Here is a 55,231-nt window from a genome sequence, read left to right on the forward strand (position 1 = left end):
TGGGTCGAGGAGCGCACTTTCGTCGGCGAGTCCGCCAGTGGGCACAAGCTGGTGCTAGGCACTGCGTTCGGGCCGGAGGGCAAGACGCCGGGGCCGAGCCCAATGGAGCTGGTGCTGATCGGCACCGGCGGCTGTTCGGCTTATGACGTGGTCCATATCCTGGAAAAGGGGCGCGAGGCGGTCGAAGATTGCGTCGTCGAACTCGATGCCGACCGTGCAGAAGCCGATCCCAAGGTGTTCACCCGCATCCACATGCATTTCGTCGTCAAGGGCCGGGCGCTGTCGCACGACAAGGTAAAGCGCGCGATCGAGCTTTCGATCGAGAAATACTGCTCGGCCTCGGCAATGATGGCCAAGACCGCCGTGATCACCCATGACTTCGAAGTGATCGAGACGGCGAAGTAGGGCGGTTCCTACGTCGCCATCAGTGCCTTGATGCCGTCGGCGACGAACTGCACGGCGAGCGCCGCCAGTATGACGCCAAGCAGCCGCGTGAGGATCGAACGGCCGGTCTGGCCGAGGATACGGTCGATGCGCTCTGACAGCACGAACACCAGGTAGGTGATGACAAGGCAGATCGCGATGATGCCGACAAGGGCTGCCTGCGCACCAAAACCCTGAAACGAGCTTGAGAGCAGGACGGTCGCCGAAATCGCACCGGGACCCGCAATAAGCGGGATCGCCAGCGGAAAGGCGGCGATGTTGTGGATCATGTCCCTGGTGATGGCGACATCGCCGATCTTCTCCTTGCGGTCCTGCCGGCGCTCGAACACCATTTCGAAGGCGATGAAGAACAGCAGAAAGCCGCCGGCGACGCGGAAGGCCGGCAGGGTGATGCCGAAGACTGACAGGATCGACGCTCCGGCGACTGCGAACAACGCCATCACCAGGAAGGCGATGACCGAGGCGCGCACGGAGACCTGGTTGCGCTCCTCGCGGTTCATGCCGCGGGTCACGGCGAGGAAGAGCGGCGCCAGGCCGGGCGGATCGATCGTCACCAGTATGGTGACGAAGGCGTTGAACAGGCTGTCGAAGCTCGGCATGCTGACCCTCCCCGCCGGCCATGCCGGATAACGGGATTGGTAGAGCAAAGCGGTGCCAGTGGAAACCGTGCGGATCAGGGGCTGGCGGCGCGCCGCGCCAGAAACTCGACTTCGACACGCCAGGTGGCGCCGTCGTCATACGAGCGCTCGCCCAGCCAGCGGAAGGAATCTCCGGTGATCCGGGAAAAGCTCCAGCGTACCGAAGCGCCGGTGCCGTCTGCGCCCAATTGGACGATCGTGTCGCCTTCGACGCGGCCCAGCTGGCGGCTGTAATACTGGTTGCGCGGGTCGCTCCAGAAGATGTGCCAGACGTCGACGCCTGGGTCACAGACGCGCAACGTCGTGCCATAGAAGGTCCATTTGCCGAGCGACGGCGAGGGGCCGGCGTCGCGAGCGGGCAGGATCCATACGTCCTGGATCGCTCGGCCTTCAAGCACCCAGCCGAAGTGCACCTCGCCGCGCCCGGTCAGCACCTGGCCGTCTTCGAGATGGCGCGTGGCGTCGAACGTCCAGGCGCCGACGAAGCGGCCGTAAAGGTTCAGTTTCTCGGCAAGGGCCGGTGCGGGCCCATCGCTGTGCAGGGCCTTGGCAAAGGAATTGGACATGGCTTCGCTCTCATCTTGTCAGGAGACCGGCAAGCATAGAAGCCGACAGGGGTTCTGCGCTTGGGAAAAATTGCTATGTTTCGGCGATGACGACGAGCGCGCATAGGCTGGCGTCGGGCCGAGGCTGGCAGGTGTTGGATGTCATCTGCACCGCTAGTGCCGCCGACAGGCCATTCGAGGAGGAGCATCGGGATTTCTGCGTCGCCGCCGTGACCAGCGGCACGTTCCGCTATCGTGCGCGCCAGGGCACGGCGATGCTGGCGCCTGGCGCGCTCCTGCTCGGCAATCCCGGTACATGCTACGAATGCGGTCATGAGCATGGCGCCGGCGACCGCTGCCTCTCCTTCCATTTCGGACTGGCCTATATGGAGCGGATCGTCGCCGACGCGGGCGCAAAGCAGCTTGATTTCAGCATGCCGCGCCTGCCGCCTTTGCCGGCGCTGGTGCCGCTGCTCGCCGAAGCGGAGGCGGCGCGCGAGATGGCCGACACCGGCGCGTTCGAGGAACTCGCCCTGCGCATTGCCGGCGCAGCCGTGACAGCGGCTTGCGGCGATACGGATCGGGGACGGGCGCCAAGTCGCCGTGACCAGAAGCGTGTCGCCGAAGCGGTGCGCCGCATCGAAATCGATGCCGACCGGCCGATCTCGCTTGCCGAACTCGCCGACGAGACCGCCACCAGCCCTTACCATTTCCTGCGCACCTTCCGGCACGTTGCCGGCATGACGCCCTATCAGTTCCTGCTGAGAGCGCGGCTGCACAGGGCAGCCGTGCGGCTGCGGACGTCAGATCAGGCGATCTCGGCGATCGCCTTTGCGGCGGGATTCAACGATCTATCAACCTTCAACCGCCGTTTCCGGCGGCTGATGGGCGAGACGCCGGGAACTTATCGCGCCCGCCGGCGACGCTCGTGAAAGGGTGCCACGGCCATATCGTCGCAATTGGTGTATCCTTTTGAATTTGCCGCTAAAAACGACACTGGAAAACTGCCGCGATTATTGGAGTTTCGGGCCGGCTTCCTATATAAGCACCAAGTGATTCCTGATTAGATTGTGATCCGATTTGACCGACCAAAAGACACCGCGCGGCGCCGACGGCGGCCCCACCGGCATCGAGCCGATATCCATCATCGAGGAGATGCAGCGCTCCTATCTCGATTACGCCATGAGCGTAATCGTCAGCCGTGCGCTGCCGGACGTGCGCGACGGCCTCAAGCCGGTGCATCGCCGCATCCTCTACGCCGCCTATGAGAGCGGCTATCACTGGAACCGCAAATATGTGAAATCGGCACGCCCGGTCGCCGACGTGATGGGTAAATACCATCCGCATGGCGACGCCTCGATCTATGACGCTTTGGTGCGCATGGCGCAGGATTGGTCGCTGCGCGTTCCGCTGATCGACGGGCAGGGCAATTTCGGCTCGATCGACGGCGATCCGCCGGCGGCGATGCGCTACACGGAATCGCGGCTGACCAAGGTCGCGCATGAGTTGCTGGAAGACATCGACAAGGACACCGTCGATTTCCAGGACACTTACGATGCGTCGGGCAGCGAACCGAAAGTCCTGCCGGCGCGCTTTCCGAACCTGTTGGTCAACGGCTCCGGCGGTATCGCCGTCGGCATGGCCACCAACATCCCGCCGCACAATCTGGGCGAGGTCTGCAACGGCGCCATTGCCCTCATCGACAATCCGGCGATCGACCTGCCGGCGCTGATGGAGATCATTCCTGGACCGGATTTCCCGACCGGCGGCATCGTGCTTGGCCGCTCCGGCATCTACAGCGCCTATTCGACAGGCCGCGGTTCCATCGTCATGCGCGGCCGCGTCAACGTCGAGCCACGCGGCAACGACCGTGAATCGATTGTCATCACCGAGGTTCCCTACCAGGTGAACAAGGCGTCGATGATCGAGAAGATGGCCGAGCTGGTGCGCGATAAGCGCATCGAGGGCATTTCCGACATTCGCGACGAGAGCGACCGCCAGGGTTACCGCGTCGTTATCGAACTGAAGCGCGACGCCGTCGCCGATGTCATCCTCAACCAGCTTTACCGCTTCACCCCGCTGCAGACGTCCTTCGGCGCCAATATGGTGGCGCTGAACGGCGGCAAGCCGGAATTGCTGACGCTGACCGACATGCTGAAGGCGTTCGTCGCCTTCCGTGAGGAGGTGATCAGCCGGCGCACGAAATTCCTGCTGCGCAAGGCGCGCGACCGCGCCCATGTGCTGGTCGGCCTTGCCATTGCTGTTGCCAACATCGATGAAGTCATCAAGCTGATCCGCACGGCGCCGGACCCGCAGACGGCGCGCGAGCAGTTGATGGAGCGGCGCTGGCCTTCGGGCGACGTGGAATCGCTGATTCTGTTGATCGACGATCCGCGCCATCGCATCAACGAGGACGGAACCTACAATCTCTCCGAGGAGCAGGCCCGCGCCATCCTCGAACTGCGCCTGCAGCGCCTGACCGCGCTCGGCCGCGACGAGATCGCGGACGAGCTGAATACGATCGGCGACGAGATCAAGGATTACCTGGACATCCTGTCGTCCCGCGCCCGCATCCAGCAGATCGTCAAGGACGAACTCATCGCCGTGCGCGACGAGTTCGGCACACCGCGCCGCACCGAGCTCGCCGAGGGCGGGGCCGACATGGAAGACGAGGACCTCATCCAGCGCGAGGACATGGTCGTCACCGTCAGCCATTCCGGCTACATCAAGCGCGTGCCGCTGTCGCTCTACCGGGCGCAGCGCCGCGGCGGCAAGGGCCGCTCCGGCATGTCGACCAAGGACGAGGATTTCGTCACCCGGCTGTTCGTCGCCAACACGCACACGCCGGTGCTGTTCTTCTCCTCACGCGGTATCGTCTACAAGGAAAAGGTCTGGCGCCTCCCGATCGGCAACCCGCAATCGCGCGGTAAGGCGCTGATCAACATGCTGCCGCTCGAACAGGGCGAGCGCATCACCACCATCATGCCGCTGCCGGAGGATGAGACGAGCTGGGGCGAGCTCGACGTGATGTTCGCCACCACGCGCGGCACGGTGCGTCGCAACAAGCTTTCGGACTTCGTCCAGGTCAACCGCAACGGCAAGATCGCCATGAAGCTGGACGAGGAAGGCGACGAGATCCTCGGCGTCGAAACCTGCACCGACAATGACGACGTGCTTTTGACGGCAAGTTCCGGCCAGTGCATTCGCTTTTCGGTCAGCGACGTACGCGTCTTCCAGAGCCGCAATTCGGTCGGTGTACGCGGCATAGCCATGGCCGATGGCGACCGGGTGATCTCGATGGCGGTGATCGAGCATGTCGATGCGCCGCCGGCCGAGCGGGCCGCCTACCTCAAGCGGGTGGTGGCTGAACGCCGGCTTGTCGTCGACATTGCCGCCGGTGAGGAGGAAGAAATCCAGCTTACCAATGAGGAGGTCGGCGAAGAGGCGGAGCTTTCCGACGAGCGCTACGAATTCCTCAAGGCACATGAGCAGTTCGTGCTGACGGTTACGGAATATGGCTACGGCAAGCGTTCGTCGTCCTACGATTTCCGTCTGACCGGCCGTGGCGGCAAGGGTATCCGCGCCACCGACGTGTCGAAAACGGCCGAAATCGGCCGCCTGGTGGCGACTTTCCCGGTCGGCAATGACGATCAGATCATGCTGGTTTCGGATGGCGGCACCGTCATCCGCGTCCCGGTCAACGGCATTCGTTTTGCCAGCCGCGCCACCAAGGGCGTTACGATCTTTAATACCGCAGAGGGCGAGAAGGTCGTTTCGGTGGAGCGGATTTCAGAGCCGCAAGCCGACGAAGAGATCGAAGAGAGTGTCGATGCTGAAGGTGGCGCTGCTACCGATGCCGAAGGTGGGGAGCCTGACACTACCGTCGAGTGAGTTTGCCGCGACGGCGCCAGCCCTATGGGCCGGCGTTCTCAAGAAACCCCAGCAATCTAGAAGTGGCGATAAGGCTTGCGGATGCCGAAGCCTTCGAACCGTTTGGTATTGGCCTTGGCGCGGACTCGCTGTGCTTCCTGATGCAACCCGAATACGGTAGCGATCAGCATGGCGACGGTCATTGCTGTGGCGAGCATGTAGATCAGCATGTGCGTGTTCTCCTGCGCCTAACAACGGTTAGATGGGTGTTTGGTTTCATCTTTCGAAGCTGCAACTTAGTGAACACTGCGTGAAGCCGTTGTGAGCGGCACATTCATCTGTCGTTCACGTCGGCCAAAAGGTTCATGGGGCGGGCCTGCCGATCGGATTTGCCTTTAGGGGAGAGGCTCGCTAGAAGCACCTGCCATGACCGAACGCATCGCCCTTTATGCCGGCTCTTTCGACCCGCTGACCAACGGCCATCTCGACGTGCTGAAGGCGTCGCTGGCCGTGGCGGACACCATCTATGCGGCGATCGGCATCCATCCCGGCAAGAAGCCATTGTTTTCCTTCGAGGAACGGGTCGATCTGATCGAAACGGCAACGAAGGCGGAATTCGGCAGCGACGGTGCGCGCATCAAAGTGGTCGCCTTCGACGGTCTGGTCATCGACGCGGCCAGGAAGCATGGCGCCTCGATCATGATCCGCGGCCTGCGCGACGGCACCGATCTCGACTACGAGATGCAGATGGCCGGCATGAACGAGACCATGGCGCCGGAGCTGCAGACGGTCTTCCTGCCCGCCAGCCCCTCGGTGCGCACCATTACCGCCACACTTGTGCGCCAGATAGCTTCGATGGGAGGCGACATCCGCCACTTCGTGCCGGCGGCCGTGGCCGGCGCGCTCACCGCCAAATTCGCGAAATAAATGCATGTCGCCCAAAAGTGGAGCCCGGTTTTGGGTAACGACATGCATGAACGAAGATATTCGGAGAAAGATCCCATGCAGCTGAAAAAGCTTGCCTTCTTGCTTGTCATGCTTGCCGGTCTTGTGACCGCATCGGTGTCGGCGTTTGCCGCCGATCCCGAAAACACCATGATCGTAACGCTGAAGGACGGCGACGTGACCATCGCGCTGAGGCCCGACCTTGCGCCGAAGCACGTCGCGCAGATCAAAAAGCTGGTGCGCCAGGGCGCCTACGACAACGTCGCCTTCCACCGCGTCATCGACGGCTTCATGGCGCAGACCGGCGACGTCAAGTTCGGCAATATGAAGAGCGGCTTCAATGCCGACGCCGTCGGCACCGGCGGTTCCGATCTTCCCGACCTGCCGGCCGAATTCTCCAGCACCGAGCACTACCAGCGCGGCGTGGTCGGCATGGCCCGCTCCGACGATCCGAATTCCGCCAATTCGCAATTCTTCATCATGTTCGCGCCGGCACCGCCGCTCGACGGCCAGTACACCATCGTCGGCAATGTCGTCAGCGGCATGGAGCTGGTGGACCACATCAAGAAAGGCGAAGCGGCGCAGAACGGGACGGTGACCGACCCCGATCGCATGATCAAGGTGCGTATCGCCGCTGACGGCAAGTAAACCCAAGTTTCAAAAGGATATTCTGACATGGCCGAGATCAAGGACCGCGAGAACGCGCTTATCATGGACACGACCAAGGGCAAGGTCGTCATTGAATTGTTCCCAGACCTGGCGCCCGGCCATGTCGGCCGCATCAAGGAGCTGGCGCGCGAAGGCGCCTATGACGGCGTAGTCTTCCACCGCGTCATCGACGGCTTCATGGCGCAGACCGGTGACGTGAAATTCGGCAATTCCAATAAGCCGTCTTTCGCGCCGACCCGCGCCGGTACGGGCGGTTCCGACAAGCCCGACTTGAAGGCCGAGTTCTCCAACGCCAACCACGGCCGCGGCACCTGCTCGATGGCGCGCTCGCAGAACCCGAACTCGGCCAATTCGCAGTTCTTCATCTGCTTCGACGATGCCGCCTTCCTCAACCGCCAGTACACGGTGTGGGGCCAGGTCATCGAAGGCATGGACAATGTCGACAAGATCAAGCGCGGCGAACCGGTGCAGGATCCCGACAAGATCGTGTCGCTCAAGGTCGCGGCCGACGTGAAATGACCAGCCGGGCTGTCGCGGCCATCGCATTTGTGCTCGTCGCGGCGGCCACTCCGGCGGTGGCGACGGAATCGATCGTTTGCAGCGCCGACGGCGGCGCGGCATCGATCGACGTGTTGATGGGACACACAGCCGTCATTGCAGTGGCGCGCGTGTGGCTGGTGGATGCCGGCGGCAAGACATGGACCACGGACGGCCAGCCGGGTTCAACGAAAGTCATCGTCGGACAGGCATTCGAGGACGATGAGCGTATGCTGATCGATCTCACTGATGAGGGCCTCAGCTCGATCGTCGCCAGATTGCGGCTGGTCAAGGCCAGCGAGCAGTCCAGTTTCGCGATGGGCGGCACATTGAGCATAGACGGTGTCGGCGCCTGGGCGGTGACCTGCCCGGAACCTTGAGGCGGGGATTTCTTGCGCGTCGACCTTTTTGACTTCGATCTGCCGGAGGAGCGCATCGCGCTTCGCCCAGCCGAGCCGCGCGACAGTGCCAGAATGCTGGTGGTCAGGCCGGGCGCGGGGCTCGAGGACATGACCGTGCGCGACCTGCCGTCCCTGCTCAAGGCTGGTGATGTGCTGGTTTTCAACGACACCAAGGTCATTCCTGCGCAGCTGAAAGGCATCAGGCGGCGCGGCGAGGCAGCGGCGCAGGTCGAAGCCACGCTGCACATGCGGACGGCGCCCGACCGGTGGCTCGCCTTCATGCGGCCGGGCAAGCGCGTCGCCGCCGGCGATCGCATCCATTTCGGTCATGATGCCAATTCCTGCTTTCTCGGCCAGCTCGACGCGACCGTGATCGAGAAGGGTGAAGGTGGCGAGGTGCTGCTCGGCTTCGACCTGTCGGGTCCGTTCCTCGATGAGGCTCTGCACGCCGTCGGCCACATCCCGCTGCCGCCCTACATCGCCTCCAAGCGTGACGACGACGAGCGCGACCGCAGCGATTACCAGACCATCTATGCCAGGGAGGAGGGCGCCGTGGCCGCGCCGACGGCGGGGCTGCATTTCACGCCGGAGCTGTTTGCCGCGCTCGACGCCAATGGCATCGAGCGCCGTTTCGTCACGCTGCATGTCGGCGCCGGCACGTTTTTGCCGGTGAAGGCGGACGACACCGCCGACCACAAGATGCACGCCGAAACCGGTTCGGTCAGCCCGGAAACCGCCGAGGCGCTGAATGCGGCGAGAGCAAAAGGAGGGCGCATTATCGCTGTCGGCACGACATCGCTGCGTTTGTTGGAGAGCGCGGCTGGCAAGGACGGCAGGCTGGCCGCATGGTCAGGCCCGACCGACATCTTCATCACGCCCGGCTATCGCTTCAAGACCGCCGACATGCTGATGACCAATTTCCATCTGCCGCGTTCGACGCTGTTCATGCTGGTTTCGGCCTTCTGCGGTTTGCAGACGATGCACGCGGCCTATGCGCATGCCATTGAGAACCGCTACAGGTTCTATTCCTATGGAGACGCAAGTCTTCTGTTCAGGGAGGATAACGATGGACGATGACCTGGAAACTTTCGGCCGCGAAGCCTTGCTCGCCGAGGTCAGGAAACTGCGCGCCGGCATCCGCCAACACCGCGACGCCACCGGCCATGATCTGTGCTGGCATCACCCCGACCTCTGGTCGCTTTTACCCGAAAAGACCGAGCCGGCGATTGCCGTGCCGCCCTGGCCGAAATTCATGCGCGGCTGCATCCGCTACCGGCAGTCGCTCGACCGACAGGCTCCGGACGCGCCGGTGTTCGACAAGGAGTTCGATGGCTAGGGAATTCAATGACTAACGCATTCGCCTTCAAGGTGCTGGCGACCGAAGGCAGAGCCCGGCGCGGCTCAATCACCATGCCGCGCGGGGAAATCCGCACGCCCGCTTTCATGCCGGTCGGCACCGGCGGCACGGTGAAAGCCATGTATATGGATCAGGTGCGCGGTGTCGGCTCGGACATCATCCTTGGCAATACCTACCACCTGATGCTGAGACCCGGCGCCGAGCGCGTGGCTCGGCTCGGCGGCCTGCATGAATTCGCCCGCTGGCCCTATCCGATCCTCACCGACAGCGGCGGCTTCCAGGTGATGTCGCTGTCGAAGCTGAGGAAACTGACCGAGAACGGCGTGACCTTTCGTTCGCATATCGACGGCGGCGCCTACGAGATGTCGCCGGAGCGTTCCATCGAGATCCAGGGGCTGCTCGATTCAGACATCCAGATGCAACTCGACGAGTGCACGGCGCTGCCGGCCAAGGAAAAAGAGATCGAGCGTGCCATGGAGTTGTCGTTGCGCTGGGCCGAGCGCTGCAAGACGGCGTTCGGCGAGCAGCCCGGCAAGGCGATGTTCGGCATTGTGCAAGGCGGCGATATACCGGACCTGCGGCTGCGCTCGGCGCAGGCGCTGAAGGCGATGGAGCTGAAGGGCTACGCGGTCGGCGGGTTGGCCGTCGGCGAGCCGCAAGCGGTGATGCTGGAGATGCTCGACATCACTTGCCCGGAGTTGCCGGCTGACCGGCCGCGGTACCTGATGGGTGTCGGTACGCCGGACGACATCTTGAAGTCGGTGGCGCGCGGCATCGACATGTTCGACTGCGTGATGCCGACGCGGGCAGGGCGGCATGGCCTTGCCTATACACGGCGCGGCAAGGTCAATCTGCGCAACGCCCGCCATGCCGACGATCCGCGCCCGCTCGATGAGGAAAGCGACTGCCCGGCCGCACGCGACTATTCGCGCGCCTATCTGCACCACCTGGTGCGCTCGCAAGAGGCGCTCGGGGCGATGCTCCTGACCTGGAACAATCTGTCCTACTACCAGCAGCTGATGCGCGACGTTCGCGAAGCGATCGGGGCTGGCAGGTTCGCCGGACAAGCTGAGATCATCACGCAGCAATGGGCAAACGGTGACCTCCCCGTCCGGTAGGCGTGCTCGCCAGGAATCCGGCTCCAGGGAGGAGTCGCACCTGCCATGAACTGTTTTGAAACGTCTGCCTAATAAGCATTGCCGGACGACATCGGGCGAGGATCAAGAACCTGTTCGTTTCGGGGCAAGTTTCAGTTCCTGGCACGACGGTGCGGACGAATGGCAGCGCCGAGCCTTCGCCTTCGCCCTCCGTGGCGGTCCAGCAATGGACGGCGGGGTCGTTGCTTGCCGTTCTGGTCATCGCCGTGACCGGCTTGGTTTTGCGCTTGCTTGGCGCGGGCGGCGACCTTTGGCTGGACGAGATCTGGAGCTTTGCGCTGATTGAGCCGCTGACCTCGATCGACCAGATATTCTGGCGCGTCAATCACGACAACAATCATTTCCTCAACTCGGTCTATCTCTATCTCATCGGCCCCGACGCTTCGCCTTTGATCCAGCGAGGCCTGTCGATAGCACTAGGTGTTGCCACGACAGTTGCGGCGGCAGCGACCGCCGCACCGCACGGACGACGGGCGATGATTGCCACAAGCCTGTTGTTTGCCGTGAGCTATCCGATGGTGCACTACGGCTCGGAGGCGCGTGGCTATGCCGGCCTTGTGCTCTTCACGCTGCTTTCGGTGGTTTTTCTGGAGCGCCGGCTCGACAACAAACGGTTGTCTGGCACGGCCTTGGCAGCGGCGATCCTTTTCGGGTTCCTATGCCATCTCACCATGATCGGAATGGTGGCAGTCCTCGCAATCTGGACCGCGTGGCTCGCCTGGCAGCGTACGGCGAGGGTCAGCCGTGTCGTTGCGGATCTGGCGTCGATCTTCCTGCCGGCCTTGCTTGCCGTGCTGCCGCTGGCTGCCTGCGTGTTTATCGGCGGCAGGCTGTTCGGCTTCAGTGTCGGTGGTGTTTCGCCGTTCTCGATTGCCGCCTTCGCGCAGGGCTATGGCGGAATGATCCGCTCTCTGTTCGGGCTGCCCCCCTGGTTCGGCGACTGGCCGTATATCGTTGCCGCCTGCGGTCTTGTTGGCCTCTCCGCTGGTGTCTGGTGCGATCGCCGGGCCAGCCTCTATGTCATCGGGATTATCGGACTGCCTTTGCTCATGGCGGCGACACATCTGCCCAATCTCGAGTTTCCGCGCTATTTCATCATCAGCGGAACATTGCTGCTGCTCTGGGCCGGCGAGATGATCGGTCGCGGCTTGGCTGCTCGCGGGACTGCCAGGCTATTTGCGGTGGGAGCACTGGCGATCGTGGTGAGTGGAAGCATTTCGTCGCTGCTCCAATTCTATCAGTACGGACGCGGCTCGTACGCTGCTATGGTCGATGAAATGACCAGGAACGGCGCTGCCGCCTATGCGAGCAACAGTGATTTCCGCACCGCCATGGTCGTCGATTATTTTGCGGCGCGGACGGATCGTCGGGCTTGGCTGGTTCCGGAAAACAGGATGTGCGCCGACCGGCCGGCTTGGCTGATCCTCGAGGGGGATGTGGACAAGCAAGCCGAACATGTTGAACCGACGGCCGCATGCGCTTTGGCGTATGAACGGGCCGACGCGTCGAGACACTGGGGGTTTTCAGGCCTGAGCTGGACGCTCTACCGGCGACAGGATTGAGACAACTTTGCCCTCCTCAAGCACCCTCAGGTGCTGAGCGACGTGGACGCGCGCAGGCTGCAGCCGGTGATCCGAAAGCTGCCGTCAGGCTGTAGTTCGAGCGTGTAGACCGCCTCATAGTCCTTGCCATCCGGGCCGACGATCAGCACCTGCTGGATGATCGAGGTCGGGCTCGTCTCGCGAACCTTGCCGAAGGAGTAGGTCTGCGGTTGGCGCACCGGCGGGTAGCCGTTGGTCACCATGTTCATGAAGGTATCGACAGTTGGAAAGATGCGTTTCACATTTGGTGCGGCAAAGCTGTAGGCCGTCGCTCCGTCGTTGGCGATGAAGGCCTTCAATTGACCATCGATGACCGTTTGCGCCGCCTTGACTTCGGCGTCGCCAGCAAAGGCCTGGGATGCGAAAATGAATGGAACGACTGCGAATGCGAAAAACGCGCGGCGCATGGCCTGTCTCCGTTGTCCCTGAGAAATCGCTGTCCGAGGTACATGATACTATACGCTTTGCAGTGCTCGAGGGTTTCAGCCGAGCGCAAACATTCGGCGCCGCGAGCTGTGTCCAGACCGAGAAAGCATTGTCGAGGCTAGAACAGCCTGAGCGATGGCCGATGCTTGAAAGCCGGGCGGCAGTCTGCCACAAGGGCCGCTCGATTTTACCTAGAGCGTGCGATGTTGGGCAGGACCAGGCAATGAAAGCATTTTTCGTGCAGATAAAGTGCGATCTGGGCAAGGCCTATGACGTTGCCAGCGCCCTGGCCGATGCCGAGATCGCTTCCGAAATCTACTCGACAGCCGGAAACTACGACCTGCTCGCCAAATTCTATGTCGACGACGAGGAAGACATCGGCCACTTCGTCAACGAGAAAGTGCAGATTCTTCCCGGCATCAAAGACACGTTCACGGTCGTCACCTTTCGCGCGTTTTGATCCGCATCCGGCATCTGCCCGGACACGAAGCAAAGCCTGACTACGGCCCTATCGGCACTGCCTTAATTTTAGGCAAGAGCGATATACTGATCGCCGGCGCCCACCAAATCACCGATTGCGCTTGATTTTCTCCAGCGAGGCCAGTGAAATGGCGCCACAGGGGAGTATGCGATTGGCAGCGTTCGATGAAATGCTTCCGGAAGTTTCCGGGCTGAGAAAACCGTATTCGGCTTACGATCGCTGGCTGAAGGAACAGGACCCGGCCAGGCTTAACGAGAAGATGCAGGACGCCGAACGCGTCTTTCGCAAGACCGGCATCACATTCGCCGTTTACGGCGAGCAGGAAGCATCGGAGCGGCTGATACCCTTCGACATCGTTCCGCGCATCATTTCCGGCAACGAATGGCGACGGCTGACGCAAGGCATCGAGCAGCGCGTCCAGGCGCTGAACGCCTTTCTCGACGACATCTACCATCGTCAGGAAATCTTGCGTGCCGGCCGCGTGCCGAAGGAGTTGATCGCCAAGAACGAGGCGTTCCTGCCCGAAATGATCGGGGTGCGGCCGCCGGCCGGCGTCTATACCCATATCATCGGCGTCGACATCGTACGCATCAGCGAGAACGAGTTCTACGTGCTGGAGGACAATGCGCGCACGCCGTCCGGCGTCTCCTACATGCTGGAGAACCGCGAGACGATGATGCAGCTCTTTCCCGAGTTGTTCCAGCAGATCAAGGTGCGGCCGGTGGAGAATTATCCGCAGCTCTTGCGCCAGTCGCTGGCCGCAGTGCGGCCGCAAAGCACCAAGGGCGCGCCGACCATTGCCGTGCTGACGCCGGGCAGCTTCAACTCGGCCTATTTCGAACATGCTTTCCTTGCCGACCAGATGGGGGTGCAACTCGTCGAAGGGCAGGATCTGCGCGTCGTCGATGGCCATGTCGCGATGCGCACGACCGAGGGCTACAAGCAGATCGACGTGCTCTACCGGCGCGTCGACGACTCGTTCCTCGATCCGCTGACCTTCCGCCCGGACTCAGCCCTTGGCGTGCCGGGCATTATGGACGTCTACCGCGCCGGCAATATCACGATCGCCAATGCGCCCGGAACCGGCATTGCCGACGACAAGGCGATCTATTCCTACATGCCCGAAATCGTCGAATTCTACACCGGCCGCAAGGCGATGCTCGGCAACATCCCGACCTGGCGCTGCTCGGAACCGGACAGCCTGAAATATGTGCTGGAGCACATCGACGAACTGGTGATCAAGGAGGTCCACGGGTCCGGCGGTTACGGCATGCTGGTAGGACCTGCGGCGACTAAGAAGGAATGCGAGGATTTTTCCAAAAAGCTCGCGGCAAAACCGTCGAACTACATTGCCCAGCCGACGCTGGCGCTGTCGACCTGTCCGATCCTGACGGACAAGGGGCTGGCGCCGCGCCATGTCGATCTGCGCCCCTATGTGCTGGTGTCCGACCGTATCCAGATCGTGCCCGGTGGACTGACGCGAGTAGCGCTCAAGGAAGGCTCGCTGGTCGTCAATTCCTCGCAAGGCGGCGGCACGAAGGATACTTGGGTGTTGGATGATTAGAGCGAATAGCGAATAGTGAGTAGCGAATAGGGAAGAGGGCACCAACACGACTATTAACTCTTACAGGGACTTGATTGTTTGGAAGGCGGCCGTTGAATTGGCTGTAGATTGCTATTCGGCAACGAAAGCCTTTCCGAGCAGCGAAGTTTACGGGATGACGTCTCAGATACGGCGATCATCTGTATCGATTGCGGCAAATGTCGCCGAAGGGCACGGGCGAGAAAACACGGGATCGTTCGTTCAATATCTTAGCATAGCGCAAGGTTCTCTCAAAGAGTTGGAAACGCACCTAATCTTGTCTGGAAGGGTAGCGCTGATGGTTGAGCAGGACGTATTGCGTTTGCTTGGCCAGGCCGATGAGATCGGGAGAATGCTGCGTTCGATGATCAGGAGTCTGCAACAGAAATCATGAAGCCGATTTTCCCCTATTCGCTATTCGCTATTCGCTACTCACTCAGCATCGAGGCACGTTGACATGCTTCTCGGCCGCACCGCCAACGGGCTCTATTGGATGAACCGCTATATCGAGCGGGCGGAGAACATGGCGCGGTTGGTGGATGCCGGCCTGCGCATGGCGCTCACTCGCACGCAGAATGCTTCGGAGGAGTGGAATTCGGTGCTGCTCAGCGCCGGCTCGGACGCCAGCTTCACGCAGAAATATTCGGACTACACCGCCGCCAATGTCGCCGACTACCTGCTGCGCGATACGTCGAACCCGTCGAGCACGATGTCGTCTATCGAAACGGCCCGTAACAATGCCCGCATGGTGCGTACAGCATTGACGCGTGAAACCTGGGAAAGCATCAACGAAGCCTGGATGTCGCTGAAACGGATGTTGGCCAAGCCGATCGACGAGCGCGACCTGCCCAGCGCGCTCGACGCAATCAAGCGCGAGACGGCGCTGATCCGCGGCTCGTTCTACGGCACCATGCTGCGCAACGAGATCTTCGATTTCTCGCAGCTCGGCACCTATGTCGAACGCGCCGACAACACCGCGCGCATCCTGGACGTGAAGTACTATGTTCTGTTGCCGTCGATCTCCTGGGTCGGCTCGACGCTCGACAACTACCAGTGGGAATCGATCCTGCGCTCGGTGTCGGCGCACCGCTCCTACCGCTGGGTCTATGACGCCGACTACAAGCCGAGCAACATCGCCGACTATCTGATCCTCAATGTCCGCATGCCGCGCTCGCTGACCTTTTGCTACCGCTTCCTGACGGAGCATCTCAAATTCCTGGGTGACGACTATGGTGAGCGCCACGCCTGTCATGCGACGGCCGCCAAGACCCATTCCATGCTGACGGCCGGCTCGATCAAGGATATTTTCGACGCCGGCCTGCACGAATTCCTGGCCAATTTCATCCGCGACAACACCAGGCTCGGCGATGAGATCGCGCAGGATTACAGGTTCTATTGAGCATGATCCCAAAAAACGAAGACCGGTTTTCGGTAAGGCTCATGCTCCAGGGACGAGAGCGATGCGGCTGAAGATCACCCACCGGACCGAATACCGCTACGATGCGCCGGTGCATTATCTGTTGCAGCGTTTGCGGCTGCTCCCGGTGAACGGGCGCACCCAGACGGTGCTGTCCTGGGCGCTGAAGATCGAAGGCGCGCGCGAGGAAGTGCGGTTCACCGACCATTTCGGCAATGATACCCGGCTGTTGAGCGTCGAGGGCGAGCGCGACTTCATCACAGTCGAAGCAGCTGGCGAAGTGGTGACGCGCGATACCGCCGGTGTCTGCGGACCGCATCAGGGTTTCGCGCCGCTCTGGCTGTTCGGCCATGAAACGCCGCTGACGACGATCGGCAGCGGCATTCGTGAGCTTGCTGCCTCGGTGGGCAAGGGCACCGACATCGAAAGGCTGCACCGGCTAATGGCCGTGATCGGCGAGCGTGTCGCTTATACACCCGGCACCACCAACGCGACGACGCCGGCCGAAGAGGCCCTTGCGCTCAAGACCGGCGTTTGCCAGGACCACAGCCATATCTTCGTTGCCGCGGCTCGCGCCATGGATTTCCCGGCGCGCTACGTCAGCGGCTATCTGATGATGGATGCAGCGATCGAGCAGGCGGCAAGCCACGCTTGGGCCGAGGCGCATGTCTCGGGCCTGGGCTGGGTCTCCTTCGATGTCGCCAACGGCATTTCTCCCGACGAGCGCTATGTAAAGGTGGCGATCGGCCGCGATTATCGCGACGCCACGCCGGTATCGGGAATTCGGCTGGGACAGGCGGAAGAACAGCTTGCGGTCACCGTCACCGTGGAGCAGTAATCCCGGCAAGATTGTTGCCAAAGAGATTCGATGACCTATTGCGTCGGCCTGAAGATCGATCGCGGGCTCGTGTTCATGTCGGACACGCGCACCAATGCCGGCATGGATTCGATCTCGACCTTCAGGAAGATGCATGTCTGGGAGGAGCCGGGCGAGCGCGTCATCGTTTTGATGTCGGCCGGCAATCTGGCGACAACCCAGGCCGTAGTCAGCCTGCTCGACGAACGCACCAAGGCAGTGGCGGAGCGCCATGCCACGCTGCTCGAAACGCCCTCCATGTACCAGACAGTCCGGTTGGTCGGAGACACCGTCAAGGAGGTCATCGCCAGTTCGTCGCCGGCCGGCGAAAAGGCGGATTCCTATTTCAACGCCTCCTTCATCCTCGGCGGTCAGATCAAGGGCAGCGCGCCGCGCCTGTTCATGATCTATCCGGAAGGCAATTTCATCGAATCGACCGACGATACGCCGTTCTTCCAGATCGGTGAGACCAAATACGGCAAGCCGATCATCATCCGGGCCTACGAAAAGACGATGAGTTTCGCCGAGACGGTAAAGCTGCTGCTGGTGTCGTTCGACTCGACGCTGAAGTCGAACCTGTCGGTCGGCCTGCCGCTCGACCTGCTGTTCTATGAAAAGGACACTTTCAAGGTCGGCCTCAAAAAGCGAATAAACCATGACGATCAATATTATCGCACGATCTCGGATAGCTGGTCGAACGCGCTGAAGACCGCCTTTGCGAGCTTGCCTGATTTTCCCGAATGAAAACCTTCGTTTTTCGTGCTCTTTGATCGCGGCTCGATGAGGCGCTACGGAGGCGAAGATGAATAGCAACGAATTCCGCGAATGGTCGCTGCGAGCGGCTGAATGGGGCGCCGACTACAGAAACAGCCTTCGCGAAAGACCGGTGCGGCCGCTTGTCGAGCCGGGCGAAATCTTCAAAAGCATCGATGTCGCGCCGCCGGAAGACGGCGAAACGATGCAGGCAATCTTCGCCGATTTCGAGCAAAAGATCCTGCCGGGCATGACGCACTGGCAGCATCCGCGTTTCTTCGCCTATTTTCCGGCCAATGCGGCACCGGCCTCCGTCGTGGCCGAGTATCTGGTTTCCGCGATGGCTGCGCAATGCATGCTCTGGCAGACCTCGCCGGCAGCAACCGAGCTCGAGATGCGGGTCGTCGACTGGATGCGGCAGGCGCTTGGTCTGCCGGAGGGATTTTCCGGCGTCATGCAGGATTCGGCTTCATCGGCGACGCTTGCCGCCGTGCTGACCATGCGCGAGCGCGCGCTCGACTGGCAAGGCAACAAGAGCGGCCTGCAAGGCCAGCCGATCGTGCGGGTCTATTCTTCCGACCAAGTCCATACTTCCATAGACCGGGCGATCTGGGTGTCGGGCATCGGCGAGGCGAACCTCGTGCGCATTCCGGTCGCCGGACGCTTTCGCGCCATGCAGACGGCGGCTCTGGAAGCGGCGATCGTCACCGACCGCGAAAACGGCATGCTGCCGGCCGGCATCATCGCCAGCGTCGGCGGCACCAGTACCGGCGGCACCGACGATGTCGCGGCTGTTGGCGCGGTGGCGAAGCGGCACGGGCTCTACCTGCATGTCGATGCCGCATGGGCCGGCTCCGCCATGATCTGCCCCGAGTTCCGGCATTTCTGGGCCGGCGCCGAACATGCGGATTCGATCGTCTTCAATCCGCACAAATGGCTGGGCGCACAGTTCGATTGCTCGATGCAGTTCGTTCGCCAGCCGGAAGACCTCGTGCGTACGCTGGCGATCAAGCCCGAATTCTTGAGAACACATGGCCGCGACGGGGTCATCAATTATTCCGAATGGTCGGTGCCGCTCGGACGGAGGTTCCGCGCGCTGAAACTTTGGTTCCTGCTGCGTGCACATGGCTTGGAAAATCTGCGAACCATGATCCGCAATCATGTCGCCTGGAGCGAGAGCCTTGCCGCGCGGCTGGCTCGGGAACCGGATTTCGAGATCGTAACGGAGCCGATGCTGTCGCTGCTCTCGTTCCGGCATCTTACGGCTGCGGGCATCGACTCTGACAAGCACAATTTGCGGTTGGTCAGCGCGATCAACGATGACGGCCGCATCTACCTGACGCAGACTCGGGTGGACGGGCAGGTGGCGATCCGCTTTCAGGTCGGGCAGTTCGAAACGACTGCGGCGGACGTCGATACTGCTTTCGAGGTCATCACTGAGATCGCGCGGGGCCTGAGTTGATAGCCTCGTCGAGATTGCGCCGGAGCTTTTCTCTCTGCAGTCGCCCGATTTTCATTAGCCGGCTCATACCTGTTCATGGCTTTCGTTTTCAGCTATAGACGAGAAAAACGAAAATGAGAGGTTGCTAGATGTATCTGTCGCCGCGTCATTCCGAAATCATCCAGATGGCCAAAGATCATGGCCGCGTACTGGTCGAGGAGTTGGCGACGCATTTCAACGTGACGCCGCAGACGATCCGCAAGGATCTCAACGATCTCTGCGACCAGCGGCTTTTGTCCCGCATTCATGGCGGGGCATTGTTCCCGTCCGGCATCGAGAACATGGAATATGAGGCCCGGCGCAAGATCGCCGCCGAGGAGAAGGAGGCGATCGGCCGCGCGGCAGCCCGGCTGATCCCTGACAACGCCTCTCTGTTCATCAATATCGGGACCACGACGGAAGCGGTCAGCAAGTCGCTGCTCGATCATATTGGCCTGATGGTCATCACCAATAACATCAATGTTGCCAACAGAATGCGCATATATCCTTCGATCGAGGTGGTGATCGCCGGCGGTGTCGTGCGCGGTTCCGACGGCGGCGTGGTCGGCGAGGCAGCGGTCGATTTCATCAGGCAGTTCAAAGTCGATTTTGCGGTGATCGGCGCCTCGGCCATCGACCATGACGGCGCACTGCTCGACTTCGATTTTCGCGAGGTGAAGGTGGCTCAGGCGATCATCGCCAACGCGCGGCATGTGATCCTGGTGTCGGACCAGACCAAATTCGAGCGCACCGCGCCCGTCCGCATCGGCCATCTGTCGCAGGTCAACACCTTCATCACCGATCGTTGCGACATCCCGTCGGTGCGCAAGATCTGCCAGGAGGCAGAGGTTCAGCTGATCGAAACGTCGCTCTCCTAGAGATGCCGCTGCGGCATCTGCCGCCGATCATATTTCGTTTGACATTCGTTATCATTTCGAAATAATCCCGCCACGGTTTCGCAAAACTCAAAAATGCTGCAATGCGAAATCGGGGGGAGGACTTCTTTGGGCGCATCACCGATCCATGACATTTTCGTCATCGGTGGCGGCATCAATGGCTGCGGCATTGCCCGCGATGCCGTTGGGCGTGGCTTTTCGGTCTTCCTTGCCGAGATGAACGATCTGGCCAGCGGAACCTCTTCCGGCTCGACCAAACTGATCCATGGCGGCTTGCGCTATCTCGAATTCTACGAATTCCGCCTGGTGCGCGAAGCGCTGATGGAACGCGAGATCCTGTGGAGGAACGCGCCGCATATCATCTGGCCGATGCGCTTCGTGCTGCCATACGCCAAGGGGCTGCGTCCGGCCTGGCTGATCCGGCTCGGGCTTTTTCTCTACGACCATATTGGCGGGCGCAAATTGCTGCCGCCGACGAAAACGCTGGACATGGCCAAGGATCCGGCCGGCAAGCCGCTGAAGCCGCTTTTTCGAAAGGCGTTCGAATATTCCGACGGTTGGGTCAACGATGCCCGGCTGGTTGTGTTGAACGCCCGTGACGCTGCCGAGCGCGGTGCAACCGTTCGAACCCGAACAAGGGTCGTCAGCGCACGCCGCGAAGGCAATCTCTGGACGGTCAGGCTTGAAAACGTGCGGACCGGCGATACCGAGGAGGTCAAGGCGCGGCTGCTGGTCAATGCCGCCGGCCCGTGGGTCGATCAGGTGCTTTCAGCCACCGTCGGCTTGAACGACGTGCACAATGTCCGCCTCGTGCAAGGCAGCCACATCGTCGTTGGCAAGAAATTCGACGACCCACGCGCCTATTTCTTTCAGAACAAGGACGGGCGCATCATCTTCGCCATCCCATACGAAGACGAGTTCACGCTCATCGGCACCACCGACCGGGACTATCCCGGCGATCCGCACGACGTCAGGATCAGTGATGCCGAGATCGACTATCTCTGCGCTGCGGCAAGCGAATATTTCGCGCAGCCGGTCAATCCGTCGGATATAGTCTGGACCTATTCCGCGGTGCGCCCGCTCTACGACGATGGCGCCTCAAAGGCGCAGGAAGCCACCCGCGACTATGTGCTGAAGGCCGATGGAGGCGAGGGTGCCGCCCCGATCGTCAACGCCTTTGGCGGCAAGATCACGACCTACCGCCGATTGTCGGAATCGATGCTCGAGAAGATCGAGGGTTTTCTCGGCAAGCGCGGCAAACCATGGACGGCAAACGCGCCGCTGCCCGGCGGTGACTTTCCCGTCACCGGCTTCGATGCCGAGGTGGCGAAACTGAAAACGGCGTACCCGTTCCTCGACGCGCGGCTGGCCCGCCGGTTGACTCGGCTCTACGGCACCCGCGCAAGGAAGCTGCTGGGCCTCGCCAAGTCGAACGTCGATCTTGGCCGCAACTTCGGCGCCGATCTCTACGAAGCCGAGGTGCGCTACCTCGTCGAAAACGAATGGGCGATGACCGCCGAGGATGTATTGTGGCGCCGGACCAAGCGCGGCCTGCGTCTCAGCCGTGAGCAGGCGGCAGTGCTCGACGAGTTCATGCGCGGAATAAGCCGGCAGCACGTAGCGGCTGCCGAATAGGGACGGCCGACTAATGCAGAAAGCCTGGGAGGAGGCATCATGCTTGAACTGAGAAACGTGACGAAGACGGTGGGTGCGGCGGAACATATCCGCGACGTCTCGCTGACGCTTCAGCACGGCTCGCTCAACGTCCTGCTCGGGCCGACGCTCTCCGGCAAGACCAGCCTGATGCGGCTGATGGCGGGCCTCGACGTGCCGACCTCCGGCTCGGTCTGGTTCGATGGCAAGGATGTCACCGGCATGCCTGTGCAAAAGCGCAACGTCGCCATGGTCTACCAGCAATTCATCAACTATCCGGCAATGACGGTCTACGAAAACATCGCCTCACCGCTGCGGGTGGCCGGCACGGATCAGGCAACGATCGACAGGGAGGTGCGCAATGCCGCCGCCCTTCTCAAACTCACGCCCTATCTCGATCGCACGTCTCTCAGTCTGTCGGGCGGCCAGCAGCAGCGCACCGCGCTGGCCCGCGCCATCGTCAAGAATGCCAGCCTCGTGCTGCTCGACGAGCCGCTCGCCAACCTAGACTACAAGCTGCGCGAAGAATTACGCGCGGAACTGCCGAAGATATTCGCGGCCGCCGGCACAATCTTCGTTTATGCCACGACCGAGCCGCACGAGGCCTTGCTGCTCGGCGGCAACACGGCGACGCTTTCCGAAGGCAGCATCACCCAGTTCGGGCCGACCATCGAAGTGTTCCGCAAGCCGGTCGATCTGGTGACGGCGAGAACCTTCGCCGATCCGCCGCTCAACACCATCGTGCTTGCCAAGAAGGGCCTGGATTTCCTGCTCGAGGGCGGCGTGAAATTGCCGGTGCCGGCCGAACTCTTCGGCATTGCCAATGCGATCTATACGATCGGCTTCCAGCCTCATCATCTTTCCCTCGATCGGCCCGACGCCGCCGCGGTGCCGGTGCGCGCAAAGGTGACGATCACCGAGATCACGGGATCGGAAAGCTTCATCCATCTCGATTTTGCCGATGCGCGCTGGGTCATGCTGACCCACGGCATTCGCGACTTCGAGCCGGACGAGGAGGTCGAGGTGTTCATCGACCCGCGCCACATCATGGTCTTCGACGAGCACGGCCGCGCCGTGGCCGCGCCGAAGCTGGCGGCTTAGGAGGAAGCGATGGCGCGCATCGATGTCAATCATATCCGCCACTCTTATCTGCAGAACCCCCGCACGGATGCCGATTTCGCGCTGAAGGAAGTGCACCACACGTTCGAGGATGGCGGCGCCTATGCGCTGCTAGGCCCGTCCGGCTGCGGCAAGACTACGCTGCTCAACATCATTTCGGGATTGCTGCATCCCTCGCACGGCCAGTTGCTGTTCAACGGCAGGGACGTGACCAATCTGTCGACCCAAGAGCGCAACATTGCCCAGGTCTTCCAGTTCCCGGTGATCTACGACACGATGACCGTCTACGACAATCTGGCGTTCCCGCTGCGCAATCGCGGCGTGCCGGAGGCCGACGTCGACCGCAAGGTGCGCGAGACGCTGGAGATGACCGGGCTGGCCGATATGGCCAAACGAAAGGCGCGCGGACTGACCGCCGATCAGAAGCAGAAAATCTCGCTCGGACGCGGGCTGGTGCGCTCCGACGTCAATGCCATCCTGTTCGACGAGCCTTTGACCGTCATCGACCCGCATATGAAATGGGTGCTGCGCTCGCAGTTGAAGCAGCTTCACCGCCGCTTCGGCTACACCATGGTCTATGTCACGCACGACCAGACTGAGGCGTTGACCTTCGCCGACAGGGTGGTCGTCATGTATGACGGCGAAATCGTGCAGATCGGCACACCGGCGGAGCTGTTCGAGCGCCCGCGCCATACCTTTGTCGGCTATTTCATCGGCTCGCCCGGCATGAATGTCATGCCGGTGGCGATCGACGGCAAGACCGCGAAGCTGGGCTCGCAGCAGATCGAACTGCCGGGCGTGCCCAAGGCGGGCGGCGGCGCCATCGAGCTCGGCATCCGTCCCGAATATGTGCGCCTGGGCAGCCAGGGCATGGCCGTCCGGGTCAGCAAGGTCGAGGACGTCGGCCGCCACAAGGTGGTCCGTGCCAATCTCGAAGGGCGCGAGATCGCCGCCATCATCGGCGAGGACGAGACAGTTCCGGCTGATCCGAAGGTGCGGTTCGACCCGGCCGGCATCAACATCTATGCCGATTCCTGGCGCGTCGAGATGGGAGCCTGAAGTGGAAAAGACCTGGAACAACAGAGCCTGGTTCCTGGTGCTGCCGGTGCTGCTGCTGGTGGCGTTCTCGGCGGTCATACCGCTGATGACGGTTGTCAATTATTCGGTGCAGGACACTTTCGGCAACAACGTCTTCTTCTGGGCCGGCACCGAGTGGTTCGAGGAACTGCTTTCCTCCAGCCGCTTCTGGCAGGCGATGATCCGCAACCTTGTCTTCTCCTTCATCATCCTGGCGATCGAAGTGCCGCTCGGCATCTTCATTGCGCTCAATATGCCGAAGAAGGGTTGGGGCGTGCCTGTTTGCCTTGTTTTGATGGCGTTGCCGCTGCTGATCCCGTGGAACGTCGTCGGCACCATCTGGCAGGTGTTCGGGCGCAACGACATTGGCCTGCTCGGCTATTACGTCAACGCGCTCGGCATCGACTATAATTATGTGCAAGATCCTTATGACGCCTGGGTCACGGTCATCATCATGGACGTCTGGCATTGGACCAGCCTCGTCGTTCTGCTCTGCTATGCCGGCCTGGTCTCGATCCCGGATGCCTTTTATCAGGCGGCCAAGATCGACGGTGCCTCGCGCTGGGCGGTGTTCCGTTACATCCAGCTGCCGAAGATGAACCGCGTGCTGCTGATCGCCGTGCTGCTGCGCTTTATGGATAGCTTCATGATCTACACCGAACCGTTCGTGGTGACCGGCGGCGGACCCGGCAACTCGACGACCTTTCTTTCGATCGATCTCGTCAAGACGGCGCTCGGCCAGTTCGACCTCGGCCCGGCGGCGGCGATGTCGCTGGTCTACTTCCTTATCGTCCTGTTGTTGTCATGGGTGTTCTACACCGTGATGACCAATTACGACGCGGAGCGCTGAGATGAGCCGCGCTGACGAAAGAGCCGACAGAGTGAGCGAGACGACAGCTTCGCAAGGATTAGCCAGCACGCTGCGGCAGGACGAGATCGCACGGCTGATGCGCCGTCGCGGCGAGGAGTCGCGTTGGTGGTGGATCGTGCCGACGCTCTACATCATCGTTCTGCTTTTGCCGATCTACTGGCTCATCAATATGAGCTTCAAGACCAATGGCGAGATCGTCTCGTCGCTGACGCTCTACCCGCACGCACCGACATTGGCGAATTACCGCACCATCTTCACCGACGCGTCCTGGTATTCGGGCTACATCAACTCGATCACCTATGTGGTTATGAACATGGTGATTTCGGTGGCCGCAGCACTGCCTGCTGCCTATGCTTTTTCGCGCTATCGCTTCCTCGGCGACAAGCATCTGTTCTTCTGGCTGCTGACCAACCGCATGGCGCCGCCGGCGGTGTTCGCGCTGCCATTCTTCCAGCTTTATTCGGCCTTCGGCCTTATCGACACCCATATCGCCGTGGCTCTGGCGCATTGCCTGTTCAACGTGCCGCTGGCGGTGTGGATCCTCGAAGGCTTCATGTCGGGGGTGCCGAAGGAGATCGATGAGACCGCCTATATCGACGGCTATTCGTTCCCGCGCTTCTTCATCAAGATCTTCATGCCGCTGATTGCGAGCGGCATCGGCGTGGCGTGCTTCTTCTGCTTCATGTTCTCGTGGGTCGAGCTGCTGATCGCCCGCACGCTGACGACCACGGACGCCAAGCCGATCGCCGCGACCATGACCCGCACCGTTTCGGCCGCCGGCATGGATTGGGGGCTGCTCGCCGCAGCCGGCGTGCTGACGCTGATTCCCGGCGCGCTCGTCATCTGGTTTGTGCGCAACTACATCGCCAAGGGCTTTGCCCTGGGGAGGGTATGATGGAGCAGGTCGACAGAAGCCCATGGTGGTGGGCCGTGCTGTTTCTCGCCCTGGTCGTCGTGGCCTGGGTGGCCCTTCAAATCGATTTCGTGGCAATAACGGTAGGCTTCAGCGATCCGGCCAATATCCGCCTGTGGGGATTTAACCTCTCGTCCAACCTCGATTTTTCGTGGATGGCCTGGACGTGGCCGACCGCGGCCTTCTTTGGAACCATCTTTCTGCTGCTTTGCGGCATGGCGGTGTGGGAATACGTCTCGCCGGGCGGCAATCCGCGCGTCGGCGTGCTGCGCTTCGAAACGACGCGCGGCGACCGCTTGTTCCTGTCGCTGCTTGGCAGTGCCTTTATCCATCTCGCTTGGCTGGGTCTAGTCGGACCCAATCTGTGGTGGGCTCTCGCTCTCTCCGTGGTCTACGCCGTCGGCGTGTTCCGCTACGTATAGAGGGGGAAACTGTTGGAACGGCGGCGTGCCGGCCGCCGATCCAGATCGCACTTTGAACTTAACAGTGGAGGAAATACATGCGACGGCAATTCTTGACATCAACAACTGCGCTTGTCCTGTTGCTCGGGGCAAGCAACGCCTATGCCGGAATGGACGAGGCCAAGGCCTTCCTGGACAAGGAAATCGGCGACCTGTCGACGCTCGACCGCGCCGGCCAGGAAGCCGAAATGCAATGGTTCATCGATGCCGCGAAACCTTTCGCCGGCATGGATATCAAGGTGGTTTCCGAAACCATCGCCACGCATCAGTATGAATCGCAGGTGCTGGCGCCGGCCTTTACAGCCATCACCGGCATCAAGGTTACGCACGACGTCACCCAGGAAGGCGACGTTGTCGAGAAGATCCAGACCCAGATGCAGACCGGCCAGAACCTCTATGACGGCTGGGTCAACGATTCCGATCTGATCGGCACGCACTGGCGCTACCAGCAGGTGCGCAACCTGACCGACTGGATGGCAGGCGACGGCAAGGATGTCACCAATCCGAATCTCGACCTGAAGGATTTCATCGGCACCTCGTTCACCACCGCGCCCGACAAGAAACTCTACCAGCTTCCTGACCAGCAGTTCGCGAACCTCTACTGGTTCCGTTACGACTGGTTCAACGACGAGAAGAACAAGGCGGACTTCAAGGCCAAATACGGCTACGACCTCGGCGTGCCGGTGAATTGGTCGGCCTATGAGGACATTGCAGCGTTCTTCACCGGGCGTGAGATCGACGGCAAGAAGGTCTACGGCCATATGGACTATGGCAAGAAGGACCCGTCGCTCGGCTGGCGGTTCACCGACGCCTGGCTGTCGATGGCCGGCAATGGCGACAAGGGCATTCCGAACGGTCTGCCCGTCGACGAATGGGGCATCAAGGTCGACGAGAATTCGCGTCCGGTCGGTTCCTGCACGGCGCGCGGCGGCGACACCAATGGTCCGGCTTCCGTCTACTCCATCCAGAAGTATCTCGATTGGCTGAAGGCCTATGCACCGGCGGAAGCCCAAGGCATGACCTTCTCCGAATCGGGGCCAGTTCCGGCGCAGGGCGCGGTTGCCCAGCAGATCTTCTGGTACACCGCCTTCACCGCCAGCATGGTCGACGCCAGCGCCAAGGCCGTGCTGAACGACGACGGCACGCCGAAGTGGCGCATGGCGCCGTCGCCGCATGGCGTCTACTGGAAGGACGGCATGAAGCTCGGCTATCAGGACGTCGGTTCCTGGACGCTGATGAAGTCGACGCCGACCGACCGCGCCAAGGCCGCCTGGCTCTACGCGCAGTTCGTCACCTCGAAGACGGTCGACGTGAAGAAGAGCCATGTCGGCCTGACCTTCATCCGCGAGAGCACGATCCACGACAAGAGCTTCACCGAACGTGCGCCAAAGCTCGGCGGCTTGATCGAGTTCTACCGCTCGCCGGCGCGCGTCCAGTGGTCGCCGACCGGCACCAACGTGCCGGACTATCCGAAGCTGGCACAGCTCTGGTGGCAGGCGATCGGCGATGCTTCGTCGGGCGCCAAGAGCCCGCAGGAAGCGATGGACTCGCTCTGCGCCGAGCAGGAAAAGGTGATGAGCCGCATCGAGAAGTCGGGCGTCCAGGGCGATATTGGCCCGAAGATGGCCGAAGAGCATGACCTCGCCTACTGGAACGCCGACGCGGTCAAGAAGGGCAATCTCGCTCCTCAGCTCAAGATCGAGAACGAGAAGGAAAAGCCGGTCACCATCAACTACGACGAGCTGGTGAAGAGCTGGCAGCAATAGGACCGTTTGATGCGGGCGTCCGCGCCCGCATCGCCATGCTCAGGGGAGGCGGCATGTTGCCGTCTCCCCTGTTTGCGTGAACGGCTCCGCGCCGTCTGGCGTCGAGACACCGTAGCACCTTTGAATTCGCTTCGACGGGAGAGAGAATGACCGGATACATCCTTGCAATCGACCAGGGGACGACATCGAGCCGGGCGATCCTGTTCGCCGACAAGATGAAGGTCGTCGGCAGCGGGCAAAAGGAATTCACTCAATATTATCCGGCCTCCGGCTGGGTCGAGCACGATCCCGAGGAGATATGGGCAAGCGTCGTGGAAACGGTGAAGGCCGCGCTGAAGACAGCTGGCCGCAACGCAGCCGAAGTCGCCGCGATCGGCATTACCAACCAGCGCGAAACCGTCGTCATCTGGGACAAAGAGACCGGCAAGCCGATCCACAACGCGATTGTCTGGCAGGACCGCCGCACCGCGCCGCTATGCCAGAAACTGAAGAAGCTGGGGCTGGAGAAGAAATTCACAAAAAAGACCGGCCTGCTACTCGATCCCTATTTCTCCGGCACCAAGATCGCCTGGATGCTGGACAAGGTGAAGGGCGCCAGAAAACGCGCCGAGAAGGGCGAACTGCTGGCCGGCACCATCGACAGTTTTCTGATTTGGCGCCTGACTGGCGGCAAGGTCCACGCCACTGACGCCACCAATGCCTCGCGCACACTGGTCTACAACATCGAACAAAATGCCTGGGACGACGAGCTGCTGGCCATTCTTGGCATACCTGCAAGAATGCTGCCGCAGGTGAAAGATTGTGCCGATGATTTTGGAATCACAGACAAAAGCCTGTTTGGTGCAGAGATCAGAATCCTCGGTGTGGCCGGCGACCAGCATGCGGCGGCGATCGGCCAGGCCTGTTTCGATCCGGGCATGATGAAATCCACCTACGGCACCGGTTGCTTCGCGCTGCTCAACACCGGCAGCGATCTGGTGCGTTCGAAGAACCGGCTTTTGACCACCATCGCCTATAGGCTGAACGGCAAGACCACCTATGCACTGGAGGGCTCGATCTTTATCGCCGGCGCCGCCGTACAATGGCTGCGCGACGGCATCAAGGTGATCGGCAAGGCCGAGCAGAGCGGCAAATTGGCGGCGGAAGCCGATCCAACGCAGAACGTCTATCTGGTGCCGGCTTTCGTCGGGCTCGGCGCACCGCACTGGGATGCCGAGGCGCGCGGCGCCATCTTCGGGCTGACCCGCAATTCGGGGCCGGCGGAATTTGCCCGCGCGGCACTGGAATCCGTTGCCTTCCAGACCCGCGACCTGCTTGACGCCATGCGAAAGGACTGGAAGGGCGCCTCGGCCAAGACCGTGCTCAGGGTCGATGGCGGCATGGTGGCGTCGGACTGGACCATGCAGCGGCTGGCCGACATTCTCGATGCGCCGGTCGACCGGCCGACAATTCTCGAGACGACGGCGCTTGGTGCGGCTTGGCTGGCCGGCTCGAAGGCGGGTGTCTGGCCGAAGGCCGCGGAATTCGCCAGGAGTTGGGCGCTCGAGCGCCGGTTCAAGCCGGACATGGATGCTTCGACACGTGCCGCCAAGCTGGCAGGTTGGCGCCACGCTGTACGCAGGACGCTCAGTACTCAATAGGCAGGGATGCCACCGGATACGCACTAATGAAACATCCGCGCCGTTTCGGGCGCGGGCCTGCAGCCTCTAATCTAATGCATGTCGCGCAAACAGCGGTTTTGCGATAGCGCGTCGCATGAGGCCGATCGAACGCGACGCGCTTTAGGACTCAGTAAGGCGACCGGCACTGCCGGCGCGGACCGTAGTTGGGCTGGTAAGTGTTGTCAGAAGCGCGATAGCTCCGATAACGGTCGTAGCACCACTGCACGTGGGCATCGCCACGATAGACACGATTCTGGCTGTTGACGATGGCGCCCGTAATCAGCGCTCCGGTGGCGAAGGCGGCCAGCGGGAACCAGTAGTCACCGTGACGGCGATAGCCGCGACGATATTCGCGATAGCCGCGATGGCCACGCCAATACATGCCATCGTCACGCGCAAAACTGCGCCGGGAGAAATCGCGACGCGAGAAATCGCGGTTGAAACTCCGGTGCCTCCGCCACGGCTCGTACTGGACGGTCTGGACATTCGAGGTGATCCCCTGGGCCGGGGGCGCATAGCTGGGCTGAGCGTTGACTGGCACGATCTCCGCGGCAGCGAATGAGATCGAAAGAGTGGTCGCCAGCAGGCCCGACATGATCCTATTCATGGTCTTCTCCTTGAAACGCATGTCCCTTATCGCGGGAAACGGGCAGGCTGCGCAAATTGTTCCGCCAAAAATCCCAAGTTGCTGATCCGCAAAGGTTCTCCCGATTTGCTGCTTGCCTTTGTCGCCATAGAGGGCGAGCTTCGGCCTTGTGCGAGAGGGAGGCAGTTCCGTCAACGCCGAAGCGCTCCGCAAGGCATGATGACACTGCTGGAAAGCCCGGTGTGCGAGCCGTCTTTTTCCGGTTGACCGGCAGAGGCACTCTCCCTATGTTCCGCGCAATTTCGAGGGCGGCCTTTCTGAGCCCGCGGGAGCGCGTAGCTCAGCCGGTAGAGCAACTGACTTTTAATCAGTAGGTCATGGGTTCGAATCCCATCGCGCTCACCAAAATCCAGATGTACGGCCCGGAGACATGGGTAACAGTTTGTACCTAAGAAATGGGTGACAACCTCGTGCCGAACGCATGCGGTGGCCTTAACCACCCGCCCCATCGTCCATCATCGTGCCGGTGAGCGCCTCATAGGCTCTGCTGCACAGCTGCGAATGCGGACAATCCTTCACGATAAGCGCCGGCACCACCGTGAGAACCGCTGCGGCAAGGATTTGCGGGCAAAGACCGACGGCGCTTACCTTTCTGCCGAACACGCCGGCCAGGAAAAAGTAGAGACCCTGGGCCATGCAGGCTGCCGTCAGAATGCCCAGAAGCGTGCTCGTCCCTCTTGCGAAGGGCGTTGTATAGCTGTCGGGAAAACCCAGCGTGCCGAGATCCATCGACCATTGCAGCGCCAGCACGACGCTCAATGCCGCCCAAACGAAGGCCGTCTTACGAGTGAACAGCGTCCGCTTTGGTTTGTTGCTTAGATCGGTCATGAAATCACGTCTGAATGCGCGCCGGGACATGCGCAAGCTCCCGGTCAAATCAGCGAGACACTACCGCCGGGATGGCGTTCGAGCCGTCCGGCGAGGTCGAGCTCCAGCAGCACCATGAACACTTGAGCGGGATGCAGGCCGGTGTGGCGGATAATCTCGTCGACTGCTACCGGCGTCGGGCCGAGCGCCTCGACGACGCGGTCGCGGTCGTCCTCGCGCGGCGGCGGTGTTGCTGAAAAGTCGGGCGGCTCTTCGAGCGGCGATGTCCTTGGCGTCCAGGCGCCGAGCAGCGGCGCGACCGCGCTGGTGATATCGGCGGCCTCGGTGACAAGGGTGGCGCCGTCCTTGAGCAGGCCATTGGTGCCGGCGGCGCGCGGATCGAGCGGCGAACCGGGAACGGCAAAGACCAGGCGGCCCATCTCGCCGGCAAGCCGGGCGCTGATCAGCGAGCCGGAGCGCTGTGCGGCCTCGACCACCACCAATCCCAATGCAGCACCGGCAACAAGCCGGTTGCGGCGCGGAAAATCCTGTGCGCGCGGCTGCCAGCCAAATGGCATTTCGGAGATGATGGCGCCGCCGCGCTCCGCGATCTCGTCGCACAGCCCGGCATTTTCGGGCGGGTAGGGCAAATCGAGGCCGCCGGCGAGCACGCCGATCGTGCCGGTCGAAAGGCTGCCCTGGTGCGCGGCCGTATCGATGCCGCGCGCCAGGCCGGAGACGATGCCATAGCCGTCGCGGCCGAGATCCGCCGCCAGCATCCGCGCCATCTTGATGCCGGCCAGCGAGGCGTTTCGGGCGCCGACGATGGCGATCGCGGGCAAGCGGAACACCGCACTATTACCCCTGACCGCGAGCAACGGCGGCGGATGGTCCATGCTCTTCATCAGCGGCGGATAATCCGCCTCGCCGATGCCGACGAAGCGGGCGCCCGCCCGCCTGGCTGCCTCCAGCTCGGCCTCGGCCTCGCCAATGGACGGAATGCGGACGATTTTTTTGGCGCCACCCGAAATCATCAGCTCCGGCAGCATCGCAAGCGCTGCTTCGGCCGAACCGAACCGGTTGATCAGGTCGCGAAAGGAAGCCGGGCCGACATTCGGCGTGCGGATCAGGCGAAGCCAGCTCAGCCGCTGCCGGTCGCTGAGGCGCGGCCCGGCGGCGGGCTCGCTCACTCCTTTGCCCCGATCTTACCCTCGGTGCCGGCAAGCAGCCGCGCAATGTTGGCGCGGTGCTTTATGATGACGATCAGGCTCATCGCCGCGAAAAGCCCGGCAATCTGCGGCGTGCTCAGGAAGTACAAGGCCACTGGCACGACGACCGCTGCCGTCAATGCCGCCAGCGAGGAGTAGCGGAACAGGAAAGCCACCGCGAGCCAGACAACGGCGAAGATCACCGCCACCTGCCAGGCAAGGCCGATCAGCACGCCGAGGTAGGTGGCGACACCCTTGCCGCCCTTGAAGCCGAGCCAGACCGGAAAGAGGTGGCCTAGAAACGCACCGAAACCGGCCCAGAGTCCGAGCTCAGGTGCAAAGCGGCCGGCGATCAGCACAGCCGCGGTGCCTTTAAGGGCGTCGAGCAGCAGGGTGGCCGCCGCCAGACCCTTGTTGCCGGTGCGCAGCACATTGGTGGCGCCGATGTTGCCGGAGCCGATGTTGCGCACGTCGCCGAGGCCGGCGGCACGGGTGATCAGCAGCCCGAAGGGGATCGAGCCGAGAAGATAGCCGAACACCAATGCCAAGACGGGACTGTAAGCCATTGTTCCCCCGAAGTTTCCTTGGCTGAACGGATTTGAAGGCGTGACGCCTGTTCCGTCCTAGGCCGAAAACACTGTGCGGCCCGCCACCATCGTTTGCAAGACTTTGCCTTGCAGCCGCGCGCCTTCGAAACAGGTGTTTTTCGAGCGCGAGCGGATGCCGCTCTCGCTGACGATCCATGGCTCGTCCAGATCGACGAGTGCAAGGTCGGCCAAAGCCCCCGGTTTCAGCGTGCCGCCGGGCAGGCTGAACAATCTTGCCGGCGCGGTGGATAAGGTCTCGACCAGCCGGAGCAGCGTCACGTCGCCATTGTGATAGAGCCGCAGCGCCGCGCCCAGCAGCGTTTCCAGCCCGATGGCGCCGGCCGCAGCATCGGCGAAGGGCAGGCGCTTGGTGTCGACGTCCTGCGGGTCGTGCGAGGAGACGATGAGGTCGATGGTGCCGTCCTTGACCGCCTCGATCATCGCCAGCCGGTCTTCCTCGGCGCGCAGCGGCGGCGTCAGCCGGAAGAAGGTGCGGTACTCGCCGACATCATTCTCGTTGAGCGACAGATTGTGGATCGACACGCCTGCTGTGACGTTGGCGCCGTCGGCTTTTGCGCGCGCTACCGCGTCTGCCGCCATAGCCGTCGAGATCTTGGCAGCGTGATAGGAGCCGCCGGTCAGGCGAGCCAGCGCGAGATCGCGCTCCAGGGGGATTGATTCGGCCTCGCGAGGAATGCCGGCAAGGCCAAGCCAGCTTGCGTAAAGGCCTTCGTTCATCACGCCGGCCGAGGCGAGATCGGCGTCCTGGGTTTCATGCGCGATGACGCCGTCGAAATCGCGCGCGTAGGTCAGCGCGCGACGCATCACCAGCGCGCTGGCGATAGAATGCCGGCCGTCGGTGAAGGCGACCGCTCCAGCCTCGCGCAATAGGCCGAATTCGGTCATCTCGCGGCCTTCCAGCCCCTTGGTGATCGCTGCCGCCGGAAAGATGTTGACGATTGCCGTGTCCTTGGCGGTGCGCAGCACAAACTCGACCAAAGCGACATTGTCGATCACCGGGTCGGTATCGGGCATCATGACGATTGAGGTGACGCCGCCCGCCGCCGCAGCAATGCTCGCCGATGCGATGGTTTCGCGGTGTTCGCCGCCCGGTTCGCCGATGAAGACACGTGCATCGATCAGGCCGGGGATGATCGCCTTACCAGCGCACTCGATGATCGTGGCGTCTTCGGGCGCGCCCTGGTTCAAGGCCGCCTTGCCGGCGGCAACGATTTTGCGCCCTTCGACGATGACGGTGCCTATCTCGTCGATGCCGCGCGATGGGTCGACGATGCGGGCGCGGCTGAAGACCGTTATGCTCATGCGCCGCGGCCCTCGTGGTTTCGACGGGGGTCGAGCAGCGCTTCCATCACCGCCATGCGCACGGCGACGCCCATCTCAACCTGCTCCTGGATAACGCTTTGCGGGCCGTCGGCGATCTCGGAGGCGATCTCGACTCCGCGGTTCATCGGGCCGGGATGCATGACCAGCGCACCGTCCTTGGCCGCTTTCAGCTTCTCGGCGTCGAGCCCGAAATAGCGGAAATATTCGCGCACCGAGGGTACGAAAGCGCCTTCCATGCGTTCGCGCTGCAGGCGCAACATCATCACCACGTCGGCGTCCTTCAGACCCTCGCCCATCGAGCGGGTGACGATGACGCCCATCTTCTCGATGCCGGCGGGCAAAAGCGTCGAAGGGGCGACGACCCGTACTTGGGCACCGAGTGCGTTGAGCAGAATGATATTGGAGCGGGCCACGCGCGAATGCAGGATGTCACCGCAGATCGCCACGATCAGCTTCGATAACGGACCCTTGGCGCGGCGGATGGTCAGCGCGTCGAGCAGCGCCTGCGTTGGATGTTCATGAGCGCCGTCGCCGGCATTGACCACCGAGCAGCCGACCTTTTGAGCAAGAAGTGCCGCCGCGCCCGCCGATTGGTGGCGGATGATCAATATGTCGGGGCGCATGGCGTTCAGCGTCATCGCGGTATCGATCAGCGTCTCGCCCTTCTTCACCGACGAGCTTGCCACCGACATGTTCATGACGTCGGCGCCGAGCCGTTTGCCGGCCAGCTCGAACGACGATTGCGTACGGGTCGAGGCTTCGTAGAAGAGATTGATCTGGGTGCGGCCGCGCAGCGTCGATGTCTTCTTGTCCGATTGCCGCGAGATGGCAACGGCCCGGTCCGCCCGGTCGAGCAGAAGCTCGATGTCGGCGGGGGAAAGATCGCGGATGCCTAGAAGATGGCGGTGGGGATAAAGTGGAAGGGACGATGCGTCAGTCATCTCAAGTCGCTGCTATAGGGGGGAGGCTCCGCGGCTGCAAGCACCGGCTTGGGATTGGATCGGTTCTCCCCGGTATTTTCGTCGCGCGCCGCCGGCCATAGGCTATAAACCGCGATGACTTTGGATTCGCAGACTTCAGGTGATAAGGACGAAGCGTGACCGACGACGTGACCAACCAGCCGCCGCCGCTGGCCGGCGGCAACGCCTGGCGGGGCGATCCGTTGCTGATCCAGCTTGCCGAGCGCTTTTCCGATCCGGTGCGCAAGGACCTCGACGGGCTTGGCCGTTTCGTTTTGACGCATGAGGCGCAGGAGCTGGCCCGTCTTGCCAATGTCGAGACGCCGAAGCTCAGGACCCATGATCGCCAGGGCCGGCGCATCGACCAGGTCGAGTTCCACCCCGCCTATCACGCGCTGATGCGCCGCTCGGTCGCCAACGGGCTGCATTCGTCGGTCTGGGAGAATGGCGACGCCGAGATCGGCCGCCGCCACCAAGTGCGCGCCGCGCGCTTTTACCTCACGGCTGAGCTCGAAACCGGGCATCTTTGCCCGATCACCATGACCAGCGCTTCGCTGGCAGCGCTGATGGCCAGCCCGAAACTGTTTCGCGAATGGGCGCCTCGGGTGACGACGCGCAAATACGATCAGGGCCAAAAGCCGCCGGTCGAAAAAGCCGGGCTGACGCTCGGCATGGGCATGACCGAGAAGCAAGGCGGTACCGATGTTCGTGCCAACGTCACCAAGGCCGAGCGCGCCGGCAGCGGTTTTTATCGCCTGACCGGCCACAAATGGTTCATGTCGGCGCCGATGTCGGATGCCTTCCTGGTGCTCGGACAGGCGCCGGAGGGACTGTCGTGCTTTCTCGTTCCCCGCTTGCTTGGCGACGGATCCGGCAACGGCTTCCGCTTTCAGCGGCTGAAGGACAAGCTCGGCAACCGCTCCAATGCGTCCTCCGAGGTGGAATTCGTCAATGCCATCGGCGAGATGGTTGGCGAGCCCGGCGCCGGCGTGAAGACGATCATGGACATGGTGACCCTGACGCGGCTCGACTGTGCCGTCGCCTCCTCGGCGATCATGCGGGCCGGACTGGCCGAGGCCGTCCACCATACGCGCCACCGCCAGGTGTTCGGAACCAATCTGATCGAGCAGCCGCTGATGCAGCGTGTTCTGGCCGACATGGCGCTCGACGTTGCCGCCGCTACCGCGCTGTCGTTCCGGCTGGCGCGCTCCTTCGACGAGGCGGCCGGCGACCGCGGCGAGGCGGCCTTCGCCCGCGCCATGACGCCGGTCGTCAAATACTGGGTCTGCAAGATTGCGCCGCCGCTGCTCTATGAGGCGATGGAATGCCTCGGCGGCAATGGCTATGTCGAGGAGGGGCCGCTCGCCCGCTACTATCGCGAAGCTCCGGTCAACGCGATCTGGGAGGGTTCAGGCAACGTCATGGCGCTCGACGTGTTGCGAGTGCTCGGCCGCGCGCCAGGCCTGTTCGATGACGTGCTGGCCGGCATCGACCGCGATCTCGGCGCTGGCGGACGCGGCACCGTCGGCGTGCTCAAGGCAGCAATGCAGGTCGCTGCAACCGACGAGGGCTCAGCGCGGCTGTTGACCGAGCAATTGGCATTGTCGGCGGCGGCGGCAGAGCTTCGCAGGCTGGGGGCAGGGCGGATCGCCGACGCCTTCGTCGAGACGCGCCTCGCCGGCCAGTGGCGCAACACCTATGGAATGCTCGATTCGCGCCACGATGCGCGGATGATCATCGACACGCTCTACCCGCCGATCAACTAGTGCCGTCGCCCGGGTCGTAGCCGCTTTTTTTCGCGCGCCCTGTGGATGATCGTTAACCTTAACAAATGGTTTCCATTGCGGCGGCCGGTGGCAAAGCCCAGTGTTATGGTTAAGGCAAGGACTGTTCGGCTGAGCGGTCTTTGTCCTGCGAAGCAGGAGCGTCATGCGGCATATTTTGAGCTCTTTTCTGGCATTGCATTGGGCGGCCGTTTTCGCCCTGCTGGCGTTCATCTGCATCGATGGGAATCGTGGCGTCGCGGCGGCCCTTGGCGTGCTCGGCGTTCCCGTCCAGAACACTCGCTTTGCCGATCTTGAAAACGCCGTCGTCGTGGCGCCGCTCGCCGTGGCATTGCTTGTCGTCGCGGTGCTGTTCTGCTGGGCCTTTGTTGAAGCATTGACCAGCGACGCCACCAACCCGGACCCAGCCGACAGTGTTGTGCGGATCGCCTTCATCTCGGCCTCGGGCGTGCTGTCGTTGATCGTCATCGGCGGCGCTGCGCAAGGCATCAATGGGCTGTTCATGGTTGTCGCCGTGCAATTGGCGGCACTTCTGGCGTCATATGTCGCGATGCTCGCCGAGCGGCGCTCAGCCGCTGCCGCGGCAGTTCCAGTGACCGGCGAAATCCGCGCGGCCGCGCATATCATGGCCAAGGCAGCGGCGTACAATTCCTCGCTTGCGCGCATTTCGGGCCGGCCGGATTCGAGGGACGATCGCTGATGCGCACCTTGTTCGCGCTGTGGGCGGCTCCGCTCCTCCTGTTCTGGGGCTGGTTCTTTCTGTCGCTCAACGACATCAATTTCGGCTATGTCATGCTGAGCCGCCAATTGCACGATCTCGTTTTCCAGCTTTATGGGCAGATGCTCGGCGTCGATCCGGCGCTCATCCCGGGCATGGTGGCGAAGGCTTGCGTCTTCGACGGCCTACTGCTGATGGCGTTCTGGGCATTTCGCCGCCGCAAGGCGATCGGCAACTGGATCAAGGCAACGCGCAATCGCTATTTCGACCAGGCATCGACTCCGAGCGCCTGAAGCCGGTCGAGAACACCCTGCAGGATGAAGGCCGCCGCCGCTGAATCGATCTTGCCGGCGCGTTTCTTGCGGGAAAAATCCATCTCGATCAGTGTCCGCTCGGCCGCCACCGTCGACAGCCTTTCGTCCCAAAAGACGAACGGCAGATCGGTCAATCCAGCCATGTTGCGGACGAAAGCGCGGGATTTTTGGGCGCGTGGGCCTTCCGAGCCGTCCATGTTGATGGGGAGGCCGATCACCACTGCGCCGGCATTTTCCTTCTGCAGCAGAGCGAGCAGCACCGCGGCATCGAGCGAGAATTTCCTGCGCATGATGACAGGGCGCGGGTGCGCGAACGACAAGCCGCGGTCCGAAACCGCCACGCCGATCGTCTTGTCGCCGAGGTCGAGCCCAGCCAGGGTCTTGCCGCCGCCGAGCCGGCCCGGCAACTCCTCGATCGTGATGATGCCCAACGGCTTTTCCTTTGACCGCGACGCTGCACTTCCTATACGCGCAACATATGCCGCGGCACTTTAATTTCGCCGTCGGCGTTCTAGCCTCTACCGAAGCAAAAATCGAGGAAGGCATTGATGAAACTTACCTGGTACGGACACTCGGCATTCCGCGTCGAAATCGAAGGCGCGAAAATCCTCATCGACCCGTATCTGGTCGGCAACCCGTCATGGACAGGCGGCTGGGAAGGGCCGGCCGAAGGGGTCACGCACGTGTTGCTTACCCATGGCCACAGCGACCACATCAGCGGCGCCGTCGAAGTGCTCAAGAAAAGCGGCGCGATGCTGGTCGCCAATTTCGAGATTTGCATGTACCTGGTCGGCAAAGGCGTCAGTGACAAGCAGATCAATCCCGGCAATATCGGCGGTACCGTCGATTGCGGCGGCTTCACCACCACTTTCGTTCAGGCTCTGCATTCATCGTCCTTTCCTGGCGAGGGCGGCCAGAACACCTATCTCGGCAATCCGGGCGGGCTCGTCCTGCACTTCCCCGAGGATAAGACGCTCTATCATATGGGCGACACCGACATCTTTTCCGACATGGCGCTGATCAACGAGTTACATGAGCCGAAGATCGGCATCGCGCCGATCGGCGACCGCTTCACCATGGGTGGTGCGGTGGCAGCTCTTGCCTGCCAGCGTTTCTTCAAGTTCGAGACGGTCGTTCCCGCTCACTTCGGCACATTTCCGATGATAGATCAGACCGCCGACAAGTTTGTGGCCGGGCTGGACGGATCGGGTGTGAAAGTGGCGTTGCCGAAGATCGGCGAGACGATTACGCTGTAGGAACGCCGAACCGGAATGACGACATGGGTCTGAGAAACTCTCTTTGCATTTCTATGCTGGTTGCCGCATCGCCGGCGCTGGCCGCCGAGGATTTCATCGAGGGCATCTATCTGCAATCGGAGGATCTCTGCGCGCAGGCCAAAAAGGATACGCTGCAGACGGTGATCGAGGGCGGCAATATCGTACTGTCGGCAAACGGACTGGAAAGCATCGAATATAACTGCGAGTTCCTGCAGATCACCAAGGCGACACGGTCGCCAAGCTGGGCGGTGACCGCCATCTGCCAGGAGCCGGGCTACGTCTTTCCGGATGTTCTCTCACTGACTCAGATGAACCCGAAGCAGATCGACCTGGTTTCGGTTCGGCCTGCCGCGGACGAAAGCGAGCAGAGCGGCAACGGCGGCAGCTATTTCCTCTGCGACGGCGTGGCGATGCCGTAGGGCAGTTGTCGGCACGATGCATGTTGCGCGGCACGCGCTGCGCCGCTATAGCGCTGGTTTTCCCCGAGGCACAACATGTCCGTTGATATTAAAACCGTGAAGCGCGTCGCGCACCTTGCCCGCATTGCGGTGAGCGAGGAGGATGCAGAGCGCATGACCGGCGAATTGAACGCCATTTTGGGCTTTGTCGAGCAGTTGAACGAGGTCGATGTTTCCGGCGTCGAGCCGATGACCTCGGTCACGCCGATGGCAATGAAGAAGCGCCAGGACGTCGTCACCGACGGCAGCAAGGCAGCCGACATCGTCGCCAACGCGCCGGCAACCGAAGAGAACTTCTTTCTCGTGCCAAAGGTCGTGGAGTAGCTGGCCGATGGTAATCGAGATCGCCGCGGAGACGCCGCTGCAGGACGATGTGCGTGGGCTGGTCGAGGAGCTCAACGCCACATTGCTGGAGTTGACGCCGCCGGAGCATTGCTACCATTTGACGGTCGAGCAGATGGCGGACCGCGACACGACCGTCTTCATCGCCCGCGATAACGGCCTTGCCATCGGTTGCGGCGCGCTGAAGCGCCACGATGCTGTCGTCGGCGAGGTCAAGCGTATGTATACGCGGCCTTCGCATCGCGGCCGCAAAATCGGTGCGATGATCGTCGAGCGGATTGAGGGCTTGGCGCGCCAAGAAGGGCTGAAGCGTCTGGTGCTGGAGACGGGCGACCGTCATCCCGCCGCCTGGACCGTCTACGAACGCGCCGGTTTTTCGCGCTGTGGGCCGGTGCTGAATTATCGCAATTCCGAGTAGTCGGTGTTTTACGAAAAGAGCCTTGCCTGATGAGCGACCTGACCCAACTGACGATTTCGCAGGCCCGCGCCAAATTGCGCTCCAGGGAGATCACCGCCACCGAAGTCACCGAGGCTTATCTGTCGGCGATCGAGCGAGCCAATCCTGCGCTCAATGCCTATATCGTGGTCACCGGCGACAAAGCGCGCGACATGGCCAAGGCCTCCGACGCGAAACTGGCCAAGGGCGAGGGCGGGTCCCTCGAGGGTATCCCGCTCGGCATCAAGGATCTGTTCGGCACCGAAGGCGTCCACACCCAGGCCTGCAGCCACGTGCTTGACGGGTTCAAGCCGCGCTACGAATCGACTATCACCGCCAATCTGTGGGCGGATGGCGCCGTCATGCTCGGCAAGCTCAACATGGACGAGTTCGCCATGGGCTCGTCCAACGAGACCTCGTATTACGGGCCTGTCATCAACCCGTGGCGGCGTTCGCGGCTCGACACGGTGGTAATGCCGACGACACATCAGGGCGAGGGCGGCTTCGTTTCGGCGGGCGGCACCAGGACCGCGCGCACGTTGGACAATGCCCAGCTGGTGCCGGGCGGTTCGTCCGGTGGCTCGGCATCAGCCGTCTCGGCCTTCCTGTGCGCCGGCGCTACCGCCACCGACACCGGCGGCTCGATCCGCCAGCCCGCCGCCTTCACCGGCACGGTCGGCATTAAGCCGACCTATGGCCGCTGCTCGCGTTGGGGCGTCGTCGCCTTCGCCTCGTCGCTCGACCAGGCCGGGCCGATCGCGCGCGACGTGCGCGATGCCGCGATCCTGTTGAAGTCGATGGCTTCGGTCGACCCGAAGGACACGACCTCCGTCGACCTGCCGGTGCCGGATTACGAGGCGGCGATCGGCCGCTCGATCAAGGGGATGAAGGTCGGCATCCCCAAGGAATACCGTGTCGACGGCATGCCCGAGGAGATCGAGGCGTTGTGGCAGAAGGGCATTGCCTGGCTGAGGGATGCCGGCGCCGAGATTGTCGACATCTCGCTGCCGCACACGAAATACGCGCTGCCGGCCTATTACATTGTTGCGCCCGCCGAAGCCTCGTCCAACCTCGCCCGTTACGACGGCGTCCGCTATGGATTGCGCGTGCCCGGCAAGGACATTGTCGACATGTATGAAAAGACCCGCGCCGCCGGCTTCGGGCGTGAGGTCAAGCGCCGCATCATGATCGGCACCTATGTGCTTTCCGCTGGCTACTACGATGCCTACTATCTGCAGGCGCAGAAGGTTCGTAACCTGATCAAGCGCGATTTCGAAAATGTGTTTGTCGCAGGTGTCGACGTCATCCTGACGCCGGCAACGCCGTCCGCCGCCTTCGGCATCGCAGACGAAGACATGGCCGCCGACCCGGTCAAGATGTATCTCAACGACATCTTTACGGTGACGGTGAACATGGCCGGCTTGCCCGGCATCGCGGTTCCGGCCGGGCTCGACGCCAAGGGGCTGCCACTCGGCCTGCAGCTGATCGGCCGGCCTTTCGACGAGGAAACGCTGTTCCAGACCGCCCATGTCATCGAACAGGCGGCCGGCACATTTCAGCCGGAAAAATGGTGGTAGGATCGTTTCTCATCTGAGGGGGTGAGGGATGTTCTTCTATGTCTCCAAGGTCCTGTGGCTCTTCGTCCAGCCGCTTAATCTCGCGATCATCCTGCTGCTGGCTGGATTGCTTGCGGCATTGGTCGGGCGCAAAAGGCTATTTGCCACCGGCAGCGTGCTGGCCTTCCTTGTCCTGGCACTGTCAGCATGGACCTCGCTCGGCGCAGTGATGCTCAATCCGCTCGAGGAGCGTTTCCCTAAGCCACCCCTGCCGGAAAGGGTTGACGGAATCGTTGTGCTCGGCGGCGGTATGGACGGCGCCATCAATTTCGTTCGCGGCGGTTATGAACTCAACGCCAGTGGCGATCGAATTGTCGAGGCAGCCGTGCTGGCGCGGCGTTTTCCGACAGCGAGAGTCGTCATTTCAGGCGGCCCCGTTGCAATAATCGGTGAGGACGAAGGCGACTCAACCACGGCGCCACGCGTACTCACTGCGCTCGGCGTGGCGGCCGATCGTCTGATCCTGGAAGACAAGTCACGCAACACCTACGAGAATGCCGTCTTCACCAAGCGGCTGATTACGCCGAAACCCGGCGAGATCTGGCTGCTGGTGACCTCAGCCTTCCACATGCCGCGCGCCAAGGCGCTGTTCGACAGAGCCGGCTTCCCGACGGTTCCATGGCCGGTCGACTACCGCACCTCCGGTAAGGAAGGTATCAGCCTGTTCCGCAAATCTACCAACGAAGCGCTGCAGACCACGACCATCGCGATTCGCGAATGGATCGGGCTCGTCGCCTATTGGCTGTCGGGCCGCATTGATCAGCCTTTTCCCGGGCCGGGCGGCTGACCGAGCACCGCCTGCCGCGCCGCCGAGAAAAATTGGCGGCGCACCAGCACCGCCAGAAGCAGCAGCGTCGATAGCACGAAAACGGCGGGATCGACGAACCAGCCAAGATAACCGATCGAGAAGAACACGCCGCGCAGCCCGGAATTGAAATGCTTCCCGGCCAGCATGTTCATGCGGGCCGCGCGCCACACCGCCGTTTCGGTGACCGGATTGCGCGACGCCTCGCCATGCGGAATCGGCACCGCGCCGATCAGGATCGAGCAATAGTTGAACAGCCGGTAAGCCCAGCCGAACTTGAAGAAGGAAAAGGCCAGGATCAGCACCAGCCCGAACACCTTCGTCTGGAAGGCGGCGCGTGAGGATGTGGCGCCAAACGGCAGGTCGCTCAGCACAGTGAGAACCTGATCGGAAGCGCCGAGCAAGGCAAAACAGCCGCCGATCGCAATCAGCGAACTGGAGGCAAAGAAGGCGGTCCCCTGTTGCAGGCCGCTCATGATGGCGGTGTCGACGATGCGGATCTCGCGTTCGGCCATGGTCCTCATCCAGGCCTCGCGCTGCGCGTTCATCGCCCTCGTCAGCGACATGCGGCTGACCAGCATTCCGTCGGCGGCGAGCGTATGCAGCACCCACGCGGCGAGGAAGAACCCCAGCGCTGCAAGGTCGGCCGTCGATAGATGAAAGGAATCGCTCATGCGGTGCTTTTACCACAAGCCGAGGCAACGCTTCGATGGCCGAAGCCGGAATGTCGCTGCCGGAGCAAACAAGGTCGGCAGGTGCAGCGCCCCAATCTTTAAAACAGCGGAAAACATCATGGGAATTCCTATATATAGAGCTCAACAGGGTCCCAGGAGAAAACGCCCACGTGTTCCTTTCGGTTTTCGACCTGTTCAAGATCGGCATCGGCCCATCGAGTTCGCACACGATGGGGCCGATGACGGCTGCGCGGCGGTTTCTCGACGAGATTGCGGGAGACGACTGGCCGCGTCCGGCCGGCGCCAGGGTCGACCGAATCGCGGCCAGCCTGCATGGCTCGCTCGCCTATACCGGCATCGGCCATGGCTCCGATCGCGCCGTGGTGCTCGGCCTCGCCGGCCAGACGCCGCAGACGGTGGATCCTGACCACGCCGACGGCATCGCCGCTCGCATCGCCGCCGAGAAGCGGATTTCGCCGCACGGCCATCCGTCCTATCGTTTCGACCCGGCAACGGATCTGGTGCTGGATCGCAAGACGCCGCTGCCGGGTCACGCCAATGGCATGGCGTTTTCTGCCTATGATGCCGGAGACCGGTTGCTGCTGAGGCGCGTCTACTATTCGATCGGCGGCGGCTTTGTCGTTTCCGAGGAAGAATTGCAGCGGATGAAGGCGAGGGGCTCGGCGACAACCGAAGGCAAGAAGGTTCCATATCCGTTCAAGAACGCCGTCGAAATGCTCTCAATGGCAGCGAAAAGTGGCCTTTCCATCGCCGAGATGAAGCGCGTCAACGAGGAGACGCAGATGTCGCGCGAGGAGCTCGACGCTGGCCTCGACGGCATCTGGAGCGCCATGAAGGGATGCATCGAGCGCGGCCTGTCGCAAGACGGCATCATGCCTGGCGGACTGAAGGTGCGCCGCCGTGCCCGGATGCTGCACGACAAGTTGCAGGAGCAATGGCAGCAGAACCGGCCCAACCCGCTGCTCGCCAATGACTGGCTGTCGATCTATGCAATGGCGGTCAACGAGGAGAACGCCGCCGGCGGCCGTGTCGTCACCGCGCCAACCAATGGGGCGGCCGGCACTCTGCCGGCGGTGTTGCGCTATTGGCTGCATTTCCATCCCGAAGCCGACCAGCCAAGTATCCGCGATTTCCTGCTGACGGCGGCGGCCGTTGGCGGCATCATCAAGACCAATGCTTCGATCTCGGGGGCCGAGGTAGGCTGCCAGGGCGAGGTCGGTTCGGCTTCGGCGATGGCTGCGGCGGGATTGTGCGCCGTCATGGGCGGCACGCCCGAGCAGGTCGAGAACGCTGCCGAAATCGCGCTGGAACATCATCTCGGAATGACCTGCGATCCGGTCGGCGGCCTGGTGCAGGTGCCGTGCATCGAGCGCAACGCGCTTGGCGCTGTCAAGGCGGTGACCGCCGCTTCGCTGGCCATCAAGGGCGATGGCGTTCATTTCGTGCCGCTCGATGCGGCGATCGAGACGATGCGCCAGACCGGCCTCGACATGAACGAAAAGTACAAGGAAACCAGCCTAGGCGGATTGGCCGTCAATGTCGTGGAGTGCTGAGCGCCAGTCTGGCGGCCTGGACCACCACTGTGGAGAAGTCGATCAGGCCGTTGACGCGTTCGCGTGCTGGGCTAAACCTTAAACGATGTCTCTCAATCTCATAAAGCTTTGCGTCGGCTGTGACAGCGTCGAGGATCTGGAAGAGTGGATTGCCTTCCGCCTCGACGAGCGGCGCCGCGCCGGCGAACCGGCCGAGCACTACCACACCACCCGCATGGTGCCGACGCGCGGCGCCGAGATCACCGACGGCGGCTCGCTCTACTGGGTGGTCAAGGGCAATGTCCAATGCCGTCAGCTGATCACCGAAATCCGGCCCTTCACCGATGACGATGGCATCGGCCGCTGCCATCTGATCCTCGATCCCGAGGTCGTGCGCACCGACTGGCAGCCGCGCCGTGCATTCCAAGGGTGGCGCTACCTGAAGCCGGCGGACGCGCCGGCCGATCTCGGCAAGGGCAAAGCCGGGCTGATCGAAATGCCGCCGAAGCTCAGGCGTGAGCTTGCCGATCTCGGCCTACTCTGACGCCAAGAACCGTAACGCCAAGGGCACCGGCCGAACGCTTGTCCGCAGTTGCCATCATCACCGGTCCTGCAGGTCGCCTGATCTGGGCTTGCAAGCTGGGGAACAACGCCACATCTTGAATGTCATGAGCGACAAGAAGCAGCCCGTGCCTGCAAAGGCCAATCCTGCGCCGGTCGAGTCCCAATCGAGCACCGGCGAGATCGACGCCTTTCTCCGTCAGGCAAGGACGCTCGCTGCATCCGCCACCGGTTCAGGCAGGCTGATCCTGTCCCTCGACGCTACGATGAGCCGCCAGCCGACCTGGGATCTCGCCTGTGCGCTGCAGGCCGAGATGTTCGACGTCGTCGGCAAGGCTGGGGTGCTCAAGGTTCAACTGGTCTATTTCCGCGGGCTTGGCGAGTGCCGTTCCTCCGCATTCGTCACCGATACCGAAGCTCTGAAGCAGCTGATGACGCGCATCGACTGCCGTAGCGGCCACACCCAGATCGGCAAGGTGCTCGCCCATGCGCTGAAACAGACGGCGGCGGCCAAGGTCAACGCGCTGGTCTATATCGGCGATGCGATGGAAGAAAACATAGATGATCTGGCCGAAAAGGCCGGTAGTCTAGGTCTGCACGGCGTTCCTGTCTTCGTTTTTCAGGAAGGCCATGATGCCGGTGCAGAAAAGGCGTTCAAGGAAATTGCACGGCTGTCCAAAGGGGCCTGGTTCCGGTTTGATCGGCGGGCTGCCGCGACCTTGGCCGGCCTGCTTTCGTCCGTCGCCGTGTTTGCGACCGGCGGTCTGAAAGCACTGGAGGACCGGGGCAGGCCGGAGGACCGGCTGATGATCGAGCATCTGCGGGGCGGCGGAAACTGATGGGCGCGATTATCGCTTTTGTAGCATTGCTTCTGGTGCTTCTCGGCATGCTCACCATCTTCCTGCGCGCCGATCCGGGGAAGCTCGCAGGCGGCATGAGGACCCTTGGACCCGTGCTGCTCGGGCTGGTCGGCGTTGCCGTGCTGCTGGTCGGGCGCGAGGGCCTCGGCGGCTTGATCCTGTCGGCCGCGCTCGCCTGGTATGGCTCCATGCGCATGAATCAGCCGGCCGCAAAACTGGCACCGGGCAAGCGTTCGACGGTGCGTACCGCGGCGCTTGAGATGGAACTCGATCACGACACCGGCGGCCTCGAAGGCCTCGTGCTGGCTGGGCGCCATGAAGGCAAGATGCTTGGCTCGATGGGGCTTGCCGAATTGCAGCAACTTTATCGCGAGCTCTCCGGCGATCCGGAGAGCCGCCAGCTGCTAGAGACGTATCTTGACGGCAGATTTCCCATCTGGCGCAAAGACGCTGATGCGAATGGTGGCGAAGGGCTGGGTGTTGCGCCAGGTTCGGGCGCCATGACTAAGGAGGAGGCCTACAAGATCCTTGGTCTTGAAGCGGGGGCTGCCGCGGCGGATGTCCGCAAGGCGCACCGCCGCCTGATGCAGCGCTTGCACCCCGATATCGGTGGCACGTCTTTCCTGGCGGCGCGGATCAACGAAGCCAAGGACGTCTTGCTCTCCAATCACAACTAGTCTCCTTCGACGCAGAACTTTCGGGAAAGATATCGTTTCGCGCCCTTACTGCTGGACGGCGTAGCACTCGATCTTCTTCTTTTTCAAAGCGTTACAAGCCTTCCAGGCGGCGGTCTTCGAACCAAAACCACCGAACCGGGCGCGGTAATAGGTGACGCCGTCTTTGTCGAAGGCGACGGTGAAACCGGAGGCATCGGCCAGAACGGAGGGCACCTGCTTCGTCGCCTTGTCGAGGAAAGCCTTTGCTTCGGATTGCTTTGGCGAAGAGGCGACCTGTATTGCCCAGCCGGATGGCACCGACGCCGTGCTGACCGGATCGACCTCTGCAGCCGGTTCGGCATAGGCTGCGGCGACCCGGGCCGTCGCCACATCGTCCGCTGTCGCCACGGCCGCCGTCTTGACCTTTCTGGTCTGAACGACCGGAGTGGTTTCTTCAACGACGGGAGCATTTTCCTCGACGAGGGAGGCAACGGCATCGTCGTCCGGCTTACTATCCGGCGTCGGCGCGTCATGCTTCGGCAGAAGCACCTTGGCCAGGGCTGAAATCGGATTGCCGCCACCGGCTTTGGCAATCAGCATGCCGCCGCCGCGCGACGACGCCTTCGGCATGTAGGCATTGATCAAGCCGGCCATCTGGCTGTCGCGGCTGCCGCCGGACCTGCCGCCCATGACCACCGCTACGATGCGCCGGTCGCCATCCGATACCGAAGAGACCAGGTTATAGCCGGAGGCGCGGGTATAACCGGTCTTGATGCCGTCGACGCCCTTGATGCGTCCGAGCAGACGGTTATGGCCGTTGATGCGCTGTCGCCCGTAAAGAAAGGAGCGCTGCGAGAAATAGCCGTAATATTGTGGAAAATGCTCTCTCAGGGCGATGCCGAGCAGCGCCATGTCGCGCGCCGTCGTGAACTGCCCGGGATCAGGCAAGCCGTTGGCGTTGCGGAAAACGGTTCCCCGCATGCCCAGCGCCCGCGCCTTGGCGGTCATCATGCGGGCGAAATTGGCCTCATTGCCGCCGAGCATCTCGCCAAGCGCAGTTGCGGAATCGTTTGCCGATTTGGTCACCATCGACAGGATGGCGGTCTCGACCGTGACCGAGCCGCCCCGCTTGACGCCGAGCTTTGTTGGCGGTTCGGCAGCGGCATTGGCCGAGAACACGACCGGAGAATTCCTGCTGATCCTGCCCTTCGCCAATGCCTCGAACGTCAGATAGAGCGTCATCATCTTGGTAAGCGAGGCCGGATAGCGCCGGCCATCGGCATCCGACGAATAAAGCACCTTGCCGGATTTGGCATCGATGACGATGGCCGCCGACTTGGCCGCCATGGATGAAGCCGCGTCCGCGACGACGAAGCTCATCGCCATAGCGAGAATCATGATCGTTTTGAGGGGGGACGCGGATTTGGAAACGAAGCCCGACAACGCCTTACGCACTGATAGTTCCTTTGAATTTCCGTTGCCTTGGAGGCGGCAAAGGGTCCTGCCTCACCTCGGGCCACGCTAACGCGGGCAGCGTTACCAATCCGTTTATGGTAACCGCCGCGTTCACCATTTTCTGCGGGATTGAGCCTCTCTTTATTCGAATCTTAGCGATTGCCGGCGGCTCACGATGCGCATTGCCGCGGAAATCTTGACTTTTTGTGCACTGCACAATATATTTACACGCATTGCACAACGCGGCCCGGACAAGGCACGTCCATCGTCCAAAGGCAACCGTTCAAGGGAATGCGTGAAATGACCCAGACCTATGAAGATTTCAGCAAATACGGCAAGGAATTTGCCGACACCGGATTGAAGAGCTTTGCATCGCTGTCCAAGGGTGCGCAGGCCATCGCCACCGAGGCGGGCGAGTACACCAAGAAAAGTTTTGAGGCCGGCAGCGCCGTTGTCGAGAAGCTCTTCTCCGCCAAGTCGCTGGATAAGGCGATCGAAATCCAGTCCGACTACGCCAAGCAGTCCTATGAGAGCTTCGTCACCGAGGCCACCAAGCTTGGCGATCTCTATGCCGAACTCGCCAAGGAAGCCTACAAGCCGTTCGAATCGATTGTCGCCAAGGCGAAGTAAATTCGACGAACGTTCCAAGCCGGCCCTTGGGCCTCAAAAGACAGACCCGGTCGCGAACGCGCGGCCGGGTTTTTTCATGCCAGCTCGAAATCGGGGTCCTTGCGGTCTTCACGATTTGAAAAATCGGTCAAGTTTGGCCACCTAGCCATATTGTCAGCTAAACAGAAGGGCTTAAAATCGTCCATCGAGCACCTACATGTCGAGCATGCATGAGGATTCGAAAGAGGCAGGACTACGTGACTACAGGTTTGACTGCCACGAGCTACGTGGTGCGAATGCAGAACGGCAGCAACGGCAATGAGGCCGGTCGCGGCACGGCCGTCATCACGCGCACAAAAACCAAGACTAAGAAGCCCAGTCTGTATCGGGTCCTCATCCTTAACGACGACTACACACCCATGGAGTTCGTGGTTCACGTGCTGGAGCGTTTTTTCCAGAAGGATCGCGAAGCCGCCACACGCATAATGCTTCATGTTCACAATCATGGGGTGGGCGAGTGCGGGGTCTATACATTCGAGGTGGCCGAGACCAAAGTGTCTCAGGTCATGGATTTCGCCCGACAGAATCAGCATCCGCTGCAATGCGTGATGGAGAAGAAGTGAGGTAACATGCCGGCTTTCTCCCAAGGCCTGGAAAAGGCGCTTCACCAAGCGCTGACGCTCGCCAATGAGCGGCACCATGAATATGCAACCCTTGAACATTTGCTGCTCGCCCTGATCGACGACACCGAGGCGGCCGCAGTCATGCGTGCCTGCAACGTCGATCTCGACGAGTTGAAGCATACGGTTCTCACCTATATCGACACCGAGCTCGACAATCTCGTCACCGGCTACGATGAAGATTCCAAGCCGACGGCCGGTTTTCAGCGCGTCATCCAGCGCGCGGTGATCCATGTGCAGTCGTCAGGCCGCGAGGAGGTGTCCGGCGCCAACGTGCTCGTCGCCATCTTCGCCGAGCGCGAGAGCCACGCCGCTTATTTCCTGCAGGAACAGCAGATGACCCGCTACGACGCGGTCAACTACATCTCGCATGGCATTGCCAAGCGCCCAGGCGCTTCCGAGACGCGGACGCCGCGCGGCGCCGACGACGAGCAAGGCAGCCAGGGCGGAGCTGAGCCGCAAGAAGAAGGCGGCAAGAAGAAGCAGCAGCAGGACGCGCTGACTGCCTATTGCGTCAACCTGAACAACAAGGCCAAGGCTGGCAAGATCGATCCGCTGATCGGTCGCGAGAGCGAGATCAACCGGACTATCCAGGTGCTGTGCCGCCGGTCCAAGAACAACCCGCTCTATGTCGGCGATCCCGGCGTCGGCAAGACGGCGATCGCCGAAGGCCTCGCCAAGCGCATCGTCGAGGGCGACGTTCCCGAAGTGCTGCACAATGCCACCATCTTCGCGCTCGACATGGGCACGCTGCTGGCCGGCACCCGTTATCGCGGCGATTTCGAGGAGCGGCTGAAGCAGGTCGTCAAGGAGCTCGAGGACTATCCCGGCGCCGTGTTGTTCATCGATGAGATCCACACCGTGATCGGGGCAGGAGCCACCTCTGGCGGCGCCATGGATGCGTCGAACCTGTTGAAGCCGGCGCTGTCGTCCGGCGCGATCCGCTGCATCGGCTCGACCACCTACAAGGAGTTCCGGCAGTTCTTCGAGAAGGACCGCGCGCTGGTGCGGCGATTCCAGAAGATCGACGTCAACGAGCCGACCGTCGAGGACGCCATCGAGATCATGAAGGGACTGAAGCCCTATTTCGAGGAGTTCCACAAGGTTCGCTACACGAGTGAAGCGATCAAGGCTTCGGTCGAGCTCTCGGCGCGTTACATCAACGACCGCAAGCTGCCGGACAAGGCGATCGACGTGATCGACGAGACCGGCGCCTCGCAGATGCTGGTGCCCGAAGCCAAGCGCAAGAAGACCATCGGCATCAAGGAGATCGAAGCGACGATCGCCACGATGGCGCGCATCCCGCCGAAGACGGTTTCCGCCGACGACGAGAAGGTGCTGCAAGGTCTCGACATCGAGTTGAAGCGCGTCGTCTATGGCCAGGACACCGCGATCACCGCGCTGACTTCGGCCATCAAGCTGGCGCGGGCCGGCCTGCGGGAACCGGAAAAGCCGATCGGCTCGTACTTGTTCTCCGGTCCGACCGGTGTCGGCAAGACGGAAGTGGCCAAGCAGCTCGCCGCCTCGCTCGGCGTGGAGCTGATCCGCTTCGACATGTCGGAATATATGGAACGCCACACCGTTTCGCGGCTGATCGGTGCGCCTCCCGGCTATGTCGGCTTCGACCAGGGCGGCCTTCTGACCGACGGCGTCGACCAGCATCCGCATTGCGTGCTGTTGCTGGACGAAGTCGAAAAGGCGCATCCGGACCTGTTCAACATCCTGTTGCAGGTGATGGATCACGGCAAGCTGACCGACCATAACGGTAAGCAGATCGACTTCCGCAATGTCATCCTGATCATGACCACCAATGCGGGCGCATCCGACGCGCAGCGCGCGGCGATCGGTTTCGGTTCGACCAAACGCGAAGGCGACGATGTCGAAGCGATCAACCGGCTGTTCACGCCGGAGTTCCGCAACCGTCTCGATGCGATCATTCCGTTCGGCTCGCTGCCGGTGCCGGTCATCCATCAGGTGGTGCAGAAGTTCGTCATGCAGCTGGAAGCGCAGCTTTCCGAACGCGGCGTGACCTTCGACCTGTCGCAGGATGCAATCGCCTGGCTGGCCGACAAGGGCTATGACGAGCGCATGGGTGCGCGGCCGCTTGGCCGTGTCATTCAGGAGCACATCAAGAAGCCGCTGGCCGACGAGGTGCTGTTCGGCAAGCTCAAGAAGGGCGGCACGGTGCGTGTCACCGTCGAGAAGAAGGAAACCGGCGAGACCGGCCTGAAGCTCGAATCGCTCGCCGACGAGGCGCCGGTGAAGCCGAAGAAGGAAGAGCCGGACGACGTGCCGAAAGCCAAGAAGGCGGTGGCGAAAAAGCCCGCCGGGAAAAAGGCGGTGGCGCAGAAGTCGGAGCCGAAGGGCAAGGATGGCGGCAAGCGCAGCCTGGTGCCGCAACTGCCGCGTAAGAACTGACAATCCTGCAAGTAAAAAAGCCCCGGCAACGGGGCTTTTTTCATGAAGCTTGTGGTCGAGTGTCGGCCGAGCGGCTTCGCCCGATTCAGTTTGCCAGCGCCGTCCGTATCTTGCCGGCGTTCTCAGCCAGGACTTCAGGCTGTTCCATCTGTCCGCTGTGCGGCTTCAAGGGGATGCCTTCGAAGCGCGGAATGACATGGACATGGAGGTGGTAGACGGTCTGGCCCGAAGCTGGTTCGTTGAACTGCATGACCGTGACGCCATCGGCATCGAAGGCCTTCTTTACTGCCCGCGCAACTTTCTGCACGTGAGCGAAGAGGGGGCCAAGCACCGCCGGATCCGCGTCGAGCAGGTTGCGCGACGGCGCTTTCGGCAGGACCAGCGTGTGACCCGGTCCTTGCGGCATCACATCCATGAAGACGATGACCGCATCATCCTCATAGACGCGGTGCGAAGGGATTTCTCCGCGCAGGATTTTTGCGAAAATGTTGCTGCTGTCGTAGGTTGCTTCGGCCATGGCGCACGCTCCGGTTCTTGGCTCGCGGTCTCGTGTAGCGAAGCTGTTGCGGGCGGGCAAGACGATCGGTCGACATCGGCCATGCAGGCTCGAACGTGGTTGAGCGATCGGGCGGGTTTTGCTACTCCGCCATGTCCTTGCGGAACGGGGCGTGCTCTTCCAGATATTCGCTCATCCGCTCGACTTCGCGCCGCTCGCGCTGGAGGTAGTCGGCCACTGCATTGCGCAGACCTGGATGGGCGATGTAGTGCGCCGAATGCATCGTCACCGGCCGGTAGCCGCGCGCCAGCTTGTGCTCGCCCTGCGCACCGGCTTCAACCACCTTCAGCTTTCGCGAGATGGCGAAATCGATCGCCTGATGGTAGCAGACCTCGAAATGCAGGAACGGGTGGTCCTCGATGCAGCCCCAATTGCGGCCGTAGAGCGCGTCTGAACCGATGAAGTTGATGGCGCCGGCTATGTAGCGCCCGTTGCGTTTGGCCATCACCAGCAGGATGTCGTCGGCCATGCGCTCGCCGATCAAGGAGAAGAAATCGCGGTTGAGGTAGGGCCGGCCCCATTTCCTGCTGCCGGTATCCATGTAGAACGCGTAAAAGTCGTCCCAGGCTTTTTCGGTCAGATCCTTGCCGGTCAGCCAGTCGATCGAGATGCCGTCGGCGAGCGCCTCACGCCGCTCCTTTTTCATCGCCTTGCGCTTGCGCGAGGCCAACGTCGAGAGAAAATCGTCGTAGCTCGAAAAGCCTTCGTTGAAGAAGTGAAACTGCTGGTCGGTGCGATGCAGGAAGCCGGCTGCCGCCAAGATCTGGACATCATCCTCCGGCGCGAAGGTGACATGCGCGGAAGACACGCCGAGCTTATCCGTCACCGCCTTTAGGCCGGCCGCAAGGCCGGCCTTGACGGTGGGGCTGTCCTCGCGCTTGCCGACCAGCAGGCGAGGGCCGGTGACGGGTGTGAACGGCACCGCGCATTGCAGCTTCGGATAGTAGCGCCCGCCGGCGCGTTCGAATGCGTCCGACCAGCCATGGTCGAAGACATATTCGCCCTGGCTGTGCGACTTCAGATAGCAGGGGACCGCACCGAGCAGCTTGCCTTGCGCGGTTTCCAGCCTGAGATGATGACCCTGCCAGCCGGTGCGTCGAACGGCGCAGCCGGAATCTTCTAGCGCGCTCAAAAAAGCGAATGAAACAAGCGGGTTGTAGGCGTTTTCTGCCTCGCCCCGCGTTGTGCCGCCGAGGCTGTCCCATTCCGCGCTGGTGAAGGCGCCGATGCCCGCGGCGATGCGGATCGACAGCTCCGCATTCGCCGTTTGTCTGTCGCAGTCGTCCCCTTGATCCATGTGGCTTACTTAAGCTCGCTGCGAACCCATACAAGCCCGTTCAAGCAAGCCGCACAAGATCGGGCTCGAATCCTTCGAACGTCATCTGGTCGGCATATTTGAAGGTCAGGTCGACGGCAGGTTGGTCATGCACTGTCCAGGTGATCACCGGCATGCCGAGCCTTTCACGTACGAACGACACGAACCGGTTCGGCAGGTCGCCGGCGGCGTAGGAGATAAAGGCGATGTCATGCGCCAGCATGGCGAAATGCGCCTCGATCAGATGGTTGTCGTTGCCGTAGGCGGTCAACCCGCCGGGTATGCCGGGTGCATGTTTCGGGAACTCGCGGATCAGCCAATGGTCGAACGACATGATCGCGGTCTTGCCCTTATAGCGCTTGAGCATCTTGCCGACGCCTTCGACCAGGCCTTCGTCGTGTCCGGCAGCGCCTTTCAGCTCGACAACCATCGGCACACGCCCGTCGACCAGATTAAGCGCCTGCTGCAGCGTCGGCAAATGGTCGGCGGTGCCGCCGACCTTCAGCGCCGTGATCTCAGCAGCCGTACGCTGCCAGACGAAGCCGTCCTCGCCGGTCAGCCGCCGCAGATCGCCATCGTGGATGATGACGGGGACGCCGTCGGATGACAGGTGCACGTCGCACTCGATCGCATAGCCGCGCTCGGCTGCCGCGGCGAAGGCGGAAAGAGTGTTCTCCCAGCGCGCCTTGTTCATGTCGTGGAGGCCGCGATGGGCGACGGGCCGGGCAGTCAGCCAGGAAAGGTCGGTCATGGTCGCAGTCACGGTCATTCGACTTCGAAGATCGCTTCGATTTCCACTGCGGCATTAAGCGGCAGGGAGGGGGTGCCGACGGCGGAGCGGGCGTGCTTGCCGCGGTCGCCGAGCACGGCGACGAGAAAATCCGACGCGCCGTTGGCGACCAGATGCTGTTCGACAAAATCCGATGCCGAGGCGACGAAGACGGTGATCTTCACCAGGCGGCGGATCTTGTCGAGATCGCCAAGTGCCGCCTGGGCCTGCGCCAATATGTTGATCGC

At 62.1% G+C, this 55,231-nt stretch carries 60 protein-coding genes and 1 tRNA gene (2 of these 61 running past the window's edge); 44 read left to right on the forward strand and 17 right to left on the reverse strand.

The features are described from left to right. On the forward strand, positions 1–405 hold the 3' portion of the coding sequence (locus NKH43_RS11950; protein WP_352482253.1) for an OsmC family protein. 18 nt of this gene lie to the left of the window's left edge; the window shows 405 of its 423 coding nt (coding positions 19–423); the start codon falls outside the window, past its left edge; its stop codon occupies positions 403–405. 8 nt (positions 406–413) lie between these two features. On the opposite strand, the gene NKH43_RS11955 is transcribed toward NKH43_RS11950, so the two are convergent. Next, positions 414–1,043, reverse strand: coding sequence for a MarC family protein (locus NKH43_RS11955; RefSeq protein ID WP_352858265.1), 630 nt, complete (start codon positions 1,041–1,043; stop codon positions 414–416). A 74-nt stretch (positions 1,044–1,117) separates the two neighbouring features. Next, entirely contained in the window at positions 1,118–1,648 is a 531-nt protein-coding gene (locus NKH43_RS11960) for a hypothetical protein (protein ID WP_352858267.1), read from the reverse strand. Between the two features lie 86 nt (positions 1,649–1,734). Here NKH43_RS11960 and NKH43_RS11965 point away from each other — a divergent pair, with 86 nt between their 5' ends. Both NKH43_RS11965 and gyrA read left to right on the forward strand, forming a co-directional pair. Further along, positions 1,735–2,559 (forward strand): helix-turn-helix transcriptional regulator, encoded by an 825-nt coding sequence (locus tag NKH43_RS11965; protein ID WP_352494581.1) that lies wholly within the window; start codon positions 1,735–1,737, stop codon positions 2,557–2,559. 148 nt (positions 2,560–2,707) lie between these two features. Next, positions 2,708–5,518 (forward strand): DNA gyrase subunit A, encoded by a 2,811-nt coding sequence (gyrA, locus tag NKH43_RS11970; protein ID WP_023717792.1) that lies wholly within the window; start codon positions 2,708–2,710, stop codon positions 5,516–5,518. Between the two features lie 56 nt (positions 5,519–5,574). Here the strand turns inward: gyrA and NKH43_RS11975 are convergent, their stop codons facing one another. Next, positions 5,575–5,727, reverse strand: coding sequence for a hypothetical protein (locus tag NKH43_RS11975; RefSeq protein ID WP_023717791.1), 153 nt, complete (start codon positions 5,725–5,727; stop codon positions 5,575–5,577). Positions 5,728–5,923: 196 nt separating this feature from the next. On the opposite strand from NKH43_RS11975, the gene coaD reads away from it, so the two are divergent. The 8 genes from coaD (at position 5,924) to NKH43_RS12015 (ending at position 12,125) form a co-directional block, all read left to right on the forward strand. Continuing rightward, positions 5,924–6,424, forward strand: a complete 501-nt coding sequence (gene coaD, locus NKH43_RS11980; RefSeq protein ID WP_023717790.1) for a pantetheine-phosphate adenylyltransferase — start codon at positions 5,924–5,926, stop codon at positions 6,422–6,424. Positions 6,425–6,499: 75 nt separating this feature from the next. Continuing rightward, a complete protein-coding gene (locus NKH43_RS11985) occupies positions 6,500–7,090 on the forward strand; it encodes a peptidylprolyl isomerase (protein WP_502895845.1) in 591 nt (196 codons plus the stop codon). A 27-nt stretch (positions 7,091–7,117) separates the two neighbouring features. Continuing rightward, on the forward strand, positions 7,118–7,630 hold the full coding sequence (locus NKH43_RS11990) for a peptidylprolyl isomerase (protein ID WP_023717788.1): 513 nt from the start codon (positions 7,118–7,120) through the stop codon (positions 7,628–7,630). After that, positions 7,627–8,028, forward strand: a complete 402-nt coding sequence (locus NKH43_RS11995) for a hypothetical protein (protein ID WP_352855364.1) — start codon at positions 7,627–7,629, stop codon at positions 8,026–8,028. Before NKH43_RS11990 ends, NKH43_RS11995 begins: the two co-directional genes overlap by 4 nt. 12 nt (positions 8,029–8,040) lie before the next feature. Next, positions 8,041–9,126 (forward strand): tRNA preQ1(34) S-adenosylmethionine ribosyltransferase-isomerase QueA, encoded by a 1,086-nt coding sequence (gene queA / locus NKH43_RS12000; protein ID WP_023717786.1) that lies wholly within the window; start codon positions 8,041–8,043, stop codon positions 9,124–9,126. Beyond that, positions 9,116–9,385 carry a hypothetical protein gene (locus NKH43_RS12005; RefSeq protein ID WP_023717785.1) on the forward strand — a complete coding sequence of 90 codons (270 nt, stop codon included), beginning with the start codon at positions 9,116–9,118 and terminating at the stop codon, positions 9,383–9,385. The genes queA and NKH43_RS12005 overlap by 11 nt, the downstream gene beginning before the upstream one ends. Positions 9,386–9,393: 8 nt before the next feature. Further along, positions 9,394–10,524, forward strand: coding sequence for a tRNA guanosine(34) transglycosylase Tgt (gene tgt / locus NKH43_RS12010; RefSeq protein WP_352482259.1), 1,131 nt, complete (start codon positions 9,394–9,396; stop codon positions 10,522–10,524). Positions 10,525–10,745: 221 nt separating this feature from the next. Then, positions 10,746–12,125 (forward strand): glycosyltransferase family protein, encoded by a 1,380-nt coding sequence (locus NKH43_RS12015; protein WP_352482260.1) that lies wholly within the window; start codon positions 10,746–10,748, stop codon positions 12,123–12,125. A gap of 26 nt (positions 12,126–12,151) precedes the next feature. On the opposite strand, the gene NKH43_RS12020 is transcribed toward NKH43_RS12015, so the two are convergent. Further along, the gene (locus tag NKH43_RS12020) at positions 12,152–12,571 is read right to left on the reverse strand and encodes a DUF4864 domain-containing protein (protein WP_023717782.1); all 420 of its coding nucleotides are present in this window, start codon (positions 12,569–12,571) and stop codon (positions 12,152–12,154) included. 242 nt (positions 12,572–12,813) lie between these two features. Here NKH43_RS12020 and NKH43_RS12025 point away from each other — a divergent pair, with 242 nt between their 5' ends. From NKH43_RS12025 to glpK, 16 genes are all read left to right on the forward strand, one after another. Continuing rightward, on the forward strand, positions 12,814–13,050 hold the full coding sequence (locus NKH43_RS12025) for an Lrp/AsnC ligand binding domain-containing protein (RefSeq protein WP_023674883.1): 237 nt from the start codon (positions 12,814–12,816) through the stop codon (positions 13,048–13,050). A 172-nt stretch (positions 13,051–13,222) separates the two neighbouring features. Then, entirely contained in the window at positions 13,223–14,635 is a 1,413-nt protein-coding gene (locus NKH43_RS12030) for a circularly permuted type 2 ATP-grasp protein (RefSeq protein ID WP_023717781.1), read from the forward strand. Positions 14,636–14,687: 52 nt separating this feature from the next. Beyond that, positions 14,688–15,047, forward strand: coding sequence for a four helix bundle protein (locus NKH43_RS12035; RefSeq protein ID WP_352858403.1), 360 nt, complete (start codon positions 14,688–14,690; stop codon positions 15,045–15,047). 63 nt (positions 15,048–15,110) lie between these two features. Beyond that, positions 15,111–16,052: an alpha-E domain-containing protein gene (locus NKH43_RS12040; RefSeq protein WP_023717779.1), complete on the forward strand. Its 942-nt coding sequence runs from the start codon at positions 15,111–15,113 to the stop codon at positions 16,050–16,052. Between the two features lie 61 nt (positions 16,053–16,113). Next, a complete protein-coding gene (locus NKH43_RS12045; protein ID WP_023717778.1) occupies positions 16,114–16,908 on the forward strand; it encodes a transglutaminase family protein in 795 nt (264 codons plus the stop codon). A gap of 30 nt (positions 16,909–16,938) precedes the next feature. After that, positions 16,939–17,670: a proteasome-type protease gene (locus tag NKH43_RS12050; RefSeq protein ID WP_352482263.1), complete on the forward strand. Its 732-nt coding sequence runs from the start codon at positions 16,939–16,941 to the stop codon at positions 17,668–17,670. Between the two features lie 58 nt (positions 17,671–17,728). Then, a complete protein-coding gene (locus NKH43_RS12055; RefSeq protein WP_352494585.1) occupies positions 17,729–19,141 on the forward strand; it encodes a pyridoxal phosphate-dependent decarboxylase family protein in 1,413 nt (470 codons plus the stop codon). Positions 19,142–19,269: 128 nt separating this feature from the next. Next, positions 19,270–20,037 carry a DeoR/GlpR family DNA-binding transcription regulator gene (locus NKH43_RS12060; protein ID WP_023717776.1) on the forward strand — a complete coding sequence of 256 codons (768 nt, stop codon included), beginning with the start codon at positions 19,270–19,272 and terminating at the stop codon, positions 20,035–20,037. Between the two features lie 126 nt (positions 20,038–20,163). Continuing rightward, positions 20,164–21,690, forward strand: a complete 1,527-nt coding sequence (gene glpD, locus NKH43_RS12065) for a glycerol-3-phosphate dehydrogenase (RefSeq protein WP_023717775.1) — start codon at positions 20,164–20,166, stop codon at positions 21,688–21,690. Positions 21,691–21,729: 39 nt separating this feature from the next. Next, positions 21,730–22,809 (forward strand): ABC transporter ATP-binding protein, encoded by a 1,080-nt coding sequence (locus NKH43_RS12070; RefSeq protein WP_352858273.1) that lies wholly within the window; start codon positions 21,730–21,732, stop codon positions 22,807–22,809. Positions 22,810–22,818: 9 nt separating this feature from the next. After that, positions 22,819–23,886 carry an ABC transporter ATP-binding protein gene (locus NKH43_RS12075; protein ID WP_023717773.1) on the forward strand — a complete coding sequence of 356 codons (1,068 nt, stop codon included), beginning with the start codon at positions 22,819–22,821 and terminating at the stop codon, positions 23,884–23,886. A gap of 1 nt (position 23,887) precedes the next feature. Beyond that, positions 23,888–24,754: a carbohydrate ABC transporter permease gene (locus NKH43_RS12080; protein WP_023674893.1), complete on the forward strand. Its 867-nt coding sequence runs from the start codon at positions 23,888–23,890 to the stop codon at positions 24,752–24,754. 1 nt (position 24,755) lies between these two features. Next, positions 24,756–25,670 (forward strand): carbohydrate ABC transporter permease, encoded by a 915-nt coding sequence (locus NKH43_RS12085; RefSeq protein ID WP_023717772.1) that lies wholly within the window; start codon positions 24,756–24,758, stop codon positions 25,668–25,670. 173 nt (positions 25,671–25,843) lie between these two features. Next, the gene (locus NKH43_RS12090; protein WP_031193610.1) at positions 25,844–26,110 is read left to right on the forward strand and encodes a DUF2160 domain-containing protein; all 267 of its coding nucleotides are present in this window, start codon (positions 25,844–25,846) and stop codon (positions 26,108–26,110) included. Positions 26,111–26,187: 77 nt separating this feature from the next. Beyond that, positions 26,188–27,915 (forward strand): ABC transporter substrate-binding protein, encoded by a 1,728-nt coding sequence (locus tag NKH43_RS12095; protein WP_023717770.1) that lies wholly within the window; start codon positions 26,188–26,190, stop codon positions 27,913–27,915. Between the two features lie 146 nt (positions 27,916–28,061). Further along, complete coding sequence (gene glpK / locus NKH43_RS12100) at positions 28,062–29,555, forward strand: glycerol kinase GlpK (protein ID WP_023717769.1); 1,494 nt, start codon at positions 28,062–28,064, stop codon at positions 29,553–29,555. 148 nt (positions 29,556–29,703) lie between these two features. Here glpK and NKH43_RS12105 read toward each other — a convergent pair whose 3' ends face one another. Continuing rightward, positions 29,704–30,183: a BA14K family protein gene (locus NKH43_RS12105; RefSeq protein WP_023717768.1), complete on the reverse strand. Its 480-nt coding sequence runs from the start codon at positions 30,181–30,183 to the stop codon at positions 29,704–29,706. 308 nt (positions 30,184–30,491) lie between these two features. Between NKH43_RS12105 and NKH43_RS12110 the strand changes: the two genes are divergently transcribed. Continuing rightward, positions 30,492–30,567, forward strand: a tRNA-Lys gene (locus tag NKH43_RS12110). An 87-nt stretch (positions 30,568–30,654) separates the two neighbouring features. On the opposite strand, the gene NKH43_RS12115 is transcribed toward NKH43_RS12110, so the two are convergent. The 5 genes from NKH43_RS12115 to NKH43_RS12135 are packed head-to-tail and all read right to left on the reverse strand — an operon-like array spanning position 30,655 to position 35,109. Beyond that, the gene (locus tag NKH43_RS12115) at positions 30,655–31,050 is read right to left on the reverse strand and encodes a hypothetical protein (protein WP_023717767.1); all 396 of its coding nucleotides are present in this window, start codon (positions 31,048–31,050) and stop codon (positions 30,655–30,657) included. Positions 31,051–31,094: 44 nt separating this feature from the next. Further along, positions 31,095–32,219, reverse strand: a complete 1,125-nt coding sequence (gene dprA, locus NKH43_RS12120; RefSeq protein ID WP_352858276.1) for a DNA-processing protein DprA — start codon at positions 32,217–32,219, stop codon at positions 31,095–31,097. After that, positions 32,216–32,803: a glycerol-3-phosphate 1-O-acyltransferase PlsY gene (plsY, locus tag NKH43_RS12125; protein WP_352482272.1), complete on the reverse strand. Its 588-nt coding sequence runs from the start codon at positions 32,801–32,803 to the stop codon at positions 32,216–32,218. The genes dprA and plsY overlap by 4 nt, the downstream gene beginning before the upstream one ends. A 57-nt stretch (positions 32,804–32,860) precedes the next feature. After that, entirely contained in the window at positions 32,861–34,147 is a 1,287-nt protein-coding gene (locus tag NKH43_RS12130) for a dihydroorotase (protein WP_023717764.1), read from the reverse strand. After that, positions 34,144–35,109 carry an aspartate carbamoyltransferase catalytic subunit gene (locus NKH43_RS12135; protein ID WP_352482274.1) on the reverse strand — a complete coding sequence of 322 codons (966 nt, stop codon included), beginning with the start codon at positions 35,107–35,109 and terminating at the stop codon, positions 34,144–34,146. The genes NKH43_RS12130 and NKH43_RS12135 overlap by 4 nt, the downstream gene beginning before the upstream one ends. 155 nt (positions 35,110–35,264) lie before the next feature. On the opposite strand from NKH43_RS12135, the gene NKH43_RS12140 reads away from it, so the two are divergent. The 3 genes from NKH43_RS12140 (at position 35,265) to NKH43_RS12150 (ending at position 37,922) form a co-directional block, all read left to right on the forward strand. After that, complete coding sequence (locus tag NKH43_RS12140) at positions 35,265–36,893, forward strand: DNA alkylation response protein (RefSeq protein ID WP_023717762.1); 1,629 nt, start codon at positions 35,265–35,267, stop codon at positions 36,891–36,893. 163 nt (positions 36,894–37,056) lie between these two features. Beyond that, a complete protein-coding gene (locus NKH43_RS12145; RefSeq protein WP_023717761.1) occupies positions 37,057–37,611 on the forward strand; it encodes a hypothetical protein in 555 nt (184 codons plus the stop codon). Then, positions 37,611–37,922, forward strand: coding sequence for a DUF6105 family protein (locus NKH43_RS12150; protein WP_352858280.1), 312 nt, complete (start codon positions 37,611–37,613; stop codon positions 37,920–37,922). The genes NKH43_RS12145 and NKH43_RS12150 overlap by 1 nt, the downstream gene beginning before the upstream one ends. Here NKH43_RS12150 and ruvX read toward each other — a convergent pair. Beyond that, positions 37,889–38,374 carry a Holliday junction resolvase RuvX gene (gene ruvX, locus NKH43_RS12155; RefSeq protein WP_352858283.1) on the reverse strand — a complete coding sequence of 162 codons (486 nt, stop codon included), beginning with the start codon at positions 38,372–38,374 and terminating at the stop codon, positions 37,889–37,891. The two genes, NKH43_RS12150 and ruvX, sit on opposite strands and share 34 nt — an antisense overlap. A 117-nt stretch (positions 38,375–38,491) precedes the next feature. Between ruvX and NKH43_RS12160 the strand changes: the two genes are divergently transcribed. The 6 genes from NKH43_RS12160 (at position 38,492) to NKH43_RS12185 (ending at position 42,859) form a co-directional block, all read left to right on the forward strand. Then, complete coding sequence (locus NKH43_RS12160; protein ID WP_352858286.1) at positions 38,492–39,199, forward strand: metal-dependent hydrolase; 708 nt, start codon at positions 38,492–38,494, stop codon at positions 39,197–39,199. Positions 39,200–39,222: 23 nt separating this feature from the next. Beyond that, the gene (locus NKH43_RS12165) at positions 39,223–39,639 is read left to right on the forward strand and encodes a hypothetical protein (protein WP_023717757.1); all 417 of its coding nucleotides are present in this window, start codon (positions 39,223–39,225) and stop codon (positions 39,637–39,639) included. A gap of 75 nt (positions 39,640–39,714) precedes the next feature. Beyond that, positions 39,715–40,002 carry an Asp-tRNA(Asn)/Glu-tRNA(Gln) amidotransferase subunit GatC gene (gatC, locus tag NKH43_RS12170; RefSeq protein WP_023717756.1) on the forward strand — a complete coding sequence of 96 codons (288 nt, stop codon included), beginning with the start codon at positions 39,715–39,717 and terminating at the stop codon, positions 40,000–40,002. A 7-nt stretch (positions 40,003–40,009) separates the two neighbouring features. After that, positions 40,010–40,438 carry a GNAT family N-acetyltransferase gene (locus NKH43_RS12175; protein WP_352858288.1) on the forward strand — a complete coding sequence of 143 codons (429 nt, stop codon included), beginning with the start codon at positions 40,010–40,012 and terminating at the stop codon, positions 40,436–40,438. A gap of 29 nt (positions 40,439–40,467) precedes the next feature. Next, positions 40,468–42,033: an amidase gene (locus tag NKH43_RS12180; RefSeq protein WP_352494592.1), complete on the forward strand. Its 1,566-nt coding sequence runs from the start codon at positions 40,468–40,470 to the stop codon at positions 42,031–42,033. A 28-nt stretch (positions 42,034–42,061) separates the two neighbouring features. Beyond that, positions 42,062–42,859: a YdcF family protein gene (locus NKH43_RS12185; protein ID WP_023717753.1), complete on the forward strand. Its 798-nt coding sequence runs from the start codon at positions 42,062–42,064 to the stop codon at positions 42,857–42,859. Here the strand turns inward: NKH43_RS12185 and NKH43_RS12190 are convergent. Next, positions 42,832–43,551: a DUF599 domain-containing protein gene (locus tag NKH43_RS12190; RefSeq protein ID WP_352494594.1), complete on the reverse strand. Its 720-nt coding sequence runs from the start codon at positions 43,549–43,551 to the stop codon at positions 42,832–42,834. The genes NKH43_RS12185 and NKH43_RS12190 overlap by 28 nt on opposite strands. Before the next feature lie 170 nt (positions 43,552–43,721). Here NKH43_RS12190 and NKH43_RS12195 point away from each other — a divergent pair, with 170 nt between their 5' ends. From NKH43_RS12195 to NKH43_RS12210, 4 genes are all read left to right on the forward strand, one after another. Next, a complete protein-coding gene (locus NKH43_RS12195; protein WP_352858291.1) occupies positions 43,722–45,125 on the forward strand; it encodes an L-serine ammonia-lyase in 1,404 nt (467 codons plus the stop codon). An 85-nt stretch (positions 45,126–45,210) separates the two neighbouring features. Beyond that, a complete protein-coding gene (locus NKH43_RS12200) occupies positions 45,211–45,648 on the forward strand; it encodes a DUF1489 family protein (protein ID WP_023717749.1) in 438 nt (145 codons plus the stop codon). A gap of 124 nt (positions 45,649–45,772) precedes the next feature. Beyond that, positions 45,773–46,504 (forward strand): vWA domain-containing protein, encoded by a 732-nt coding sequence (locus tag NKH43_RS12205; RefSeq protein ID WP_352858294.1) that lies wholly within the window; start codon positions 45,773–45,775, stop codon positions 46,502–46,504. Continuing rightward, positions 46,504–47,202, forward strand: a complete 699-nt coding sequence (locus NKH43_RS12210) for a DnaJ domain-containing protein (RefSeq protein ID WP_023717747.1) — start codon at positions 46,504–46,506, stop codon at positions 47,200–47,202. The genes NKH43_RS12205 and NKH43_RS12210 overlap by 1 nt, the downstream gene beginning before the upstream one ends. Before the next feature lie 45 nt (positions 47,203–47,247). Here NKH43_RS12210 and NKH43_RS12215 read toward each other — a convergent pair whose 3' ends face one another. Further along, positions 47,248–48,636 (reverse strand): SPOR domain-containing protein, encoded by a 1,389-nt coding sequence (locus NKH43_RS12215; RefSeq protein ID WP_352494596.1) that lies wholly within the window; start codon positions 48,634–48,636, stop codon positions 47,248–47,250. A 300-nt stretch (positions 48,637–48,936) separates the two neighbouring features. Between NKH43_RS12215 and NKH43_RS12220 the strand changes: the two genes are divergently transcribed. From NKH43_RS12220 to clpA, 3 genes are all read left to right on the forward strand, one after another. Beyond that, a complete protein-coding gene (locus NKH43_RS12220; RefSeq protein WP_023717745.1) occupies positions 48,937–49,266 on the forward strand; it encodes a phasin family protein in 330 nt (109 codons plus the stop codon). 275 nt (positions 49,267–49,541) lie between these two features. Beyond that, entirely contained in the window at positions 49,542–49,868 is a 327-nt protein-coding gene (gene clpS, locus NKH43_RS12225; RefSeq protein ID WP_023717744.1) for an ATP-dependent Clp protease adapter ClpS, read from the forward strand. A gap of 6 nt (positions 49,869–49,874) precedes the next feature. Then, the gene (gene clpA / locus NKH43_RS12230) at positions 49,875–52,343 is read left to right on the forward strand and encodes an ATP-dependent Clp protease ATP-binding subunit ClpA (protein ID WP_023717743.1); all 2,469 of its coding nucleotides are present in this window, start codon (positions 49,875–49,877) and stop codon (positions 52,341–52,343) included. Between the two features lie 85 nt (positions 52,344–52,428). Here the strand turns inward: clpA and NKH43_RS12235 are convergent, their stop codons facing one another. From NKH43_RS12235 to NKH43_RS12250, 4 genes are all read right to left on the reverse strand, one after another. After that, positions 52,429–52,860 (reverse strand): HIT family protein, encoded by a 432-nt coding sequence (locus tag NKH43_RS12235; RefSeq protein WP_352858297.1) that lies wholly within the window; start codon positions 52,858–52,860, stop codon positions 52,429–52,431. A gap of 121 nt (positions 52,861–52,981) precedes the next feature. Next, a complete protein-coding gene (locus NKH43_RS12240) occupies positions 52,982–54,196 on the reverse strand; it encodes a GNAT family N-acetyltransferase (RefSeq protein ID WP_352858300.1) in 1,215 nt (404 codons plus the stop codon). A gap of 40 nt (positions 54,197–54,236) precedes the next feature. Next, positions 54,237–54,965 (reverse strand): glycerophosphodiester phosphodiesterase, encoded by a 729-nt coding sequence (locus NKH43_RS12245; RefSeq protein WP_023717740.1) that lies wholly within the window; start codon positions 54,963–54,965, stop codon positions 54,237–54,239. Between the two features lie 14 nt (positions 54,966–54,979). Then, positions 54,980–55,231 carry the 3' portion of a RidA family protein gene (locus tag NKH43_RS12250; RefSeq protein ID WP_352858303.1) on the reverse strand. The gene runs 213 nt beyond the window's last position, so only the last 252 of its 465 coding nucleotides appear in the window; its start codon lies beyond the right edge, outside the window — the gene reads right to left on this strand; the stop codon is at positions 54,980–54,982.

This window comes from Mesorhizobium sp. M1163, assembly GCF_040318415.1.
In the GTDB taxonomy this organism is placed as follows: Bacteria; Pseudomonadota; Alphaproteobacteria; order Rhizobiales; family Rhizobiaceae; genus Mesorhizobium.

What these genes read in the sequence shown, in the direction of transcription:
- NKH43_RS12175 (WP_352858288.1), top strand. Translation starts at nt 40,010, where the DNA reads ATGGTAATCGAGATCGCCGCGGAGACGCCGCTGCAGGACGATGTGCGT.
- NKH43_RS11990 (WP_023717788.1), top strand. Translation starts at nt 7,118, where the DNA reads ATGGCCGAGATCAAGGACCGCGAGAACGCGCTTATCATGGACACGACC.
- NKH43_RS12085 (WP_023717772.1), top strand. Translation starts at nt 24,756, where the DNA reads ATGAGCCGCGCTGACGAAAGAGCCGACAGAGTGAGCGAGACGACAGCT.
- NKH43_RS12165 (WP_023717757.1), top strand. Translation starts at nt 39,223, where the DNA reads ATGGGTCTGAGAAACTCTCTTTGCATTTCTATGCTGGTTGCCGCATCG.
- NKH43_RS12180 (WP_352494592.1), top strand. Translation starts at nt 40,468, where the DNA reads ATGAGCGACCTGACCCAACTGACGATTTCGCAGGCCCGCGCCAAATTG.
- NKH43_RS12020 (WP_023717782.1), bottom strand. Translation starts at nt 12,571, where the DNA reads ATGCGCCGCGCGTTTTTCGCATTCGCAGTCGTTCCATTCATTTTCGCA.
- NKH43_RS12135 (WP_352482274.1), bottom strand. Translation starts at nt 35,109, where the DNA reads ATGACTGACGCATCGTCCCTTCCACTTTATCCCCACCGCCATCTTCTA.
- NKH43_RS12220 (WP_023717745.1), top strand. Translation starts at nt 48,937, where the DNA reads ATGACCCAGACCTATGAAGATTTCAGCAAATACGGCAAGGAATTTGCC.
- NKH43_RS12060 (WP_023717776.1), top strand. Translation starts at nt 19,270, where the DNA reads ATGTATCTGTCGCCGCGTCATTCCGAAATCATCCAGATGGCCAAAGAT.
- NKH43_RS12145 (WP_023717761.1), top strand. Translation starts at nt 37,057, where the DNA reads ATGCGGCATATTTTGAGCTCTTTTCTGGCATTGCATTGGGCGGCCGTT.
- NKH43_RS12190 (WP_352494594.1), bottom strand. Translation starts at nt 43,551, where the DNA reads ATGAGCGATTCCTTTCATCTATCGACGGCCGACCTTGCAGCGCTGGGG.
- NKH43_RS11995 (WP_352855364.1), top strand. Translation starts at nt 7,627, where the DNA reads ATGACCAGCCGGGCTGTCGCGGCCATCGCATTTGTGCTCGTCGCGGCG.
- NKH43_RS12095 (WP_023717770.1), top strand. Translation starts at nt 26,188, where the DNA reads ATGCGACGGCAATTCTTGACATCAACAACTGCGCTTGTCCTGTTGCTC.
- clpA (WP_023717743.1), top strand. Translation starts at nt 49,875, where the DNA reads ATGCCGGCTTTCTCCCAAGGCCTGGAAAAGGCGCTTCACCAAGCGCTG.
- NKH43_RS12045 (WP_023717778.1), top strand. Translation starts at nt 16,114, where the DNA reads ATGCGGCTGAAGATCACCCACCGGACCGAATACCGCTACGATGCGCCG.
- NKH43_RS12240 (WP_352858300.1), bottom strand. Translation starts at nt 54,196, where the DNA reads ATGGATCAAGGGGACGACTGCGACAGACAAACGGCGAATGCGGAGCTG.
- NKH43_RS11960 (WP_352858267.1), bottom strand. Translation starts at nt 1,648, where the DNA reads ATGTCCAATTCCTTTGCCAAGGCCCTGCACAGCGATGGGCCCGCACCG.
- NKH43_RS11985 (WP_502895845.1), top strand. Translation starts at nt 6,500, where the DNA reads ATGCAGCTGAAAAAGCTTGCCTTCTTGCTTGTCATGCTTGCCGGTCTT.
- NKH43_RS12235 (WP_352858297.1), bottom strand. Translation starts at nt 52,860, where the DNA reads ATGGCCGAAGCAACCTACGACAGCAGCAACATTTTCGCAAAAATCCTG.
- coaD (WP_023717790.1), top strand. Translation starts at nt 5,924, where the DNA reads ATGACCGAACGCATCGCCCTTTATGCCGGCTCTTTCGACCCGCTGACC.
- NKH43_RS12245 (WP_023717740.1), bottom strand. Translation starts at nt 54,965, where the DNA reads ATGACCGACCTTTCCTGGCTGACTGCCCGGCCCGTCGCCCATCGCGGC.
- NKH43_RS12070 (WP_352858273.1), top strand. Translation starts at nt 21,730, where the DNA reads ATGCTTGAACTGAGAAACGTGACGAAGACGGTGGGTGCGGCGGAACAT.
- NKH43_RS12130 (WP_023717764.1), bottom strand. Translation starts at nt 34,147, where the DNA reads ATGAGCATAACGGTCTTCAGCCGCGCCCGCATCGTCGACCCATCGCGC.
- plsY (WP_352482272.1), bottom strand. Translation starts at nt 32,803, where the DNA reads ATGGCTTACAGTCCCGTCTTGGCATTGGTGTTCGGCTATCTTCTCGGC.
- clpS (WP_023717744.1), top strand. Translation starts at nt 49,542, where the DNA reads ATGCAGAACGGCAGCAACGGCAATGAGGCCGGTCGCGGCACGGCCGTC.
- NKH43_RS12160 (WP_352858286.1), top strand. Translation starts at nt 38,492, where the DNA reads ATGAAACTTACCTGGTACGGACACTCGGCATTCCGCGTCGAAATCGAA.
- gatC (WP_023717756.1), top strand. Translation starts at nt 39,715, where the DNA reads ATGTCCGTTGATATTAAAACCGTGAAGCGCGTCGCGCACCTTGCCCGC.
- NKH43_RS11955 (WP_352858265.1), bottom strand. Translation starts at nt 1,043, where the DNA reads ATGCCGAGCTTCGACAGCCTGTTCAACGCCTTCGTCACCATACTGGTG.
- NKH43_RS12090 (WP_031193610.1), top strand. Translation starts at nt 25,844, where the DNA reads ATGGCCTGGACGTGGCCGACCGCGGCCTTCTTTGGAACCATCTTTCTG.
- tgt (WP_352482259.1), top strand. Translation starts at nt 9,394, where the DNA reads ATGACTAACGCATTCGCCTTCAAGGTGCTGGCGACCGAAGGCAGAGCC.
- NKH43_RS12115 (WP_023717767.1), bottom strand. Translation starts at nt 31,050, where the DNA reads ATGACCGATCTAAGCAACAAACCAAAGCGGACGCTGTTCACTCGTAAG.
- NKH43_RS12050 (WP_352482263.1), top strand. Translation starts at nt 16,939, where the DNA reads ATGACCTATTGCGTCGGCCTGAAGATCGATCGCGGGCTCGTGTTCATG.
- NKH43_RS12075 (WP_023717773.1), top strand. Translation starts at nt 22,819, where the DNA reads ATGGCGCGCATCGATGTCAATCATATCCGCCACTCTTATCTGCAGAAC.
- NKH43_RS12105 (WP_023717768.1), bottom strand. Translation starts at nt 30,183, where the DNA reads ATGAATAGGATCATGTCGGGCCTGCTGGCGACCACTCTTTCGATCTCA.
- NKH43_RS12200 (WP_023717749.1), top strand. Translation starts at nt 45,211, where the DNA reads ATGTCTCTCAATCTCATAAAGCTTTGCGTCGGCTGTGACAGCGTCGAG.
- NKH43_RS12150 (WP_352858280.1), top strand. Translation starts at nt 37,611, where the DNA reads ATGCGCACCTTGTTCGCGCTGTGGGCGGCTCCGCTCCTCCTGTTCTGG.
- NKH43_RS11975 (WP_023717791.1), bottom strand. Translation starts at nt 5,727, where the DNA reads ATGCTGATCTACATGCTCGCCACAGCAATGACCGTCGCCATGCTGATC.
- NKH43_RS12025 (WP_023674883.1), top strand. Translation starts at nt 12,814, where the DNA reads ATGAAAGCATTTTTCGTGCAGATAAAGTGCGATCTGGGCAAGGCCTAT.
- NKH43_RS12185 (WP_023717753.1), top strand. Translation starts at nt 42,062, where the DNA reads ATGTTCTTCTATGTCTCCAAGGTCCTGTGGCTCTTCGTCCAGCCGCTT.
- NKH43_RS12040 (WP_023717779.1), top strand. Translation starts at nt 15,111, where the DNA reads ATGCTTCTCGGCCGCACCGCCAACGGGCTCTATTGGATGAACCGCTAT.
- NKH43_RS12005 (WP_023717785.1), top strand. Translation starts at nt 9,116, where the DNA reads ATGGACGATGACCTGGAAACTTTCGGCCGCGAAGCCTTGCTCGCCGAG.
- glpK (WP_023717769.1), top strand. Translation starts at nt 28,062, where the DNA reads ATGACCGGATACATCCTTGCAATCGACCAGGGGACGACATCGAGCCGG.
- NKH43_RS12055 (WP_352494585.1), top strand. Translation starts at nt 17,729, where the DNA reads ATGAATAGCAACGAATTCCGCGAATGGTCGCTGCGAGCGGCTGAATGG.
- NKH43_RS12205 (WP_352858294.1), top strand. Translation starts at nt 45,773, where the DNA reads ATGAGCGACAAGAAGCAGCCCGTGCCTGCAAAGGCCAATCCTGCGCCG.
- NKH43_RS11965 (WP_352494581.1), top strand. Translation starts at nt 1,735, where the DNA reads ATGACGACGAGCGCGCATAGGCTGGCGTCGGGCCGAGGCTGGCAGGTG.
- NKH43_RS12210 (WP_023717747.1), top strand. Translation starts at nt 46,504, where the DNA reads ATGGGCGCGATTATCGCTTTTGTAGCATTGCTTCTGGTGCTTCTCGGC.